The sequence below is a fragment of the Nocardia uniformis NBRC 13702 genome, from assembly GCF_001613345.1.
In the GTDB taxonomy this organism is placed as follows: domain Bacteria; phylum Actinomycetota; class Actinomycetes; order Mycobacteriales; family Mycobacteriaceae; genus Nocardia; species Nocardia uniformis.
The window spans coordinates 1-57,671 of sequence record NZ_BDCE01000020.1; the positions used below are offsets into that span (position 1 = coordinate 1).

Sequence of the window (57,671 nt, forward strand, 5' to 3'; positions counted from 1 at the left end):
ACGCCGCAGCACGGTCCGCAACGTCGTCGCGACACAGTCCGCTACTGAAAGTTCTCCACGCGATGTCTCCTGCCGCGTCATCCCGGCGTGCTTTTGGCCGGGATCCACTGCTGACCAAAGGTGGATTCCGGCCAAAAGCACGCCGGAATGACGATATGGGTGGGCGCCAGCACGTATTCACGCTCGGTTACCGCCCCGCGGCACTGCTCGCGACCCGGCGTCTCCGCTTCGGCGTGAGCCGTCCGGGCCGGGGCGGAACCGGTACGGTGACCGCAGGTCATCGGGGTCGGTGACGGCTCGGCGGTGTGGACGGCAGTGTGGGAGGCGTGATGACGGTGGTTCGGGCGGGTGTGGTGCCGGGGCGGCGGGTGGCGCTGTACGCGGGGCTGGGGGCGGTGTCGGGGCTGCTGATTTGCGCGGTGGTGGTGGCGGGGTTCGGGGTGAATCGGGTGTTCACCGGGATCGCTATCGGGGCGGCGGTCGCTATCGGGCTGTTGTACGCCCTGTTCAAGCGGGATGGGGTCATGCTCAGTGACCAGGCGATCGTGCGGCGGACGCCGTGGGCGGCGGACACTATCGCCTGGAATCGGGTGGTGGCCGGACGCTTCACACTCGACGAACACGCACGGTGGGCCCTGGCGCTCGATCTGAACGGCAGCGATGAACCGCATCAGGAGCTGACGCTGCTCTCCATCCCGCCCGTGACCCGCCCCATTGCCAATGCCTACGATCTGCGCAAGCGCGAGCAGGTCCAGGAAATCCGCACCATGCTGCGCGATAAGCGCATTCCGGTCACCGTGCTGCCCGAAATCGCGGACGCTCTCAGCCACCACTGGAAGATCGCACCGCCCACCAGCTGACCGGCCTCTTCGTAGTCCTAAGGTGGACCGGGTGATTCGCACAGCTGCGCTGGCTCATATCCGCGATCGCCGTCTCCTACAGGCCCGATCGGCAGACAAGGACGTCTTCTATATGGCGGGCGGGAAGATCGATCCCGGCGAGACCCCGGAGGCCGCACTGCATCGGGAGATCCGTGAGGAACTCGGCGTCGGGGTCACCGAGGTGCACGAACTCGGCATCTTCGAAGCCGAGGCCTACGGCCACGCCCCGGGTACCCCGCTGCATATGACCTGCTTCATCGCCGATCTCACCGACGCCCCCGAACCCAGTGGCGAGATCGCCGAACTGCGCTACTTCACCGTCGCCGAATACGCGGCCATGGCACACGTGGCCCCCGGCTCCATGCTGGTCTTCCGCCACCTGCAGACCCTCGGCCTCATCGACTGAGCGCACGTCCGTCAGTCCGGAGTGCTCGCGTCCTCCTCGATTACGCGTGGCTTGTGCGGAATGCGGGTGGCGGCGGCCAGGCCCAGCAGCAGGAAGACGGTGGCGGCCAGCAGGGTCGTGCGGGTCGAATCGGCAAAGGCTTCGGTGAGAGCGTCGAGGACGTCGGCCGCACCCTCGTGGTCGCGTACCCCCGCAATGGCCCCACCGGCGGATTCACGGGTGGCGGTGGCAATGGTGTCGGCGGCGTCGGCGGGAAGATCGGTATCTTCTTCGAGGCGCTTGGGCAGGTCATGGCCGAGGGCGACGGATAGCAGACCACCGACCACGGCGATGCCGAAGGCGGAGCCGACCTGTCGGACCGTGCTCTGGGTGGCGGAACCCTGGCCGGAGTTCGCCGGTGGCACATCACCCAGCACGGTGCCGGTGAGCTGCGCCGAGGCCATCCCGAGGCCGACACCGTAGCCCGCCAGCAGCACCGCCAGCCACCACGGCGAGATATGCGGTGTCACGAACAGTGCCGTCAGCGCCACCGCGACAACCTCGAGGCCCAGTCCGACCTGCACCACCCGCACCGGCCCGTACTTGTGCACGAAGCCTTCCGTGACCCCGGCCGCGAGGAATGCCCCACCCGCCATGGCGGCCAGTACGAACCCCGCCTGCAGCGTGGACAGCCCGAGCACATTCACCATGAACAACGGCAGTACGAACAGCAGACCGAATTCGCCCAGCGCCACCGCGAAGGCCGCGATATTGCCCCAGCGGAAGCTGGGGATCTGGAACAGCGCCGGATCCAGCAGGGCCGAACGCCCGATCAGTTTGCGATGCCGCTCCCAGCGAATGAACAGCACCAGGGCCAGCACGCCAAGGGCGAGCATGACCGGAATCGGCGAGATGGGCGCGGTGCCCGACCAGGTGAATCCGGGCAGCGGGAATTCCCGCAGCGGTTTCCACCAGCCGTAGGTCTGCCCTTCGATGAGCGCGAAGACGACGAGCGCGAAACCCGCTGCGCTGAGCAGGAATCCGTCCACATCGAGGCCGGGTGCGGCCTTACCCATGCGGGTTTCCGGTACGAACAGTACGAGCCCGATCAACACCACGATGCCGAGTGGGATATTGACGAGGAAGATCCACGGCCAGGTGTACTCGGTGGTCAACCAGCCGCCGATCAGCGGTCCGATGGCGGCGACACCGGCGATGACCGACCCCCACACCGCGAACGCGATCATCCGGTCCCGGCCGCGGAAGAGGGCATTGACGGTGGCCAGCGTGGCGGGCATGACCCCGGCAGCGCCGATGCCCTGCACAATGCGGCCCCAGATCAATGGCCAGCTATCGGTGGCGGAGGCGGCGAGCACACTGCCCACCAGGAAGATGATGACGCCGAGGGCGAAGAGTTTGCGCCGACCGATCCGGTCGCCGATCCGCCCGCTGGTAATCAGCAGCGCGGCCAGCACCACCGCGTAGACACTGGTGATCCATTGCGCCTGAGTGAAATTCAGCTCCAATTCGGCAATGATCACCGGCAGGGAGACGGCGACTATGGTGCCGTCGAGCACCACCATGGACAGTCCGAGCGCGAGTACCGCGAGCGTGATCCATTTCCTGCGACCCGTCGGTACCGCCGCGTCGAGCTCCGCTTCAGTCATCTGTCGCTCCCACCGGGTCGGCACAGCCATGCGAACTTCTTGCGCTGAAGATTCGCTGCCACGGGCATACGGCAGCGGAACCCGGTCAAGTGTAGCGGCGAAACATCCGAATTCGGGCGTTTGATAACGGCGATGCAACGTTGTTTTGACAGGTCAGTGACCATGACCGTGCTGTCCAAAACAATTGGCCCGGTCGGCAAGTCATTCGCCGACAACACCGACGCTATCTATTTGCCTACTCATCCAAGATGTGGCCACGATGCTGCTCGCCACCCTCGTCATTCCGGCATGCTTTTGGCCGGAATCCACACCCTCGGCAGTAGTGGATCCCGGCCAAAAGCACGCCGGGATGACGGAGGAGTTGTGCTGGAACAACCGGGCGAATTGTGCCGGAGTCCGCACCTTCATCAGCGGCAATCGGGCGCAGCCCAGACTGCCGATTCAGCCGTCCAGGCACACTCGGGACAGCGTGCGCTCGCATCGTCTACGTTTGAACACGTGTCGATGATGAAGGGCGCCAATGTACCGGTGCCGAGTTCCGCGGTCCGCGTCGAGTTGGGGTGGCAGTCGGGTCCGGGCGTTCCGGACGCGGATGCGTCGGCCCTGTTATTGCAATCATCGGGGAAGGTACGCTCCGATGCCGATTTCGTCTTCTACAACCAGAAGCAGCATCCGTCGGGCGCGGTACGCCACGATGGAAAGCAGCAGGGTCCGCAGGTCACCGATGTGCTCTCGGTGAATCTGGCCCAGCTGGAGCCGACGGTCGACCGGATCGTTATCGCCGCATCCTCCGACGGTGGCACCTTCGCGCAGCTGCGCGGGCTGCATGTGCGGGTGGTGGACGCGAATTCCGGTGCGGAAGTAGCGCGTTTCGACAGCGCGGACGCCACCTCGGAGACCGCTTTCGTACTCGGCGAGCTGTACCGCCGCCAGGGCGCCTGGAAGTTCCGCGCGGTCGGCCAGGGTTATGCGGCCGGGCTGGGCGGTCTGGCCACGGATTTCGGTATCAGTGTCGACGATCCGGCCCCGGCGCAGCCACAGCCCAGCTCCGCGGCCCAGCCACAGTTCAATACCCCGCCGCCGCAACCGTTTACGCCCGCGCCGCCGCCGGGTTTCCCGCCACAGCCGCAACAGCCACAGCCGTACCCGCCGCAGGTCCAAGGCTTCCCGCCGCCGCAACAGCCGTATCCCCCGCAGCCCAACCAGGGGCAGCAGTACCCTTACCCGCCCGCGCCGCCGACCCAGCCGTACCAGCCCGCGCCGACGCCGGGCTATGCGCCGCAGGGGCAGCAACCGTACCCGCCCGGCCCGGGTCCGGCTCCGTACCAACAGCATCCGGTACCGCCGCAGCCGTATCAGCCCGCTCCCCCGCCGCAGCCGTACCAGCCCACCGCCCCCGCTTCGACTCCGCCGGTGAATCTGGGCAAGATCTCGCTGACCAAGGAATCGCCCGCTGTCTCACTGACCAAGCAGGGTGCGACCTCCGGCATCATGCGGGTGAACCTCAATTGGTCGGTCCCGAACGCGCCGACCGGCCTGTTCGGTCGCAAACGCGGCGGCACCGGCGGTCTCGACCTGGACCTGTGCTGCTTCTGGGAGCTGAACGACGGTTCGAAGGGCTCCATCAGCCCGCTCGACACCATGGGCAATCTGCATCGCGCGCCATTCATCGAACTGGATCGCGACGATCGCACCGGTGGTAGCGCCACCGGCGAGAACCTGTCCATCAATCTCGACCACACCGCGCAGTTCCGCCGCATCCTGGTGTTCGCCTCGCTGTACGAGGGTGCTGACGACTTCCGTGGCGTGCACGCCACCGCCACCTTCTATCCGGTGGGCTCCGCACCCATCGAGATGATGGTGGACGGCTGCTTCGACGACTCCCGCGAAATGGTGCTGGCGCTACTCGAAAACGTCAACGGCGAGTTGGTAATTCGACGCGAGGGCACCTTCGTGCGCCCGCCCCAGGGCAAGAAGTTCTGGGGCAAGCTGGCGGTGGACCAGGCCTACCACTGGGACCTCAAATGGGGCACCTCTAAGGGCAAGTCCTGAGTTAGCCTCGCCTTCAGTCGTTTTCGCGATCCGACTGGTCGATCCCCTCGACCAGTCGGATCGCCGCTTTCCGAACCTGTTCCGCATCTCCCCGCCAGCCGAGCAGTCGCAGCACCGCACCGGGGATGACGCGCTGCGCGTAGCCCGGCGAAGCTCCCTCGTCCGAGCGGATATTGATGACGGATTCGACCAGCCGGAAGGGCAGTAACTCACTACCTACGGCCACGCCGCCCGCCTCGGCGACGACGGCCGCGGCCAGGGCTTCATAGTGGCGACGCAGATCGTCGCGGCGTTGCCGGAAGTCGGCGAACCGCTCGGAGCGCAGTTCCGGCACCAGGTAGAGCGCGCCGAGGTTCCAGCGGGCAGTGCACAGTTGCCGCACATCGAACCAGGCCAAGGCGTACAGCCGCACCGGCGCGGGTTCTGGGCTACCAGTGAGCCGCTCGGCGAGTTCCAAGGCGGCGGTGATGGTTTCGGCGAGCAGCGCGTCGAGGATGTCGTCCTTGGCGGCGAAGTGGTGATACAGCGACGCCTGCCGGATACCGACGGCGTCGGCAATACCGCGCGTTGAGGTGCTCCCGTACCCCTTGGTGGTGAACAGTTCGGCCGCGGCATCGAGGATCTCGGCCCGCGGCGTCTGCCCCTGGCGGCGGCGAGGCTCTAGGCGGGGGCGTCCGGGTCCGATGTGGGTCACGGTCTCATTGTGTCCTACCGGGATTCAGCGCCTCGCCGAGCCGGTGAGAGATTTCTGTCATTCGATAGAAATACTGGCAACACAGAAGTTACGGGTGGCCACGAGACGGATACACCGCCGTCACCTCGAAGGCGGTCGCATCGCGAAAACTTTCAATCGATAGGTATTCGCCTAGATGAAGGACCTCCGATGGCCACGCGATCGCTCCCAGAGCCACCCCGTCCGATCCTCGCCGCACCCGCCCGAGGAGCCCGGTCATGATCATCACCGGTATCGCGATCAGCGTGATCGCCGTCATCGCCATCGGGCTGTTCGTCGCCCGCAAGGTGGACGGCGACAGCACCAACTTCCTGGTTGCCGGGCGCTCACTGGCATTGCCACTGGTGGCGGCGGGCCTGATGGGTCAGGCCGTCGACTCCAATGCCACGCTGGGCAATACCGACCTGACCAGTTCACTCGGCTTCTGGGCCGGGGCCTCGCTACCGCTGGGCTTGGGCCTGTGTCTACTCATTACGGGGATCTTCTTCGCCGGGCCGATGAACCGAATGGGCTTGCTGACCCTGCCCGACTTCTTCCGCATCAAGTACGGCCGCGGCATCGAATTGGCCTCCTCGCTGCTCATGATCTTCAGCTTCTGCATTCTGCTGGCGGGCAATCTCGTCGCGGGCGGCTATATCTTCGAGCGATTCCTCGGCGTTCCGTATACGGCGGGCGTCCTGCTCATTGTCGCAATCGTGTTGTCGTACACCATCATCGGCGGCATGTACAGCGACGCCTACACGGCGCTGGCACAAATGGTGATCACCATATTCGGCTCCCTGGCGCTGCTCATCTGGGTCGGCTCCACCATGGGCATCACCATTCCGGATGGAATGGGGCCCTTCGACTTCGGTCAGCTCACCAACACCTCCGAAGGAGCGCCGATCAACTGGGCAACCCTGGTATCCCTGGGCATCGGCGATATCGTCGCCATCGACTTCATGCAGCGCATCTTCTCGGCTCGCACGCCGCGGATCGCTCGTCGCGCCTGCTTCGTCGCCGCGGCCGGCACCGTTGTCGTCGGCGTCCCGTATGCCCTGGTGGCGCTGACTGTTTCCGGAGTGATCAGCGGCGATAACGGTCCGGTTCTCTTGACCCTGCTGGCCGACCGGGCTCCGGCGGGATTGGCCATCCTGGTGCTGTCGGCGATTGTCGCAGCGTCCTGCTCCACCGCCAACGGCGCGATCCTCGGCACCGCCTCGGTGGCCACCCGCAATGTCGCGGGCCGAACCCGGGCCACCGATGCGGCCGGACGCGACACCCTGCTGCGGGATGTGCGAATCACCATGGTCCCGGTGGTGGCGGTGGCCGTACTCTTCGCGGTCAAGGTGCCGCAGACCGGAATTCTGCTGACCCTCGCCTTCGATCTCATGCTCGCCGGGCTGATCGTGCCGTTCGTGGCGGCACACATCACGTCCCGCGTCACCAGCGCCGCCGCAGCCGCGGCCATGGTGGTCGGTCTCGGCACCCGACTGGCGCTGTTCGTCCTGACACCGACCGTGTACGGCGCGGAGAACACGCTCTTGCATATCGACAATTCGCTCATTACAGCGAGTTTCGACGGCTGGCCGACCTTCATCGCCTTCCTGGCGGCACTGGCCACCTTCCTCGTGGTCATGACGCTGTTCCCGGCCGGGCAGGCCACGGTCGCCATGGCCTCCTCCGGGCCAGAGCCCGCCCCGGAGCCCACATCCGGGGCGACGTCGGAGCCCGTACCCGCTCCGGCGAGGGCACTGTCGTGACCCCGTCCAGCGATACCGGCGCAGCCGGTGCACCCGGACCGATGAGTGCGGACCGCGTCGACCGTGTGCCCATGGGCCGCCCGGCCCTCGCGCTCGCACTGGCGGACCTGGTAGGGCGCGTGGTGGCGCGTGTTGCTCGGAGAGCTTCTGCCACAGCACTTCCCAACTCCCCACGACACGACCACGACTCGACCGCGACTCGTGACCCTCGCCCCACTGAACCTTCCCGTCTACCGAAGGGAGCACCAATGACGAACACCGCCTCCACCACCGCGGCCCGTGCGCATGCCCGCTCACAGGCTTCCACCGCGGCCATGGCAGGACCCGACCTGCCGGATGGCCTCGATAGCGCCGAACTGACTGTCGCACAACGGATTCCCCCAGGTGGTTACGCAAATGTAGCGCTCGGCCGCGGTACCCGGCTTCGACTCGCCGATCCGGCCGGGTCCGCGTGTGCGCATCTGCTGCTACTGCGCGCCGAATGTCCCTGGGAGCGGCTCAATGTGGCCGATACGGTGAAGGTCCCCTGGCAGGCGTACCTGAGCGCCGGACATCCATTGCTGTCGGATCAGGGCCGGATTCTGGCCACCGTGATGACGGACTCGTCCGGACACCACGACACGCTGTGTGGGCCGGGTTCGGCCGCACGGCAGCAGTTGTCCATGGCGGGCTCGAAACAGGGACTCGCACCACGGGATATCGGCCCGTCGGTGTCATTCTTCCGAGGCGTGCGCGTCGAGTCGGACGGCGCGCTGACCGTTACGGGTAGCGCTGGAGCGGGAGCGGCCGTCGAACTGCTCATCCACCTGCCGGTGACCGTACTCATCGCCAATGCCGCACATCCGCTGGACGAGACACCCGTGACCGACCTCGATGTCGTCGCCTGGTCCGCGCCGCTGGACCTGCACACCACACCCAGTTCCGATCCGGAATACCTACGCGCGGTGGAGAACACCGAATCCGCCTGGCGTGCGGCGGCCACCCCGGAGGCCGTCGCGATGAGCGGACAGCACCCGGTGGAGGCAGCTCGCGTAACCACCCGGACCGCCCGCGAACGCGCAGAGGAGACAGCATGACCACCCTGGCACGCACCGTGGTGCTGGACGAGACCGTCCCCGCCCGCGCCCCCTGGTCCACCGTCGTTCGAGCCGGTGACCAGCTGGAGATCATCGACCTGCACGGCAATCAGGCCGTGGACTGTCTGCTCTATTCGGCCGCCGACCACTGCGACCGCTACAGCGCGCAGGCGACCATTGCCGCGCAGCGCAATATCTTCCTCGGCACCGGCAGTGTGCTGCTCACCGATAGCGGCACCGCGCTCATGACGGTGCTCGCCGACGAGGTCGGCAATCACGACACCGTCGCGGGCGCGTGCTCGCAGGAGTCCAATACCCTGCGCTACGGACACCACACCCGCCACCAGCACGCCTGTGTGGAGAACTTCCTCGCCGAGGGCATGAAATGGGGCCTGGGCAAGCGCGATCTGGTGTCGAATATCAACTGGTTCATGAATGTTCCGGTGGAGGCCGACGGAACGCTGGGCATTGTGGACGGACTGTCCGCGCCCGGTATGAAAATCACGCTGCGGGCCGAGTTCGATACCCTGGTCCTGGTATCGAACTGCCCGCAGATCAACAATCCGTGCAATGGATTCGATCCGACACCGGTACGCATGGTGGTGAGTCGATGACCACCGTCGCCGAGGTCGTGCGGCCCGGAATGCAGTCGACGGTGCAGGATTGGCCTGGACGCGTGGGCTATTGGCATGTGGGGGTGCCGCCGTCGGGTCCGATGGATGATCTGTCGTTCCGACTGGGCAATCGCGCACTGGGCAATCCGGAGGGCGCTCCCGGTATCGAATGCACACTCGACGGCCCCACCCTGCGCTTCGACGCGGCTACCCGGGTGTGTGTGACCGGCGCACCGGTACCGGTCACGATGAATGGAAAACCGGTGCGGCAGTGGCGAAGTGTGCTGGTACCCGCCGGTGGAGTCCTCGATATCGGCGCTGTGCGCGGGCCGGGGATGCGCAGCTACCTACTGGTGGCGGGCGGTATCGAGGTACCCGAATACCTGGGTAGCCGTGCGACTTTCACGCTCGGCAAGTTCGGTGGCCCGGACGGGCGGGCGCTGGCCGCGGGCGACAAACTCCAACTCGGTACGGCCTCGGGACAACTGAGCGCGGGCGTGCCGGGTGCGCAACAGCCGGTACTGACCCGACGCTGGGAACTCGCGGTCACCGAGGGGCCGCACGGAGCGCCGGAATTCTTCACCCGCGAGGATTTCCAGACCATCCTCGATACCGACTACGACGTGCACTTCAATTCCGACCGTACCGGAGTGCGGCTCATCGGCCCGAAGCCGCAGTGGGCCCGCACCGATGGCGGCGAAGCGGGATTACATCCGTCCAATATCCACGACACCGCGTATTCCATTGGCGCCCTGGACTTCACCGGAGACACTCCGATTCTGCTCGGCCCCGACGGTCCGAGTCTGGGCGGCTTCGTCTGCCCGGTGACCGTGGTGGCGGCCGAGCGGTGGAAGCTGGGGCAGCTCGCCCCCGGCGATAGCGTGCGCTTCGTCCCGGTGCGGGCGGATCGAGCGGCCTCGCTGCACAGCCTGGGTCCGGACCGCCGTGCGGACTGGCCGATGGTGCTCTCCGGCGGCGGGGACGGTGACGACGGCATTCTCGCGCGGCGCGAGGCCGACGACAACACCCCGATCACCTACCGGCGCGCCGGAAACGACGGCATGCTCATCGAATACGGTGAGATGACCCTGGATCTCGGGCTGCGCGCCCGCGTCCACGCACTACACCAGCATCTGATGCGGCGGAATGAGCCGGGCATCACCGAACTCACGCCCGGCGTCCGGTCGCTACAGGTCCGTACGGACCCGGATCGGCTACCCACCGGCCGCCTACTGGACCTGCTGGCCGAGGCGGAGTCCGAACTCCCCGCCGCCGATGACCTCGTAGTACCCAGCCGCACCGTGCACCTGCCGCTCTCGTGGGACGACCCATCCACGAGAGAAGCCATTACCCGCTATATGCACGGGGTGCGCTCGGATGCCCCGTGGTGTCCGTGGAATATCGAGTTCATCCGCCGGATGAACGGATTGTCTTCGGTGGACGAGGTTTTCGACACCGTCTTCGCGGCCGAGTACCTGGTGTTGGGCCTCGGCGATGTCTATCTGGGCGCACCCGTCGCGACCCCGACCGATCCCCGGCACCGCCTGGTCACCACGAAATACAATCCGGCCCGCACCTGGACCCCGGAGAATGCGGTCGGTATCGGTGGCGCGTACCTGTGCATTTACGGCATGGAGGGTCCCGGCGGCTATCAGTTCGTCGGCCGCACCACCCAGGTGTGGAACCACGCCTCGTCCGGGATGGACGAAGATCCCTGGCTGCTGCGGTATTTCGATCGCATCAGCTGGTATCCGGTATCGGCCGAGGAGCTGCTGGACATGCGCGCCGATATCGCCGCCGGTCGCGGTGAACTGCGCGCCGAGGACGGCGAATTCAAACTCGCCGACTACCGCGGCTTCCTGTCCGACAATGCCGATTCCATTGCCGAATTCCGGGCTCGCCAGGCCGAAGCCTTCACCACCGAGCGCGAATCCTGGCGCGCTGCGGGAGAACTAGCGGAGACAAACGTATGAGTGTGTGGATTCAGCGACGAGCCGACGCGGAAGTGGCGGCGCAGACGGCCACCTCACAGGGGCCGCTGGCGGGGTTGCGGCTGGCGGTCAAGGACAATGTCGATGTCGCCGGAGTACCGACTACCGCGGGGTGTCCCGAATTCGCGTATGACCCAGCGCAGGATGCGGCCGCTGTCGCCGCACTGAAGGCCGCGGGTGCGGTCGTGGTGGGCAAAACGAATTTGGACCAGTTCGCGACCGGCCTGGTGGGCACCCGCACCCCCTACGGCGCGGTCTCCAATGCCCTGCGGCCCGAATTCATTTCCGGCGGTTCCAGTTCCGGCTCGGCCGTCGCCGTCGCCACCGACGAGGTCGATATCGCCATCGGTACCGATACCGCCGGTTCGGGTCGAATCCCGGCCGCGTTCAATGGGATTGTCGGCATCAAGCCCACGGTGGGCGTGGTTTCCACGGCCGGCGTGGTGCCCGCCTGCCGCTCTTACGACTGCGTGACCATATTCGCCAGGGACCTCGCGGTGGCCGACCGCGCCATGGGTGTCATGGCTGCCGACGCTCCCGCACGGTCCTGGCCCGCCGATATTCGACTGGCCGCACCACCACAGCCGGTGGTGGCCGTCTTCACCGAGTTGCCCGAGCTGGATGCGGTGTGGCGCGGCGCTTTCGAACGCACCGTCGCCGCGCTGAAGGAACGTGGCGCGACGATCGTGGCAATCGATCCGACGCCATTCCTCGCGGCCGCCCGCCTGCTGTACAACGGCGCCCTGGTAGCCGAAAGATACGAGGCGGTAGGCGGATTCGTGGACGCGCACCCCGAGTCCACCGATCCGACCGTGGCCTCGATCATTCGAGCCGCCCGCGATCTTCCCGCCCATCAACTGGTGGCGGATCTGGCGGAACTGGAACGCCTGCGTGTCCTCGCCATGGCGGGTATGGCCGACGCGGATGTCCTGCTTGTTCCCACCGCACCATTCCATCCGACCATCGCCGAGGTCGCGGCGGACCCGATCGGGGTGAACTCCCGACTGGGTACCTACACCAACTTCTGCAACCTGTTCGACCTGTGCGCGGTGGCGGTGCCAGCGGGCACGGCCGGAGACGCGCAGTTCGGGGTGACGGTCATCGGGCGTACCTTCGAGGACGCCGTAGCAATGGATGTCGCCGCACTGGTGATGGATGGTGAACCGCCCGAATCCGCGTGGCCGCTATCGGTCGCGCCCGTGCACGACCTGGTGGTGTTCGGTGCTCACCTGCGCGGACAACCTCTCGAGTATCAATTGATCGAATTGGGCGCGCGCTGGGCCGGCTCCGTTCGGACCGCCCCGCGATACCGCCTGGCCGTCCTGGACACGATCCCGCCCAAGCCCGGTGTTACCCGCCAACCCGAGGGCGAGCCAGGTGTATCCGTGCGGGGTGAACGCTGGCTGCTCTCCCCCGCAGCTCTCGGCCGCTTCCTCTCCGCGCTCCCAGCGCCCATGCAACTCGGCTCGGTCGAACTCGATAATGGCTCCCGCGCCACAGCATTCGGCTGTGACGCCGGAGCCGCCGCATCGGGCAAGGACATCAGCGAGTACGGGGACTGGCGCGCCGCTCTACGCGCCGGCGCGATCTGAACGCACGGTGCGGAAGAACTCCCGAATATCGTCGGTGAGCAGCTGCGGCTCCTCCATGGCGGCGAAGTGCCCACCACGGTCCAGCTCCACCCAGTGCGTGATCGTGTTCTCGGTTTCCGCGTATCGGCGGATACCGACGTCGTGCGCGAAGATTATCGCGCCCGTGGGCACTCCGGAGTTCTGCTGCACCGCACCCCACGGTTGTTCCTGCGCGTACCCGACGTAGGCCGCCGACCCGGCCGTCTCGGTCAGCCAGTAGATCATCACATTGTTCAGCAGCCGATCGCGGTCGAGAATTTTGTCCGGCAACACATTTCGTGGATGGGTCCACTCCCGGAACTTATCCATGATCCAGGCGAGCTGTCCCACCGGTGAATCCACCAGTCCGTAGGCGAGCGCCTGCGGTCGGGTGGACTGGACGGCGATATAGCCGAATTCCTCATTCATGAACGCCTCGATGCGCTGCACCCGATCGCGCTCCATGCCGGTCAGTTCAGCCAGCTCCTGCTCCGAAAGCGGTAGCTGCGGCATGGGGCCGGGCCCACCGTTCACATGCACGCCGATAACTCGGTCCGGCGCGACCCGCCCCACCTCCGGGCTCACCGCCGCACCGATATCGCCGCCCTGCACGCCGTACCGGTCATACCCGAGCCGCCGCATGAGTTCGTCCCAGGTGCGGGCGATGCGCTCGGTGGTCCAGCCGGAATCGGTGACCGGTCCGGAGAATCCGAAGCCCGGCAGCGACGGAATCACAAGGTGGAAGGCATCATTCGGATTCCCGCCGTGCGCACCGGGATCGGTGAGCGGTCCGATGACATCGAGGAATTCGACAATCGAACCGGGCCAGCCGTGCGTCATGAGCAGCGGCACCGCCTCGGGTTCGGCCGAGCGGATGTGCAGGAAATGAATGCGCTGCTCATCGATCTCGGTGGTGAATTGCGGATAGCTGTTCAGTACCGATTCCACGACGCGCCAGTCGTATTCGGTGCGCCAGTAGTCCACCAGCTCCCGCAGCCAGTTGACGGGCACGCCGGTATCCCAGTCATCGCCGGGCAGTGGTGCGGGCCAGCGCGCACCGTCGAGCCGAGCCCGCAAATCGTCGAGTTGCCGCTGCGGAATATCGATCCGGAAGGGAGTGATCTCTGTGCTCATGAGAACCACGATATGAGCCACCTAGGACATATTCGGCCCTAGCTGTTCGGAAAGTTCTCGCAGCCCGCTCGCCCGCGAACCGAGAACAATTTTCAGTCCGAAGTGGTGACGGCGGTGGGGTTTACGGTGTCGCGGATGATCCGCAGGCTCTCGATCAGCCCGTCGAGTTGTTCGGCGGTGAGGACACCGGTGAACCACTGCTCCACGCCGTCGAGATAGGCGGGCAGCACGCGGGCGACGCGGGTGGCTCCGGCGGCGGTGAGGACGGCGTAGAAACTGCGGCGGTCGCCGGGGGCGGCTTCGCGTCGCACGAAACCGTTGCGCTCCAGGCGATCCACCAGGCGGGTCACCCCGCTCGTCGACAATCCGGTTTGCGCGGCCAGATCGGTCATACGCAGTTTGCGACCGGGTGAGCGGGTCAGTCGCATGAGGGCATTGAGGTCCAGACCGGAGAGACCGTATTGCTTCCAGGTGGGCTCGAGTTTGGCGACCAGACCCTCGTGGGCCTCCAGAAACAGTCCGATGGTGGTGAGACGAGGGTCCTCGAAGAGGCGTTTGGGGTCCACGAGCTAGACCTTAGACCCACCTCTGCAACGCGGATAGTTGACACGCGGAACAGTTCGAGTATCTTGTTGCTAGCGCAATATTCCTCACCGCAACTAAATGGAGGTTCCCATGACAGAGCTCGAATGGGTGGCCGGTTTCCGCACCGCCCTGGTGCATCCGGGCGAGCGCATCCAGCTGGCTGACCCGCGCGGGTTCGACAACCAGACGCTGCGGCAGGTGCTGCACATGGCCGGCGGCGGAACGCGGATCCGGGTGCGATTGACCAATCGCTACTCCGATCGAGACCTGGTAATCGGTACCGCGCGAATCGCGCTGCGCAAGGCCGGGGCGGAGATCGTGGCCGAGACCGATACCGAGGTGCGGTTCGCGGGGTCCGCGCAGGTGCGGGTCCCGGCGTACGGCGATGCGATCAGCGACCCCATCGATATGACGGTGACAGCCGGGACCGATCTGGCACTCAGCCTCTACCTGCCGGAGCCGACGGGGCTCGCGCCCTACGCGCAGCTACCCAATGAATCCGGGTGGATTGCCACGGGTGACCGGACCGCCGATCTCGCGCTGCCAACGGCCGAGGAGACCACCTCGCAGTTCTTCGTCACCGGCGTGGATGTCCTGGCCCCCGCCGACACCCCGGTACTTGTGGCCTTCGGGGACTCCTGGTTCCAGGGCACGGGTTCGACGCACGGGGCCAATCGCCGCTCGGTGGATGTACTCAATGAACGACTGAGCCGGAGCTGGGTGGTGAATCAGGGCAGCGGCGGAAACCGATTGCTGACCAAGGAGATCGGCGAGTCCGGTTTGGCGCGGTTCGAGCGGGATGTGCTTGCGGTGCCGGGCGTGCGTGCGGTGCTGGTGAATTTCGGTATCAACGATCTGATCCTCGACGAGCGGACCACTCCCGCCGAGGATCTGATCGCCGGGTTCACGGAGTTGGCGCAACGGGCGCACGACGCCGGGCTGCCCGTGTACGCCAACACCATCGGCCCCTTCGGTGGGGCCTACTACCCCGGTCTCGCCGTTGAGACCGGGATGCCGGTGCGACGGGAAGTCAATGCATGGCTTCGCGGCACCGACGTTTTCGACGCGGTCTTCGATGTCGCCGCCGCGGTGCAGGATCCGGACCGGCCGGATTTCCTGCATCCCGAATTCGACGGTGACGGTATGCATCTCAACGATGCAGGTGCCCGCGCCATGGCCGGGGCAATGGATCTCACCGCGCTGGATCTCACCGAGCGGAGCTGACGGCACCGGCCGCGGGGATCAAGGCAGCCGCGGACCTGCACCCCGGTCCTGTTTCAACCCATTGGTCCACAGGTTGTCGGCGATATCGCGGCCCAGCCGCACGCCGCCGATATTCTGCGTCAGGTCCATTTCGCCGTTCGCGCCGGTGGCGAAGGCGTCGAAAGACCAGTGCACACCGAGGAATACCCGGCTGCGGCCGTTCTCCTCCATCATCTGCCACAGGCCGTCCGGGAAGTGCCGGGTGTGCCGGGTGCGAGCCACGCCGTCATTGTCGGTGGTGCTGCCGTCGAGTTCCGCGGAGACGACACCCAATCCGTCGACGAGGGTGTCGGGCCCTTCGGCGGTGACACCGTAGAACCGGCGGGTGATCTGCAATGCCGCGGCGCCGAAGGTGGCGTGTCCGGACGGGTAGGCCGGGAACGGTGGGGTGAAGTTGAACGCGACCTCATTGCTGCGCGGTGCGCCGTGCGGTCGCCAGCACGGATCGCAGTCCGGATCCAGGCCGCGGCCCGGGGTGCTATCGGGCCCCATGGACGGGTCGTACTCCCGGATACCGAGTACGGGCCGCCACAGATTGTGCCGGTACTTTTCGTCCCAGCACAGGATTCCGGCATCGGCGAGCGCGATATTGACCAGTGCGAACAGGCGTGCGTTCTGCTCGACAGTGTTGTCGCGGGCGTGCGCGACGGCGCGCACGATCTGGTTGTAGAGCCGTGGCGGGGTGCCCACCCCCTTGGAGCCGTCATAGCCCCAGAACACGCCGATCAGGGTTTCGTCGGCGGTGCGCGCGGCCATGCCGGTCGGCAGACTGGCGGCGGCCTCGGGCGCGATGCCCTTGGCCCGCACCTCACGCAGGGCGTCCAGGTAGCGCGGGTCGACCCCCTTCGGCGGCGGATCAAGGGTGTAGCGCGTGCTCACCGCGAAACACCGGGAGCGCGCGCCGTAGTGGGGTGCGTAGTACCCCTGCGCCGGATTGACCGGGTCCGGGCGGTGATTGGGCGCGGCAGTATCGGGGTGATAGTTCTTGGCGTCGGTACCCGGATCACCCTTGCGAACCCGGAGTACGGCACGGGCGACGGCCTGTCCGTGTGCGGTGCCGCGACCGACACCCGGACCCGACAGATCGGCCTCCCGCAGGGCGCGGTCCAAACGCCCGTTCTGCGCCGGATACAGCGCCGACAGGGTGGCGTGCGCGGCGACCGCCATGGCCGCGTCCACGGCTGCGCCATTGGCGGCGACCGGCGGCGCGGTCAGCCAGGTGCCGTGTGGCGCACCGACAATGCTGAAGTACGCGTCGTGCATGGCCGCGTGCACGATGGCGAGTGAACGCGAACTGCCGATCGGACCGCGCGAACCGCGTTCGGCCTGCTTCAGTTCGGTGTGTGCGATGCGATCCGCTTCCAACGCCACCGCGTTCCAATACAGGATCTGGTCCACTTGTACTGCCTCCCAAGGAAATCTATCTACTCGCGGGCCGGGCCTCCGGATCTGCCCATGCCGCTACAATGCGCTGATTTCCTGCGGATTTCGGCAGTAGTGCGCTACCCGAATTCTGTCGGAAGGGTTCGAATGCGTGCGAGTAGCGCGACGAGGGGCGCACCCATCGCAGGTCAGCGCGGTTTCACCGCGTCGAGTAGCTCCGGGCCACGAGTCTCCAACCGCTTGGTCGCGAGATTGACGCCGAGTAGACCCGCGGCCAGCCCCAGTCCGATACCGACCGGCAGCGCTGACCACATGATGAACGAATTGTCCCGGACCGCACCGATCCCCAGAATCACCAGCACCGGCGCACAGGCCACCAACTGCCCCAATCCGACACCCAGCTGTAGCAGTATCTTCGCGCAGCCCGGATTGCCCGAGGCCGCGAAGGGGTTGCCACGCTGCGGCGGTAGCGGATACGGCGCGTAGGTGGACAGGAAGACCACCGCGCCCGCACCCACCCCGAGCAGGACCGGCAGGGTGGCCAGCCCCCACGGATACATTCGCGTTTGCCCGAGCACCCCGGGGAGAACGAGCGAGGCGAGCAGCGCCACCGGCGCGACGAGTAGCAACCAGGCCAGTACCCGGCCGCGCACATCGGCGCGGGCGGCGCTCGGAGTCACAATGGTCTGCCAGACCGCCGTGCCGTCGAAACCATAGAGGTTGGCGCCCGCCATGGCGGCCAGCCACACCACGAAAGAGCCTGCGAACGGGATGATTTGACTGTTGTCGTTCTGAATGGCGATGAATATCGGCAGGACGAAACCGATCAGCAGTAGCGGCAGCAGGGTGGCGCGGCGGCGACTGTCACGCCACCAGGTACGCAGTTCCTTACCGACCACCGCACCGATCGGCGTGCTGGGGAGGGTGCGTTCCAGCAACCCGGTTTCACCATTGGCACGCACTTCCGCGGCGGGCGCGGGCGGGGTGGTGAGGCGACGGCCCAGCAGGGTCGCCCAGGCCTGCCACAGCAGCAGCGACAGCAAACCCAATCCGAGCAGTGGCAGCACGGCGAGTAGCCAGTTGCCGTCGGCGGCGGCCTCCACCGCATACGGTGCCCAACCGGAGGGTGCGACGCGCAATGCCGTCGCCACCGCGTCCGGAGCGTCGCGCAGGGTCGGACCGACACTGCCGATGAGCAGATTGAGTGGGTAGTAGGCCAAGCCGAGCAACCCGGCCAGTAGGACACCGAGATCGCGCCCGCGCCGCGATCGCATGGCAGCGCCGATCCAGCCCGTCATCGCGCGGGCCAACAAGACCACGAAGATCAGTTGCAGGATTACGCCGACCACCGCGAACAGCGCCGGAACCATGCCGTATTGCGCTGCTAGGAACACCAATCCGCTGAAGGCGAGCAGATTCACCACCACGGCGACACCCGCGAAGGATGCGGCCGCCAACCCATAGGCGAGTTGCCGATTGCTCAGCGGCAGTAGCCGAAAGTGCTCGGGCTGCAGGGTTTCGTCGCTACTACCGGTCAGGATCGGGCCGCACAGCCAGCCGAGCACCCACGCGCCGTACAGCGCTGCGGTGATATTGATCGCGCCGTGCAGGTTTCCGGGCGCACCCGCGACAGTGAACGCGATGGTGACCAGGGCGGCCGCCAGTCCGAAGAAGGCCCCCAGCCAGAATCCGATAGCCGCCCGGCCGCTGCGCATCCCACGAACGGTGAGTCGCAACCGCATTCGAATCATTACGCCAACCACGACAGCCCCTCGTCGCCGCCGACGCGCCCACCGACGAGCCGGACGAAGGCGTCCTCCAGGCTGCCGGTTCCGCGCACCTCGGCCACGGTGCCGCCCGCCACCACCCGGCCGCGATGAATCACGGCCACCTGATCACACAGGTTCTCCACCAGTGCCATCACATGGCTGGACAGCACCACCGCTCCCCCGCCCGCCACGAATCGCTGCAGAATCGTGCGAATGGTGGAGGCGGACACCGGATCCACCGCCTCGAACGGCTCGTCGAGCACCAGGAGCCTCGGCCCGTGCAACAGTGCGGTGGCGAGTCCGATCTTCTTCCGCATACCGGCCGAATAATCCACCACCACGGTGTTTTCCGCGCCGTCGAGTTCGAGTACCCGCAGTAGCTCGTCGGTGCGCTCCGCCACCACCGGCTTGGGCATGCCGCGCAGCAATCCGGTGTAGTTCAACAACTCTCGCCCGGTGAGCCGCTCCGGTAGGGCCAACCCGTCCGGCAGCACCCCCACCAGCGCCTTGGCCGGCACCGGATCCGCCCACACCTCGGTGCCGAAGATGCGCGCCGCCCCATGGTCGGGCCGCAACAACCCCACCGCCATCGACAGCGTGGTCGTCTTCCCGGCCCCGTTGGGCCCCACCAACCCGAAGAAGGATCCGGGCCGCACCGCGAGGCTCACGCCTTCGACAACCCACGGCCCGCCGAACCTCTTGTAAAGCCCATCCAACTCTAGCGCCGGATGCCCATCCACCTGCATGTTTCCCCTCTTCCGGGCGCCGCACAGGCATGCCCTCGCATCACGATACGACGCGGAACCGGGGACGGTTCAGTAGGGAGATGACGCCGTCGTGTCAGATTCGGTCAGCGGTTCCCCGAGGGACAATCCATTGATGCCGGAGGTCGGGGTAAGCAGCAGCCATTAATTCGAAGTGATTGTCGTAGTGCAGAACAGTGGCGTCGTAATGAACTGCCGTCGCGGCGATCAGGATGTCGGTCGCCTGCGCGGAACGACCATGACCTTGTGCCCACAACCCGGATCGAATCGCTCGCACGATACGGTCGATACCTGGGTCCATTGGCAGAAAGTGGTACACGGCGGAGTACACGTGGACTATTCGATCCAGATCGAGGCGATTTCTCGCGCTGTAGCACGCTTCGTCCAATGTGACGACGTTGGAGCAGAGTACGGCGACGTCATCACTGAGGCGGTCGAATGCCTTCCGTACAGCCACGCTCGTACGGATCCGAGAGACCGCACTGTGGTCGACCAAATAGAGCGCCCGGGCGCTGCCGAGGCCGCTCATTGATCGCGCGATCGCTCGGCTTCCGCTTTCAGCTCATCGTCGGTTAGGAATACATCGTTGTCCGCGAACCATGCAATCGCGTCATGCTGTTGCTGTTGCCGAACGAGCAATCGCAAAGCAGTCCGCACCGTCTCGGTCTTCGTCGCACCGCCGGTTACCTGACGAGCCTGTTCCATCAGGTCGTCCGGGATGTCGATCAAGGTCTTCGCCATACCATTCCTCCTATGGATATCCGAAACTGCGCTCCAGTATATACTCCAGGATCTCGCTGGTCGGAGCTTTGGGTGGAGTGGTCGACGAGCCATCGCTGACCACGATCCGAGCGTTGTCGACCGCCTCTGCCGAGCTATTGGCAAGGGTGGACCAGACATGTGCGGGGTGAGAGTCGATCTCGCTGATTGACGGGCGGTATGTCCACCAACCAGCGAAATTCAGCGACTAATTGCTGGACACGATCCGTACATCGTCACCTGCCGCGTCAGTCGGCTCCCCCAGGGCGGTGACCCAGTGGGTGACCTCGCCTTCGTCCAGGTCTGCGGCGATCTCACCGTCACCCGGCAGCACAGAAAGTGCACCCGCCGTGGCCACGGCTAGGAATTCGTTCACAGCCGCCTGTCCGGTGGTCGCGGTCGTGTAGAGGGTCGACTCGTAGTCGATCTCGTGTTCCTCACGCAGGGCATCGGCTCGGTCGAGGGCGTCGGTCTGGGTGAGGGTGGCCCAGGTGCCGTCGGCTTCGCGGTGGACGAAGGCCGGGGTGTCCTCGGTGAGCGGGCGGACTCGGTCGGCGTAGGAGACCGGGTGGGCGGCGGCGGCGGCGATATCCGCCTTGATCTCGGGGTCGGTGGGGACCAGCCAGCGGACCGATTTGGCGGCCGGTTCCAGGGCGATGCCGAAACCGGCTCCGGCGGCGAGGATATCGCCGAAGGAGAGGTTGTCGGCGAACAGCACCGCGGCACCTGCCTTGTGGATCGCCCAGGCCGCCACTACCGCATCGACCGAGCGAGGGAGAGCGACGGCGACGACATCGCCGGGACCCGCGCCGCGATCGATGAGGACTCGGGCCAGCTGGGAGGAGCGGCGGTCGAGCTCGTGGTAGGCGAGCTCCTGGCCGTCCGCCAGCAATGCCGGGGCCTGCGGGTCCTCCTCCACCACGGCGGCGAGCGCCTTGGCGACCGTGCGGTCACCGAGCCGGTTCACCTCGGGGGTGGAATCGGTTGCGGCGACCGTACTTTCGGCGAGGATGCGGGCCCGCTCGGTGTCATCGAGGATATCGATGGCGCCGACCAGGCTCGCCGGATCGCCGAGCAGGGCGTCGAGGACGCGGTGCAGACGCGCGGCGAGGGTGGTGACCTCGTCGGCGGTGAACCGGCTACCCAGGTACCGCATGGTGATATTGATGGTTTCCTCGGCCATCACCACCAGGGTCATCGGGTAGTGGGTGTTGTCATTGACGCCGACACCGGTGACGGACATACCGTCGATGGAGCTGGCGGCGGCGACCGCTTCCTTGTCCATGGGGTAGGACTCGAACACCATGAGGGTGTCGAACTGGCTGCCCATACCGGCGACCCGCTGGATATCGGTGAGCCCGATGTAGTGGTGTTCCAGCAGATCTGCCTGTTCACGCTGGACCCGCTCGAGCATGCCCTCGACGGTGAGCCGGTCGTCGATGCGAATGCGTACCGGCAGGGTGTTGATGAACAGACCCACCATGGTTTCCACTCCGGGCAGGTCGGCGGGGCGGCCGGAGACCGTCGCGCCGAACACCACATCGCCACGGCCGGTGAGCCTGCCGAGCAGGATGGCCCACGCGGTCTGCACCACGGTATTCACCGTGACGCCGAGTTCCCCGGCGCGCTTGGTAAGCGCGCGGGTGCGTTCGGCATCGATTTCGGTTTCGTGGCGGCCGATTTCGTAGTTCTCCTCCGCACGCGGCTGCGGTGCGAGCTGCGTCGGTTCGGAGACGCCGGAGAGCGCCCTGGTCCACGCCCGCAGCGATTCGTCGCGGTCACGACCGGCGAGCCAGCTGAGGAAGTTCCGGTAGGAGGTGACGCGCGGCAGTGCCGAAGTGTCGCCACGAACCGCGTACAGCACCAACAGATCCTGCATGAGCAGCGGCATGGACCAGCCGTCCACCAGGATGTGGTGGGTGGTGATCACCAGGTGCGCCTGTTCGGCCTCGGTGCGGAACAGCGTGAACCGCATGAGCGGCGGCGTAGCCAGATCGAAGTGCGTGCCGCGATCGATCTCGATGAGCTCCCGCATCCGCGGAACCCGCTGTGCCTGCGGCAGATCGGTCAGATCGACCACACGCCACGGCGCTTCGGCGCGATCGAGTACCACCTGTACCGGCTTGCCGTCATTGTCGGTGACAAAGGCGGTCCGCAGGTTCGGGTAGCGATCGACCACTCCCTGTGCGGCGGCATGCAACCGCTCGACGTCGACGGTGCCACCGAGATCCAGCACGGCCTGCATGGTGTACACGTCGAGGGTCTGCTGACTCTGGGCGATCATCGCCTGGAACAGCAGGCCGCCCTGCAGCGGTGACAGCGGCCAGACATCGGCGAGCGCCGGGTAGTTGCGCTCCCACACCTCGATATCGCCCTGGCCGACCTGGACGAGAGACATATCCGACGGCGTGAAGCCGCCGACCTCGGTCCGCTGGGCGTGCGCGGCCAGCGCCGACAGTGCCGCCACGAACAGATCGGCGAACTCCTGCACCCGTTCCCGACTCAGCAGCCCCGTCGGGAAGGCGAAGGCCGCGCCCAGTTGCGGGCCGTCCTCGCCATCGGTGACGATGGCATTGATGTCCAGGGTGGCATTGGCGGGCATGTCGAGATCCATATCCGCGTCCAGCTGCCCGAGGTCACTCACCGGCACCCAGCCCAGCTCGGCGAGCTGTTCGGGTACTTCACCGGCGGAGACACGACCGAGGTAGTTGAAGCTGATCTGGCCGACATCGCGCAGCTCATCCCGAGTTTCGGGGTTGAGGTGGCGCAGCAGACCGAAGCCGAGCCCCTTATCGGGCACCGACAGCAGCTGTTCCTTGACCGATTTCACAATGTCGCCCATGGCTTTTCCGCCCTGGAACGCATCGTCGAGATCGGCCGAACCCACGTCCAGTCGCACGGGGTAGGCGCTGGTGAACCAGCCGACGGTGCGCGAGAGATCCGCGCCCGGCACGACTTCCTCTTCGCGGCCGTGACCCTCCAAACGAATGAGCGTCGCGGAGCGACTCGATGGGGGGTGGTGGCCGGGCGACGGGTGGGCCAGTGTCGCGGAACCCGCTCCGCGCCACCGCGATACGGCCATGGCCAGCGCCGACAGCAGTCCGTCGTTGACACCACCGCGGTACAGGCCTGGAATGGCGGTCAGCACGGCGTCGGTCACCTCAGCCGGAACCGATACCTCGACCCGCTCCACAGTGGCGAAGGTATCCACCGCCGGATCGAAGGCGCGCGAGCCGAGCAGCGGATCGGGCGTACCCGTGACTCCCTGCCAGAACTCGAGCTCCGCGACCCGCTCGGGGGCGGCGGCCGCATCGACGAGGGCGTGCGCCCAGCGCCGCATGGAGGTGCCGTTGGCGGGCAGCGCCACCGGCTGACCGAAGGCCAGCTGCGACCAGGCCGTGGCGAAGTCCGGAATCAGAATGCGCCAGGACACGCCGTCGACCACGAAGTGGTGGGCGGCGAGCATGAGCACATCGCGACGGTCGCCCTCGAAGGAGAACCAGACGAACTGGATCATGGCGGCATTGGCTGGATCGAGTCGTCCGAGCGCACCGTCGAGTTCGACACCTGCGGCCCGGGTCAGCTCCGCATCGGAGATGTCGGCGGGCACGACAACGCGCTGGATCAGCGCGTCGACATCGACGGCTCCCCGCTCGAGCGCCTCGAATGTCCAACCGGCTCTGCCTGACGCGGCGTCCGCGGGGCCCTCCGTGGTTACGCGAGCTGCCGCCTCCGTGCCCGTCGCTCCCGCCGGGGCGTTCCCACGCAGGCGCGACCGGAGCACATCGTGGTGGTCGAAGACCGCCGCGAGGGTGCCTACCAGGGTCTGCCGGTCGATACCGTCGGGCAGGCGCAAGGCCATGGACTGCGAGAACCGCTGGTAGGTCGACCCACTCGACAGAATGGCGGTCATGATCGGCGTCAGCGGGATATCGCCGACACCGCCACCGGGCAGTTCCGCCAGCTTCTGCTGTTCGGAATCCCCACCGCGCACGGCGATTTCGGCCAGTCCGGCCACGCTGCGCTTCTCGAACACATCGCGGGGGCTGAACAGGATGCCCCGGCCCTTGGCCCGCGACACCAGCTGAATCGACAGGATCGAATCGCCGCCGAGTGCGAAGAAGGAATCGTCGAGGCCGACCTGTTCGACACCGAGTACCTCGGCGAAGACAGCGGCGATCTCGCCTTCCAGATCGCTGACGGGAGCCCGGAATTCGCGCGGGGCCAGGGCGGGCGCGGGCAGGGCGCGACGGTCGAGCTTGCCCGCCCCGGTCAGCGGAATCTCGTCGATGACCGTAATGGCCGTCGGCACCATGTATTCCGGCAGCAGCGCGGCGGCGTGTTCGGTGAGCGCGGCGATATCGATGACCGCCCCGTCGACCGGTCGCACATACGACGCCAGGATGGTGGTCCCGGCCTCGGTCCTGTGTCCGACGGTGACCGCGAAGTCCACGCTCTCGTACGCGGTGAGTGCCGCGTCGATCTCGCCGAGTTCGATACGGAAACCGCGCACCTTGACCTGGAAGTCATTGCGGCCCACGTACTCCACCACGGCATTGCCCGCGGCGTCGCGACGCCACCGCACTACGTCACCGGTGCGGTACAACCGGTCACCCGCCGCACCGAACGGATCGGCGACGAACCGCTCGGCGGTCAGACCCGGCCGCGCGTGGTAGCCACGCGCCAGCTGCACACCGGCGACGTAGAGCTCACCGGCGACACCTTCGGGTACCGGATGCAGTCGGGCGTCGAGCACCATGGCCCGCATACCGCGCACCGGACCACCGATGACCACCGGATCGCCCGCCGACAGCGGGTCGGAGATATTGGTGGCAATGGTCGCCTCGGTCGGACCGTAGGCATTGTGGAAGCGGCGCGGGCCGGCGCCCCCCGACCTGTTGGACACTGCGACCGACCACTTGGCCACCAGATCCGCCGATACGGCTTCACCACCGGCGATGATGACTTCCATACCCGCCAGCTGCTTGGCGTCCAGCGAGGCCAGCACCGATGGCGTGATCAGGCCGACACTCACCCGCTCGCGGGCAATGAGCTCACCGAGCTCGTCGCCGCCATAGGTGCCCGGCGGCACCACCACGAGCGCACCGGCCGCACCGAGCGCCAACAGCAGCTCCAGGATGGAGGCGTCGAACGACGGGGAGGCGAAATGCAGTGCCCGCGAACCGGAGTCGAGGCCGTAGCGCACGACCTGCTCCAGGCTGAAGTTGGCCAGACCCGCATGGGTGACCACCACGCCCTTGGGCATACCGGTGGTGCCGGAGGTGTAGATGACGTACGCGGCATGCTCGGCCCGAATGGGTGCCCAGCGATCGGCATCGGTGACCGCGCCATCCGAGTAGCGCTCGGCCTCGGCCAGCACCGCGGTGTCATCGAGGGACAGCCAACCGGCCAGGCTCTTGACCGGCGGCAGTTCGTTCACCTTGTCGGTGACCGTGAGGCCCAGCACCGCACCGGAATCCGACACCATATGCGCGATACGGTCAGCCGGGTAGGCCGGATCGATCGGCACGAAGGCCGCACCGGACTTTGCGACCGCCCACACCGCGAGTACGGATTCGATGGAGCGCGGAATGGCCACGGCCACCAGCACATCCGGTCCGGCGCCGCGTTCGATGAGCAGTCGCGCCAGACGTGAGGAGGCCTCATCGAGTTCGGTGTAGGTGAGGCTGCGGTCTCCGAAGACCACCGCCTGACCCTTCGGATTGTCCTGGGCGGCAGCGCTCATGAGATCCGCGAGAGTGGCCGCGGGCACCACCGCACCGCCCGTGCGGGCAATGAGGTCGGCGCGCTCCGGCTGCGCGAGGATCTCCAGGTCACCGACCGGCTGCTCCGGCCGCGTGGTGAGCTGTTCGAGCAGTCGGGTGAACCGCTGCGCGAACACCTCGACGGTGCTGTCGTCGAACAGGTCACGCGCGAAGGACAGTTCGGCGTACATGCCGTCGGAGCCCGATTCACGGCCCGCCGTGGGTCCGGCTTCCCGAATGGTCAGCGACAGATCGAACTTGGCGGTGTCATTGTCGAATTCGACGGCGGCGACCCGCAATCCGGGCAGTTCGAAGGTGGTGTCCGGCAGGTTCTCGAACGACAGCACCACCTGGAACAGCGGATGCCGCGAGGTGGACCGTTCCGGGCTGAGCAGATCGACCAGGCGCTCGAATGGAATATCGGCGTGTGCGAAGGCCTGCAGATCGGTGTCCTTGGCCTGTGCCAGCAGCTCACCGAAGTTGGCCTGTCCGTCCACTCGGGTACGCAGCACCAGGGTGTTGACGAACATGCCGATCACATCGTCGAGTTCGGCCTCGCCACGACCGGCGATCGGAGTGCCGACCGCGATGTCATCGGTGCCCGACAGGCGCGCCAGGAAGACCGCGAGCGCGGTGTGCATGACCATGAACATGGTCGCGCCCTGCTCGCGGCCAATCCGCTGGAGGCCCTGGTGCAGTTCGGTGCCGATCGGGAACAGCACCCGGCCGCCGCGGAAGGACTGCGTGGTCGGACGCGGGCGATCGGCCGGCAGGTTCAGCTCATCCGGCAGATCCGCCAGCGCGGTGCGCCAGTAGTCGGCCTGCGCGGAGATGAGGCTCTGCGGATCGTCCTCGGAGCCCAGCACCTCGCGCTGCCAGATGCTGAAGTCCGCGTACTGCACCGGCATCGGAGCCCAGCCCGGCGTCACACCGGCGGCGCGCGCCGCGTAGGCCACCATCACATCGCGGGTGAGCGGGCCCATGGACCAGCCGTCCGCGCTGATGTGGTGCGCCACGAAGACGAGCACATGCTCGACGGTGGCGGACTCGGTTCTGCGGGCCGCGCCATTGTGCAGCGCCGCGGCGGCGTTCTCCCCGACCGAGCGCAGCGTGGCGGCCTCGATCGCGGCGGCGGCATCGAGGGCGGACGCCTCGTGCTCGGTCATTTCCTCTACGGCCGCGACGCGGAACAGCTTGGCGCGCAGGGGCACTTCGCTGGTGACGTCGAAGCCGGTCGAGATGGCCGCGGCAATGCGGTCGCGGATCTGGGTGGCGGAAACCGCGATCGGGGTGAGGTCCGGAACTGCCTGAGCCGCCGGGACGATCACCTGGGATGCCGCACCGTCGACCTGCGGGTAGATGGTCCGCAGGGTTTCGTGGCGGCCGATGACATCGGCGACCGCCTGCTGGAGCGCGGCGGTATCCAGTTCGCCGGTGAGGCGGACGGCGACCGGGATGTTGTAGGCCGCCGACGTGGTGTCGAACTGGTTGAGGAACCACATGCGCTGCTGCGCGAGCGACAGCGGAATCACAGTGTTCGATTCCTTGGCAGGACGCTCCCGCGCGGTCAGCGCCTTGCGGCCGCCCGCTCCGGCGTGCTGCTCTACCTTGGCGGCGAGACCGGCGACGGTGGAGGCCTCGAACAGGGCGCGCACCGGCACCCGGGCGTCGAGTGCGGCACCGATTCGGGCCGCTACCTGAGTGGCGAGCAGTGAGTTGCCGCCGAGCGTGAAGAAGTCGTCGTCGGCACCCACACGCTCGGCACCGAGCACGTCGGCGAAGACACCCGCCACGATCTCTTCGATGGGGGTGGAGGGTGCGCGGAACGCGGTGGACTCGAATTCCGGTTCCGGCAGGGCCTTTCGATCCAGCTTGCCGTTAACGTTCAACGGCAGGGCGTCGAGGACCACGAAGGCCGAGGGGACCATGTAGGACGGCAACGCCGCCGACAAGGCCGACTTCACCGCAGCCACGTCTACGACCGAAGCAAAACCTTCCGTCATTCCGGCGTGCTTTTGGCCGGAATCCACCGCTGTCAAGACCGGTGCCTCCGAATGTGGATCCCGGCCAAAAGCATGCCGGGATGACGAGGAGGACTCAGACGACTCGGATGACGAGGAGGACTCGGGTGACGCGGCCGACACCAGGTACGCCACCAGACGGTCGCCCGTGCGCTGATCGGACTTCGCGATGACCGCGGTCTGCGCGATCTCCGGCAACGCCAACAGCGCCGCTTCGATCTCGCCGAGTTCGATACGGAAACCACGGATCTTGACCTGGAAGTCGGTGCGGCCCCGGTACTCCAGCTCACCGTTTCCGGTCCAGGCGACGAGGTCGCCCGTGCGGTACATGCGCGCACCGACAGTGAACGGGTTGGCCACGAAACGGTCCGCGCTCAGATCCGCGCGGCCGAAGTAGCCGCGCGCCAGCTGCGCACCGGCCAGGTACAGCTCACCCGAGACGCCATCCGGCACCGGGTGCAGGCGGCCGTCGAGGACGTAGACCTGGCTGTTCCATTCCGGCACACCGATGGAGACCGAGCCCTGATCGGCGTCGGTGACCCGGTGCGTGTGATGGACACCGCCGCCTCGGTCGGGCCGTACAGGTTGAACAACGCCGCGTCCTGGTTCGCAGCACGGAAGCGCTGCGCAACCGAAGCCGGAAGCGCCTCACCGATGGCGAGCACTCGACGCAGCGAACCGGCCAGCGCCCCACCGGATTCGGTGAGCAGCGCGTCCAGCATGGACGGAACCACATGCAGCGTGGTGACGGACTCGCGAGCCATGAGCTCGTTCAGGTACGCCGGATCGCGATGGCCATCGGGCGCGGCGATCACCAGGCGGCCACCGGAAACGGCGGCCGACCAGAACTCCCACACCGACAGGTCGAAGGTCGCGGCGGTCTTCAACAGCACCGCGTCATCGGCACCGAGACCGAATTCGGCGGTCTTCCACTGCAACTGGTTGGCGATCGCGGCGTGCGGCAGCGCCACACCCTTGGGCCGACCGGTCGAACCGGAGGTGAAGATGACATACGCGGTATTGGTCGGGCGCAGCGGAGCGATCCGCTCGTCGTCGCTGACCGCGGTCGCGTCGATACCGGACAGCACCAGCGCGTTCAGCGAGACCAGCGGCGCGCTGTCGGTGCTGAATTCCGCTGCGGCATTGGTGAGTACGCAGACCGGAGCGGCGGTCTCCAGGATGTACGCGGTGCGCTCGGCGGGCTGATCCGGATCGACCGGTACGTACGCGCCACCCGCGACGGATACCGCGTACATGGCGACCACGAGGTCCACCGAGCGCCGCAGCGCGAGCGCGACCCGGGCCTCCGGGCCGACACCCATCGAGATCAGGTGCCGGGCCAGGCGATTCACGCGCTGGCCGAGTTCGGCGTAGGTGAGCACCTCGCCGTCCGGTCCGATGAGCGCTACCGCGGTCGGCTTGGCCGCCACGGCCGCGTCCAGCATCGACACCAGCGTCGCGGCCGAATCCGTCGCGTGCGCGGTCGCATTGCGGGCGTCCACCAGTTCGGCCTGCTCGGCCGGAGCCAGCAGTTCGATATCGCCGACGGCGGTGCCGGGCGCGGCAATGATCTCGCCGAGCAGTCGCACGAACCGGTCCACGAAGCCCTGCACCGTGTCGTGGTCGAACATATCGGTGGCGTAGGTGAAGAAGCCTGAAACGCCTTCCGGCACACCGGCTTCGTCGTAGCGGTCGGTGGCGATCAGGTGCAGATCGAACTGCGACAGCTCGGTGTCGATATCCAGACCCGACACCGCCAGGCCGGGCAGTTCCAGGCTGGACTGGGCCAGGTTCTGGAAGGACAGACCCACCTGGAACAGCGGATGCCGCGCGGTCGAGCGCACCGGGTTGAGCACCTCGACGAGGCGTTCGAACGGTACGTCGGCATGGGCGAAAGCCTGGATATCGGTCTCGCGCTGACGATTCAGCAGTGCGGTGAACGGTTCACCCGTGTCGACCTCGGTGCGGAACACCAGCGTGTTGACGAACATGCCGATGAGGTCGTCGAGGACGGCCTCACCGCGACCGGCCATGGGGGTGCCGATGGCGATGTCATCGGTTCCGGACAGCCGTGCCAGCAGTACGGCCAGTGCGGTGTGCACGACCATGAACAGCGTCGCACCCTCGGAGCGGGCCAAATCGATGAGCGCGCGATGCGTTTCGGCATCGAGGTGCATCTCGACCTTGCCACCGTGGAACGACTGCACCGCCGGGCGCGGTCGATCCGAGGGCAGATCCAGCTGGTCGGGCAGTCCGGCGAGGGCCTGCTTCCAGTACTCGACCTGCTTGGCCGCGAGGGATTCCGCGTCGTCCTCGCTACCGAGCAGATCCCGCTGCCAGATGCTGTAGTCCGCGTACTGCACCGCCAGCGGCGACCACGCGGGCTCATAGCCCATCGAACGCGACGCGTAGGCGGTCATGAGGTCGCGGGTCAGCGGACCGACCGAGGATCCGTCACCGGAGATGTGGTGGATCACCAGCGCGAGAACGTATTCGCCCTCGGCGGGGGCGACGCGCCCGGAGGAGGCAGCCTGCGTAACCACGGAGGGTGCCGCGTACGCCGTATCGACACCGGCGATCTCGAACAGCGCCACTCGCACCGGCACCTGGGTGGTGACGTCGAACATGGTGGAGGTCAGTTCCACCACGGCGGCGGCCACGTCCTCGAGCTCGACGCTGCGGACCTCGAGCTCGGGCACCGCCTGCGCGGGCGGCAGGATCACCTGGACCGGACCGCTGTCGGTCTGCGGGTAGATGGTGCGCAGAATCTCGTGCCGGGCAACGACATCCGCGACGGCCGAGCGCAGCGCGTCGATATCCAGCTGGCCGGACAGCCGCACCGCGACGGGCACGTTGTAGGCCGCCGACGAGGTATCGAAGCGGTTGAGGAACCACATGCGCTGCTGCGCCAGCGACAGCGGAATGTGCTCCGGTCGCCGCTGTGCGACGAGCGCCTTGCGGTCGCCCGCATCCGCGCTCTGCTCCACGCGCGCCGCCAGGGCCGCTACGGTGGATGCCTCGAACATCAGGCGCACGGGCACCCGGGTGTTCAGCGCCTCACCGAGGCGCGCCGCGACCTGGGTGGCGAGCAATGAGTTGCCGCCCCAGGCGAAGAAGTCGTCGTCCAGGCCGATGCGGCCGGTGCCCTCCACGCGCAGGACGTCGGCGAAGACGCCCGCCACGATCTGCTCGATCGGGGTGACGGGTGCGCGGAAGACCGCCTTCTCGAAGGTGGGTTCCGGCAGCGCCTTGCGATCGAGCTTGCCATTGGCATTGAGCGGCAGCACATCGAGCTGCACGAACAGCGACGGCACCATGTAGGACGGCAGTTCGGCGGCCAGCGCGGCTTGCAGCGCCCGCTTGTCGAGTTCGCCGCTACCTGCCACGTAGGCGACAAGTCGGTCACCGACGCTCGGATCCTTGTGCGCCACAACGGCGGCCGAGGTGATGGTGTCCTGGCGCAGCAGTGCGGCCTCGATATCACCGAGTTCGATGCGGAAGCCGCGGATCTTCACCTGGAAGTCGGTGCGACCCCGGTATTCCAGCTCCCCGTCGGCATTCCATGCCACCAGGTCGCCGGTGCGGTACATGCGAGACCCATTGCCGTCGAACGGGTTCGCCACGAACCGGTCGGCGGTGAGGTCGGCGCGACCGAAGTAGCCACGGGCCAGCTGATCACCGGCGAGGTAGAGCTCACCGGAGACGCCGACCGGCACCGGCCGCAACCGTGCGTCCAGCACGAAGACCCGGCTGTTCCATTCGGGCGCACCGATGGAAACCGAGACCGTATCGGCCTCGGTCACCCGGTGGCTGGTGATGGATACCGCGGCCTCGGTCGGGCCGTACAGGTTGAACAGCTCGGTGCGGGTCCGTTCGCGGCGCATGCGCTGGGCGAGCGGTCCGGGCAGCGCCTCACCGATGGCGAGCACCCGCCACAGCGAATCCGGCAACCCGGCGGTGAGCAGGGCATCGAGCATGGACGGCACCACATGCAGCGTGGTGACCCATTCCCGAGCCATGAGCTCGTTCAGGTACACCGGGTCCTTGTGCCCATCGGGCAGCGCGATAACCAGGCGACCACCGCAGGCGGCGGCGGACCAGAATTCCCAGACCGAGAGGTCGAAGGTGGCGGCGGTCTTGAGCAGTACCGCATCGGCCGGGTCGAGCCCGAATTCGGTGTTCTTCCACAGCAACTGGTTGACGACCGCTCCGTGCGACACGGCCACACCCTTGGGGCGGCCGGTCGAACCGGAGGTGAAGATGACGTACGCGGTATTCGCGGCGGTCAGCTCGCGTACCCGCTCGGTCGCCGTGATCGCCGTGTCCGAGTAGCCGGACAGGTCGACCTCGTCGATCCGCACGGTATCGGTCACATCGGTGCTGAAACCGTCCCGGCCGGTGGTGAGTACGCAGGCCGGAGCGGCGGTTTCGAGAATGTAGCCGGTGCGCTCGGCAGGCTGGTCCGGATCGATCGGCACATATGCCGCACCGGTCTTGGTGACCGCGTACATGGCGACGACCAGATCCACCGAGCGGCGGATGGCCAGGGCGACCCGGTCTTCGGTCCCGATACCGCGGTCGATGAGGTGGCGCGCCAGCTGGTTGACCCGGGCATCGAGTTCACCGTAGGTCAGTGTGACGCTGCCGTCGACGGTGTCGGCGACAATCGCGTCGGACCTCGGATCGGCGGCCACGGTGGCGTCGAGCAGCGAGACCAGGGTGGCGTCGGAATCGATCGGGTGCGCGGTCGTGTTCCACGCCTTCAGGATTCGTTCGCTCTCGGACTCATCGAGGAGGTCGATCTCGCCGACCGGCTTGGCCGTATCGGCGAGCACCGCGTCGAGGACCCGCACGAACCGGTCGGCGAAGGCACCGATGGTGCTCTCGTCGAACAGGTCGGTGGCGTATCCGAATTCGGTGAGAATCTCGGCCGGGGTGCCGTCTTCGGCGTAGCGGTCGTAGAGCGTCACGTGCAGGTCGGTCTTGGCCAGCTGCGATTCGAACTGCACCGCCGCGACATGCAGGCCGGGCAGCTGGAAGGCGGTTTCGGCGAGGTTCTGGAAGGACAGGCCGACCTGGAACAGCGGGTTGCGGGCATTGGACCGCACCGGGTTCAGCACCTCGACGAGCCGCTCGAACGGCACATCGGCATTGGCGAAGGCTTCCAGGTCGCGTTCGCGGACCTCGGCCAGCAGGTCGGCGAAGGAAGCACCCGCGTTCACCTTGGTGCGGAACACCAGGGTGTTGACGAACATGCCGATGAGGTCGTCGAGTTCACGTTCGCCACGTCCCGCGATGGGGGTGCCGACCGCGATGTCATCGGTACCGGACAGACGCGACAGCAGCACCGCGAGGGCGGCGTGCACGACCATGAACAGCGACGCGTTATTGGCGCGCGCCAGTTCGTGCAGGCGGGCGTGCCGCTCCGGATCGATATCGAAGCGCAGCGCCTTGCCGTGGAACGACTGCGCGGGCGGACGCGGCCGGTCGGTGGGCAATTCCAGCTGGTCGGGCAGATTCGCGAGGGTCCGGGTCCAGTACGAGACCTGCTGGGCGGACAGCGATTCAGCGTCGCCCTCGGAGCCGAGGACCTCGCGCTGCCACAGCGCGTAGTCGGCGTACTGCACCGGCAGCGGAGCCCACTGCGGGGCCTCGCCCTCGACGCGTGCCATGTACGCCGCCATCACGTCGCGGGCGAGGGGACCCATGGAGGAGCCGTCGGCGGAGACGTGGTGCACGGTGAAGGCCAGTACATGCTGTTCGGCAGCACTGTCGGTGATCCGGAACAGCCGCACCGCGATCGGCACCTCGACGGTGACATCGAAGGTGGTCATGGCGAATTCGACGATCTTGCCGAGCAGGCCCTCCTCGCGCACGCCCTCGGGGACGAGCATGAGATCGGTCTGCGAGGCGGGCAGGATGACCTGCCGCGGACCGTCGTTCGAACCCGGGTAGATGGTGCGCAGCACCTCGTGGCGGGCAATGACGTCGCCGATCGCCTCTTCCAGCGCGGTGAGGTCGAGGTCGCCGGTGAGCCGCACCGCCAGTGGAATGTTGTCCACCGCGGAGGTACTGGTGTCGAACTGGTTGAGGAACCAGTAGCGCTGCTGAGCCGGGGACAGCGGAATCTCCTGTGGCCGTTCACCCGCGACGAGGCGCGGACGGGTGCGGCCGGATCCGGCATTGCGTTCCACGCGGGCGGCCAGGGCCGCGACGGTGGAGGCTTCGAACAGATCGCGCACGGCCAGCTGGATGTCCAGGGCCGCGCCGAGGCGGGCGGTGACCTGGGTGGCGATGAGCGAGTTGCCGCCGAGTTCGAAGAAGTCGTCGTCGACGCCCACCCGGCCGACGCCCAGCACGTCGGAGAAGGTGTTCGCGACGATTTCCTCGATCGGCGTGGACGGGGCCCGGAATACCTTGGCCTCGAATACCGGAGCCGGGAGCGCCTTGCGGTCGAGCTTTCCGGAGGCATTGAGCGGGAAGGCATCCAGGACCACGTAGGCGGCCGGAACCATATAGCCGGGCAGCGCTTCGGCGAGGGCGGCACGGACCTCGTCGGTATCCACGCTGCGACCCGCGGCGGGGATGACATAGCCGACGAGCTGATCGCCGAGGCGGTCATCGGAGCGAACCACCACGACGGACTGGGCAATGGAATCCAGTGCGGTGAGCGCGGATTCGATTTCGCCGAGCTCGATACGCAGGCCGCGCAGCTTCACCTGGAAGTCGGTACGACCCAGGTATTCCAGTTCACCGCCCGCGGTCCACTTGACGAGGTCACCGGTGCGGTACATGCGCTGGCCGGTGCCGTACGGATCGGCGACGAACCGGTCCGCGGTCAGCTCCGGGCGGCCGACATAGCCGCGCGCGAGCTGCGCACCGGCGAGGTAGAGCTCACCCGCGATACCCGGTGCGACCGGGTGCAGACGCGAATCCAACACGTAGACGCGGGTATTGAAGACCGGCGCACCGATCGGCACCGTCACGGTGTCGGCGTCGACGACCTCGTGGAAGGTGACGTCGACAGCGGCTTCGGTCGGTCCGTACAGGTTGTGGACCCGCGCACCGGTCAGGGCGCGCAGTTGCTGCGCGGTCGGCGCGGGCAGCGCCTCACCGGAGGAGAAGACCTGTCGCAGGCTGGTGCATTCGGCGGCACGGTCCTCGGCGGCGTCAGGCACGGAGGAGGCAGCTTGCGTAACCACGGAGTGCCCCGCGGCCGCCGTATTCAATGCAGCGACGAAGACCGACATCATCGAGGGGACGAAGTGCGCGGTGGTGACACCGTGTGCCGTGATGAGCTCGGCCAGGTAGGCCGGGTCGCGATGGCCATCCGGCTTGGCGATGACCAGGCTCGCGCCGATCTGCAAGGGCCAGAAGAATTCCCACACCGAGACGTCGAAAGTGGCGGGGGTCTTCTGCAGGACGACATCGTCGCCGGTGAGGCGGTAGGCGGCCTGCATCCAGACGAGGCGGTTGACAATGGCCTCGTGGCTGACCGCCACACCCTTCGGGCGTCCGGTGGAACCGGACGTGAAGATGACATACGCGGTATTGGAAGGCTGTAGCGGTGCACGACGTTCCGCGTCGGTGACCGGCGCGTCGCTGTAGCCCGACACATCCAGGGTGTCGATCTCCAACGCGGTGAAGTCACCGGCGTCGAAGCCGTCCCGTGTGGTGGTGAGCACGCACACCGGCTGTGCGGTGTCGAGCACGTAGTGACTGCGCTCGGCCGGGTGATCCGGGTCGAGCGGCACGTACGCGCCACCGGCCACGGTTACGGCGTACATTCCGATAACCAGGTCGAGGGAGCGCCGCATACCAAGGGCGACAAGCGAATCCGGTCCCACACCCTGTTCGATGAGGTGACGGGACAGGCGGTTCACCCGGGCGTCGAACTCCCCGTAGGACAGATTCATGTCCTCGAAGACCAGGGCTGTCGCATCGGCGCTGTTCCTGGCCTGCGCCTGGTACATCGACACCAGGGTCGCGGTCGGATCCGCCTCGGCGGTGGTGGCATTCCAGGAGTCGAGCACCAGCGCCCGCTCGGACTCGTCGAGCAGGTCGATATCGCCGACGAAGGCGGTCGGTTCCGCGACCACCGCGCTCAGCATCCGAACCAGTCGATCCGCGAAGGCGGCGACCGTCTCGGCATCGAACATATCGGTGGCGTAGGCGAATTCGCCGCTCATACCCTCGGCCGCACCATCGGAGCCGATGCGCTCGGTGAGGTTGAGGTGCAGGTCGAACTTGGCGGTCACCACGTCCAGGGGTACGCCCGCGACTTCCAGACCCTGTAGCGAGAAGCTGGCCTCACCGGTGTTCTGGAACGACAGCATGACCTGGAACAGCGGATGCCGAGCCTGCGAGCGCGGCGGATTGAGAATCTCCACCAGTCGCTCGAACGGCAGATCGGCGTGTCCGAAGGCGGCCAGGTCGCCATCCTTGGTGCGGGCGAGCAGTTCGGTGAACTTCTCCCCCGTCTCGATGGCTGTGCGCAACACCAGGGTGTTGACGAACATGCCGATGGCGTCATCGAGGGCGGCTTCACCACGGCCCGCGACGGCGGTGCCGATGGCAATGTCCTCGGAGCCGGACAGGCGCGACAGCAGGGCCGCGAAGGCCGCGTGCACGACCATGAAGAGGCTCGCGCCGTGTTCGCGAGACAGCCGGTTCATGCCGCCCAGGAGTTCGGCGTCGATGGTGAACTCGTGTACGCCACCGGCATTGGAGGCCACGGCGGGACGCGGACGATCCGACGGCAGATCCAGCTGATCCGGCAGCCCGGCGAGGGCATCGGACCAGTAGGCGACCTGCTGGGAGATGAGCGAGTCGGCGTCGTCCTCGGAGCCGAGCACACCGCGCTGCCAGAGCGCGAAGTCGGCGTACTGCACCGGCAGCGGAGCCCAGGCCGGGGCCGCGCCATTGGCGCGGGCGGCGTAGGCGACCATGACGTCGCGCGCCAGCGGCTGCACCGACCAGCCGTCACCGGAGATGTGGTGCACCACGAAAACCAGGACGTGCGTGGGCTGTTCGGCATCGACAATGCGGATCAGCTTGGCGCGCACCGGCACATCGGAGGTGACGTCGAAACCGGTCAGCACCAGCTCGCGGATAGTGTCGGCAATCTCGGCCTCGCTGATCTCGACCGGCCCCATATCCGGAATCCGGTGTCCGACAGGCAGGATCACCTGCACGCCGCGACCGAGATCATTGGTCGGGTAGTAGGTGCGCAGCACCTCGTGCCGGTCCACCACATCGCCGACGGCGTCGAGCAGGGCAACCACGTCCAGGTCGCCGGAGAGCCGGACGGCCATCGGAATGTTATTGACCGAGGACTGGGCGTCGAAGCGGTTGAGGAACCACATGCGCTGCTGCGCCAGCGACAGCGGAATCTCGCTCGGACGCTCACCCGCCACCAGGGCCGGGCGGCTACCGGTGCGGGTCTCGCCCGCCAGGCGCGTGGCCAGGGCAGCCACGGTCGGGGCCTCGAACAGCACGCGCACCGGCACCCGGGTATCGAGGGCGGCGCCGAGGCGCGCGGTGACCTGGGTGGCGATAAGCGAATTGCCACCGAGTTCGAAGAAGTCGTCGTCGACGCCGATGACCTGGTCGGTGCCGAGTACCTCGGCGAAGACGGCCGCGACGGTCTCCTCGACCGGGGTCGAGGGGGCGCGGAACTCGCGGACCTCGAACTCGGGTTCCGGCAGTGCCTTGCGATCGAGTTTGCCATTGGCGTTGAGCGGCAGGGCATCCAGTGCCACCATGGCGGCCGGAACCATGTAGGACGGCAGCAGACCGGACAGATGCGTCCGCAGCGCGTCGACGTCGATCTCCGCGCCGGACGGCACCGCATAGCCGACGAGGCGATCACCGGTATGAGCGTCCGAGCGCATGACGACAACCGCCTGGGCAACGGATTCGTGTGCGGTCAGGGCGGATTCGATCTCGCCGAGCTCGATACGCAGACCGCGCAGCTTCACCTGGAAGTCGGTGCGGCCGAGGTAGACGAGCTGCCCCGCGTCGGGCCCACCCGTCCATTTCACCAGGTCACCGGTACGGTACATGCGCTCACCGGTGCCGAACGGGTTGGCCACGAAGCGATCCGAGGTCAGATCGGCGCGGCCGACATACCCGCGCGCCACCTGTGCGCCCGCCAGGTACAGCTCACCCGCGACGCCCGGAGCGACCGGGTGCAGCCGCGAATCCAGTACGTAGGTCTGGGCATTCCAGACCGGTGCACCGATCGGCACCGCACCCGAGACATCATCGGCGGCCGCCGCGTAGGTTGCGTGAACGGTGAATTCGGTGGGGCCGTACAGGTTGTGCAGTTCGGCGGCGCTGATGCGGCGGAAGGCGGCGACGGCGTCGGAGGTGAAGGCCTCACCGGCAATGAGCAGGGTGCGCAGCGAGGTGAGGGCGGCCGGGTCGGCGCTGCCCGCGAAGACGGTCAGCATGGACGGCACGAACGAGGTCATGGTGACCCGCTCGGCGGCGATCACCTCGGCCAGGTACTGCGGATCGCGATGCCCGTCCGGGGTGGCGATGACCATGCGGCCACCGGTCGCCAAGGGGCCGAACAGTTCCCATACCGAGACGTCGAAGGTGGCGGGGGTCTTGAACAGCACCACGTCGTCGGCGCCGAGGCCGTATTCGCTGGTGATCCAGCGGATCTGGTTGACCGCCGCCGCATGCGGCACCGCGACGCCCTTGGGGCGGCCGGTGGAGCCGGACGTGAAGATGACGTAGGCGGTATTGGTCGGCCGGATCGGCTGTGCCCGTTCGGCATCGGTGATCGGCGTGGCCTGGTAACCGTCGAGATCGAGGGCGTCGATGGCCACGGTTTCGCGGCTGGTCTCGAACCCGTCGCGGCCGGTGGTCAGCACCACCGCCGGTTGCGCGACCTCGAGGACGTAGTCGAGCCGGTCGGCGGGCTGGTCGAGATCCAGTGGCACATACGCGCCTCCGGCCTCGAGAACCGCGTACATGGCGACGACCAGGTCGGTGGAGCGGCGGATAGCCAGGGCTACCAGGGATTCCGGGCCGACGCCCTCGGCAACCAGGTGCCGCGCCAGGCGGTGTACCCGCGCCGAGAACTCGGCGTAGGACAACTCTTCCCGGGCAGACGCCCCCCCGACGAGAGCGGGGGTAGCCGGAGTGCGCTCAGCCTGCGCCCGGAACAGTGACACCAGCGTCTCGGCGGCACCATCCGGCATTCCGGCGGTCACATCGACTGCGGTGTTGTTCCACTCGCGCAGCACCAGCTGGCGTTCATCGGCGGCGAGCAGGTCGATATCACCGACGGCCCGCTTCGGGTCGGCGGTAATCGCCCGCAGCAGCAGCGCGAACCGCTCGCCGAACTCCGCCATGGTGTCGGCGTCGAACAGATCGGTGGCGTAGATCAGTTCGGCTGCCAGGCCGGACGGTGCGGTCGCGCCACTACCGGAGGCGGTCGCGCCATTGCCGGAGGCGTGCGCCACGGCGCTCTCCTCGGACAGCACCAGCTGCAGATCGAACTTGGCCGTATCGATGGGCAGCTCGACGCCACTGGCGGTCAGGCCGGGCAGTTCCAGTTCGGCCGGTCCGGTGTTCTGGAACGACAGCATGACCTGGAACAACGGGTGCCGGGCCTGCGAGCGCGCCGGGTTGAGAATCTCCACCAGGCGTTCGAACGGCAGATCGGCATGGCCGAAAGCCTGGATATCGGTGGCGCGCACCGATTCCAGCAGGTCCGCGAAGGATGCTTCGCCATCGATCGGGGTCCGCAGCACCAGGGTGTTGACGAACATGCCGATGAGATCGTCGAGGGCGCGTTCGCCACGGCCCGCGACGGGCGTACCGATGGCGATGTCCTCTTCACCGGACAGCCGCGCGAGCAGTACCGCCAGGGCGGCGTGCGCGACCATGAACAGTGTCGCCCCATTGGCGCGGGCCAGTTCGATCAGTCGCGCATGGGTTTCGGCGTCGATCCGGAAGGTATGGGTCGCGCCGCGGCCGGTGGCGACGGCGGGTCGCGGCCGGTCGGCGGGCAGGTCCAGCTGTTCGGGCAGACCGCGCAGCGACTGTCCCCAGTACGAGATCTGCTGGGAGATAATCGAATTGGGGTCGTCCTCGCGGCCGAGCACCTCACGCTGCCACAGCGCGAAGTCGGCGTACTGGACTTCCAGTGGCTGCCAGGCGGGTTCGCCGCCGTCGACGCGAGCGCTGTAGGCGGTCATGACATCCCGGGTGAGCGGCAGCATGGAGACGCCGTCGCCGGAGATGTGGTGGATCACCAGGGCGAGCACGTGTTCGGTCGGTGTGATCTCGAACAGGCGGGCCCGGAACGGCACCTCGGTGGTGACGTCGAAGCCGCGCAGCACCAGATCCGATAGCGCCTGCGGCAGTTCGGCCTCGGTGACATCGAACGGGGTCAGGTCGGGGATGACCTGACCGGTGGGCACGATCTGCTGGTATGCGGTGCCGTCTACTTCGGGGTAGCGGGTGTGCAGCGATTCGTGTCGCGCGAGCACATCGGCGACGGCGATTTGCAGCGCCTGGCGATCCAGCAGACCCGACAGGCGAACCGCGGCCGGAATATTGTCCACGGCCGATTCGGGATCGAACCGGTTGAGGAACCACATGCGCTGCTGTGCCAGCGACAGCGGCACCCGCTCGGGGCGCGGCTGCGGGGCGAGCGCCTTGCGCGCGCCCGCACCGGAATGGCTTTCGGCCCGCGCGGCCAGTGCGGCGACGCCGGAGGCCTCGAAGATCTCGCGCACCCCCAGCTGGGTGTCGAGTGCGACGGACAGCCGCGCCGCCACCTGGGTGGCGCTGAGCGAGTTGCCGCCGAGGGCGAAGAAGTCGTCGTCCAGGCCGACTCGGTCTAGGCCGAGTACGTCGCCGAAGACTCCGGCCACGATCTGTTCGACCGGGGTGGTCGGGGCACGGAAGACCGCCGCCTCGAAGACCGGTGCGGGCAGCGCCTTACGGTCCAGCTTGCCGGAGGCATTGAGCGGGAATTCGTCGAGGACCATGAGCACCGACGGCACCATGTACGAAGGCAGCTGGTCGCTGAGTTCCGCACGGACGGCGTCGATATCGACGGTCCGGCCCGGTGCGGCGACGACATAGCCGACGAGCTGATCACCGGTGTGTTGATCGGCGCGCACCACGACCACCGACTGGGCGACCGAATCCAGTGCGGTGAGCGCGGATTCGATTTCCCCGAGCTCGATACGCAGACCGCGCAGTTTGACCTGGAAGTCGGTGCGGCCGAGGTATTCCAGTTCACCGTCGGCGGTCCACACCACGAGGTCGCCGGTGCGGTACATCCGCTCGCCGGCGGCGAACGGGCTGGCCACGAAACGATCCGCGGTCAGGTCCGGGCGGGCCACGTATCCGGTGGCGAGCTGGTCGCCCGCGAGGTAGAGCTCACCCGCGACACCGACCGGAACCGGCCGCAGGCGCGAATCCAGAACGTAGAGCTGAGTATTGAAGACCGGGCGGCCGATCGGCACCGTATCGGTATCGGCCTTCACGACCTCGTGATAGGTGACGTCGACGGCGGCTTCGGTGGGGCCGTACAGGTTGTGCAGCTGCGCACCGGTCAGCTCGCGCAGCCGGTGCGCGGGCTTGGGCGAGAGGGCCTCACCGGAGGCGAAGACCTGTCGCAGGCTGGTGGCCTGGGCGGCGGCGGATTCCGCGACGAACACCGCGAGCATGGACGGCACGAAGTGGGTGACCGTGACACCTTCGCGGGCAATGAGTTCCGCGAGATAGGCCGGGTCACGATGGCCGTCGGGTTTGGCGACGACCAGGTGCGCGCCGACCTGGAGTGGCCAGAAGAATTCCCACACCGAGACGTCGAACGTGGCCGGGGTCTTCTGCAGGACAACGTCTTTGCCGGTAAGGTTGTAGGCGTCCTGCATCCACACCAGACGGTTGACGATCGCGCCGTGCGGGACCGCGACACCCTTGGGGCGACCGGTCGAGCCCGACGTGAAGATCACGTAGGCGGTATTGGTGGGCCGCAGCGGCACCAGACGTTCGGCGTCGGTGACCGGATCACCCGAGTAGCTGGTCAGGTCGAGCAGGTCGATGCGCACCTGCGCGGTATCGATCGCCAGGTCCTCGCCGGAGGTCAGCACGGTGACCGGGTCGGCGGTGTCGAGAATGTACTCGGTGCGCTCGGCCGGGTGATCCGGATCCAGCGGCACGTACGCGCCACCGGCCACGGTGACGGCGTACATACCGACGACCAGGTCGATGGAGCGGCGCATACCCAGCGCCACATAGGTTTCCGAGCCGACACCGCGTTCGATGAGCCAGCGCGCCAGGCGGTGCACCTGTTCGCCGAACTCGGCATACGACAGACTTGTCCCCTCGAAGCTGACCGCGGTCGAATTCGGCGTCCGCGCGGCCTGCGCCTCGAACAGCGCGACCAGCGTCGCGGCGGCCTCACCGGAGCGCGTCCGCACGATATCGCCTGCCGCGGCGGCGATCTCGGGCGCGCCCGGATTCGACACCATGATGGACAGGTCGAAGTCGAGATCGATGGTGGTGTCGTTCCACTGCTCGACAACCAGATCGCGCTCGGCGCTGTCGAGCAACTCGATATCGCCCACGGACACACCGGGTTCGGTGGTGATGGCGGTGAGCACCCGCACCAGGCGGTCGGCGATCCGGCGAACCGTGTCCTCGTCGAACAGATCACGCAGGTAGCCCGCGCGAATACGCAGACGGCTGTCGAGCTGCGCGATGAGCGTCAGCGGGTAGTGGGTGGCGTCGGCCGCTTCCAGGCCGGTCACACCCATACCGTCGATATCGGCGGCCTGCTCCCGAATACCGTCGGCGTCAACGGGATAGGACTCGAACACCACGAGGGTGTCGAAGAGTCCACCGATGCCCGCCGCCGACTGGATTTCGGCCAGTCCGACGTAATGGTGGTCGAGCAGATCCGCCTGCTCCCCCTGGGTGCGGGTGAGCAGCGAGCGCACGGTTTCGGCCGGATCGAAGGCGACCCGCACCGGCACCGTATTGATGAACAGGCCGACCATGGATTCGACACCCGAGAGCTGGGCGGGACGCCCGGACACGGTGGTGCCGAAGAGCACATCGTCGCGACCGGTGAGACGGCCGAGCAGAATTCCCCACGCGGTCTGGAGCACGGTGTTCGGCGTGACGCCGAGCTGCGCGGCCAGGTTGGTGAGCCGGGTGGTGGCGGCCTCGTCCAGATCGAAGAAGTACTCACCGGACAGTGCGGTGATTTCGCGGCCGGCGTCGGGGCGGGTGAGCAGCGTCGGCTCGGACACCCCGCGCAGCGACTTCTGCCAGGCCGCGATGGAGGCCGAACGATCCTGCTGGGCAACCCATTCCAGGAAGTTGCGGTAGGACCGGACCGGCGGCAGCGCACTGGTATCGGCGCGCGTCGCGTACAGGACGAGGAGGTCCTGCATGAGCAGCGGCATCGACCAGCCGTCGAGCAGGATGTGGTGGTTGGCCACGGCCAGCTGCCAGGCGTCGGCGGCCGTCTGCACCAGAGTGAAGCGAATGAGCGGCGGCTGCGTCAGATCGAAGCGCTGCATCCGGTCGGCGTCGATGATGTCGCGCGCATCGCCTGTCTCGGTGCGGTCGTGGTTGGTCCACGCCACCCGAACGCTGTCGAGCACCAGCTGCACCGGGTTACCCGCGGCATCGGAAAGGTATGCGGTGCGCAGGATTTCGTGCCGGTCGAGGAGCGCCTGAGCGGCCGCGCGCAGGCGGTCGGCATCCACGCGGCCATTGAGGGTGAGTACGACCTGTGCGGTGTACACATCCACCGAGGACACGGCCAGCTGGGCGTGGAAGAGAAGGCCCGCCTGGAGGGCGGACAGCGGCCACACCTGATCGAGACCCGGGAAGCGCCGCTCCCAGCCGTCGATATCGCGCTGGGTGACCTGCACCAGACCGAAGTCGGACGGCGTATGCCCACCCGCGTCGGCCGAGTCGGCGTGGCGTGCGACCGCTTCCAGCGCCGCGGTCCACAGCTGCCCCAAGGTGGCCACTTCCTCGGCGTTCAGCAGCGTGCTGGGATAGCCGATATTGGCGGTGAGCTTATCGCCGACCACGATGGCATTGATATCGATCGGGGCCATGGCGGGCATATCCGCGTCGTACGCGCCACCGAGGTTGCCCAGCTCCGCGGCCGGAATCCAGCCGAAGCCGCGCAGGGCATCGGGCACATCCCCCTCATTGACGCGACCGAGGTAGTTGAAGCTGACCTGGCCGGGCAGATCGGCGGGCAACCGGTCGGCGGTGGCCTGGTTCAGGTAGCGCAGCAGACCGTAGCCCAGCCCCTTATCGGGCACCGCGAGCAGTTGCTCCTTGACGGCCTTGATGGCGCGACCCATGGCCGGTCCACCGGCCAGGGCGGCATTGACGTCGATATCGGACAGGTCGAAGCGCACCGGGAAGATGGCGGTGAACCAGCCGACCGTGCGCGACAGATCCGCACCCGATACAACCTCTTCCTCGCGGCCGTGGCCCTCGAGGCGGATGAGGGCAGACCTGTCCCCCGCTTCGCCGATGCCCTTGTCGGAGCGCCACTTCGCGACCGCCAGCGCCAGCGCGGTCAGCAGACCGTCATTGACGCCGCCGTGGAAGAGCGCGGGCACGGTGGTGAGCAGCGATTTGGTGACCTCGGCGGACAGTTCGACGCGATGCTTGTCGACGACCTCGGTGATATCCACGGTCGGATCCATGGCGCGCTCGGTGAGCAGCGGATCCGGACCGTCGACCACGCCGCGCCAGTACTCCAGTTCGGCGAGACGCTTATCGCTGGCCGCTTCCTGCTCCAGCGCATGAGCCCAGGTGCGCATGCTGGTGGCGGGTGCGGTGAGTTCCGGCGTCTGGGCGGCGGAGAGCTGTCCCCAGGCAGTGACGAAGTCCGGCACCAGGATTCGCCAGGTGACACCGTCGACCACGAGGTGATGCGCGACCACGATCAGGCGACCGGCGCGGGTCGGTTCCGAGGCCTCCAGCCAGACGAACCGAACCACCACGCCTGCGGCGGGATCGAGGCGATTCAGGGTGACATCGAGTGCGGCGGAGGCGATTTCGGCCAGCACATCGTCACTGATTCCGGCGTCGAACTCGGTACGGTCGATGAGGGCGTCCACATCGACGGTGCCCGGCGCCGAGGTTTCGACCACCCATTCCGGGTTCTGGTACAGGCGCGCCCGCAGCATGTCGTGGCGGTCGATGACGGCCGCGACGGTGGCGGCGATACCCGCGCGGTCGATGCCGACCGGCAGTTCGAGTGCCATGGTCTGGTTGAACCGGTTGAACGAGCCGACCCGCTCCGCCATGAATCGCACGACCGGCGTGAGCGGCATCGCACCGACGCCGCCGCCCGGCAGTTCAGCCAGTTTTGGAGCCGTATCCCCCAGTGCGGCAGCGGTTTCGGCCACCGCGGCCAGTCCGGCCACGGTGCGCTGTTCGAAAACGTCGCGCGGGCTGAACACCACGCCGCGCGCCTTGGCTCGCGACACCAGCTGAATGGAGACGATGGAGTCGCCACCGAGGGCGAAGAACGAATCGTCGATACCGACCCGCTCGAGACCCAGAACCTCGGCGAAGACTTCGGCAATGGTGTGCTCGATCGGATTACGCGCGGCCCGGAAGGTGGCCTCGGTGGTGAATACCGGTTCCGGCAGTGCCTTGCGGTCCAGCTTGCCGACCGGGGTCAATGGCACCCGGTCGATGGTCATGATCGACGACGGCACCATGTAGGCGGGCAGGCGCTGTTCGACATGCGAGGTCAGTGCGGCGGCATCGATGGCATGGCCCGGCGCCGCAACCACATACGACACCAGCGACACCGCACCGGCGGCATTCTTGTGCCCGATGGTGACGGCGAAGTCCACGGTGTCGTGCGCGGCCAGCGCGGCATCGATCTCACCGAGTTCGATACGGAAACCGCGCACCTTCACCTGGAAGTCGGAGCGGCCCACATACTCGACCTCACCATTGCGCGGCCCACCCGTCGCCCGGCCGCCACCCCTCATCGAATCGCTTCGCGATGCTGGCACCCATCGGACCACGTCACCCGTGCGATACATCCGGGCACCCGGCACATACGGGTTGGCGACGAAACGATCCGCCGTCAAGCCGGGACGGGCGTGGTAGCCACGGGCCAACTGGATACCCGACAGATACAGCTCACCCGCGACGCCCTCGGGCACCGGCCGCAGCCGGTCGTCGAGGATCAGCGACCGCATACCCCGGATGGGGCCACCGATGGTGACGAGATCGCCCGGCACCATCGGATCGCTGATATTGGTCATGATGGTGGTTTCGGTGGGGCCGTAACCATTGTGGAAGGCGCGAGTGGTGCCGTCCGCCAAAGGAACTGCCCACTTCGCGACCAGCTCCGGCGGTACCGCTTCACCACCGGCGCACAGCATGCGCAGGGTATCGAGGCCGGTCGGATCGAAGGTGGCCAGCGCGGCCGGGGTGATGAACGCGTGCGTGGCCCGCTCGGCGCGGATCAGCTCGGACAGTTCCTCACCGCCGTAGACGCCGGTGGGGACGACCACGAGCGCCGCGGCCGGTCCGACCGCGAGCAGGAACTCCAGCATGGACGCGTCGAATGACGGCGAGGCGAAATGCAGTGCGCGCGAATCGGAATCGAGGTGGTAGCGCTCGATCTGCTCGGCGCTGAAGTTGGCCAGACCGGTGTGGGTGACCACGACGCCCTTGGGCAGGCCGGTGGAGCCGGAGGTGTAGATGACGTACGCCGGATGCTCCGGGCGCAGCGGACGCACCCGGTCGGCAGCCGCGACCGTCGCGGCGTCGTAGCCCTCGAGGTCGAGGTCTTCCAGGACCAGCCACTGCGCCGATTCCGGCAGGTCGGCGCGCACCGAGGCCACGGTCAGGCCGACCGGCGAACCGGAATCGGTGACCATATGGGCGATGCGGTCGGCCGGATAGGTCGGGTCGACCGGTACGAAGGCGGCACCGGTCTTGGCGACGGCCCATTCGGCGAGGTAGGAGTCGGCCGATCGCGGGACGGCAATGGCGACCAGGTCCTCGGCACCGATACCGCGCTCGATGAGCAAGCGCGCCAAACGGTTCGAGCGTTCATCGAGTTCGGCGTAGGTCAGTTCGACCCGGCCGTCACGGCCCGGGTAGATAACGGCGGTGCCCTGCGGATTGCGTGCGACGGCCTCGGCCAGCAGCTCCGGCAGGGTGCGCGCGGGAACCGCGGGCAAGCCGGTGCGGTCGATGAGGTCGGCGCGTTCGGCGGTGTCGAGAATATCGATACCGCCGACGACGATCTCCGGATCACCGGCGATGGCTTCCAGCACCCGCTGCCACCGCTGCGCGAATTCGGCGGCGGTGGGCTCGTCGAAGAGATCGGTCGCATAGGTCAGAGCCAAGGCCATACCCGCATCGCCATGCTCCGACAGCGTGAACTGCAGGTCGAAGCGGGCGACATCCTCTTCGAGGTCGAGTGCGGAGACGGTCAGGCCGGGCAGTTCCAGGCTGGTGCGATCCAGGTTCTGGAAGGCCAGCACCACCTGGAACAGCGGGTTGCGGGCCTGCGAGCGCTCGGGCGAGAGCAGTTCCACCAGGCGCTCGAACGGGACGTCGGCATTGCCGAAGGCGTCGAGGTCGGTGCGGCGGACCCGTTCCAGCAGATCGGTGAACGATTCGGCCGAGTCGATGGCGGTGCGCAGCACCAGAGTGTTGACGAACATGCCGACCAGGTCGTCCAGGGCCTGTTCACCACGTCCGGCGACGGGGGTGCCGACCGCGATGTCCTCGGTGCCGGACAGTCGCGACAGCAGCACCGACAGGGCGCTGTGCATCACCATGAACAGCGACGAACCACGCTTGCGCGCCAGGTCTTCCAGCGCCGCGATGAGTTCCGGCGACAGCGTCTTGTGCAGGGTCGCACCGCGATGGGAGGCCACCGCCGGGCGCGGGCGATCGGACGGCAGGGTGAGTTCGTCCGGGATACCGTCGAGGGTCCGCTGCCAGTAGCCGACCTGGCGGGCGAGCAGTGATCCGGCGTCCTCTTCGGAGCCGAGCACTTCGCGCTGCCAGATGGCGAAGTCCGCGTACTGCACGGGCAGCGGTGCCCACCCGGGAGCCGCGCCCTGGGTGCGGGCGGTGTAGGCGGTCATGACATCGCGGGTGAGCGGGCCCATGGAGAAGCCGTCACCGGCAATGTGGTGCACCACGACCACGAGGACGTGCTCGTCGATACCGTCGACCCGGTACAGCCGTGCACGCAGCGGAACCTGTTCGGCCACATTGAATCCGGTGACCGCGAATTCGGTGACGCGGGCGGTCAGCTGTTCGGTGCTCACCGCCACCGGTCGCAGGTCCAAACGGACCTCATCGGCCGGGACCACGACTTGCATCGGAGTGCCGCCGTGCTCCGGGTACCGGGTACGCAGCGATTCGTGCCGACGCACCACATCAGCGACCGCGAGTTCCAGTGCGGCGGTGTCGAGTTCACCGGTGAGGCGAATTGCGAGGGGCAGGTTGTAGGCCGCCGAGCTGGTGTCGTACTGGTTGAGGAACCACATGCGCTGCTGTGCGAAGGACAGCGGCACCAGTTCCGACGCGGCACGCTGACGCGCCACCAGTTTGGCTCGGGACGCGCCGTCGGTATGCGATTCGATACGCGCGGCAAGGGCTTCCACGGTCGAGGCTTCGAACAGGGTCCGCACCGCGACGCTGGTGTCGAGGGCGGCGCCGATGCGCGAGACCACGCGGGTGGCGATGAGCGAGTTGCCGCCCAGGTCGAAGAAATCGTCGTCGAGACCGATCCGTGAGAGGTCGAGGACCTCCGCGAAGACGGCGGCCACGGTTTCCTGGACGGGGGTCTCCGGCGCCCGGAAGGCTCGCGCCTGCACGGCGGGTGCGGGCAGGGCGCGACGATCCAGTTTGCCGTTGACGGTCAGCGGGATTCGATCGAGCACCACGAGGGCGGACGGCACCATGTAGGACGGCAGCCGCTCCCCCGCCCCGTCGCGGACGGCGTCGGTATCGATGGCGCCCTCGGCCACCACGTAGGCGACGATGCGCTGATCACCCGGCTGGTCCTCGCGCACGATGACCGCGGCCTGCGCGATACCCGGCTGGGCCAGTACGGCGGATTCGATCTCGCCGAGTTCGATGCGGAAGCCGCGAACCTTGACCTGATCGTCGGCGCGACCGAGGTATTCGAGTTCGCCGAACCGGTTCCAGCGCGCCACGTCACCGGAGCGGTAGAGGCGCTCACCCGGTTCGCCGAACGGACTCGCCACGAAGCGGGTCGTGGTGAGGTCGGCGCGACCGAGGTAGCCGCGCGCCAATTGCGGTCCGGCCACATACATTTCGCCCGCGACGCCCACCGGCACCGGGTGCAGCCGGTCGTCGAGGACGTAGACGCGCAGTCCGGCAATGGCACGGCCGACAATGCTGCCGGTGGCGGCGGCAATGGTGGCGGCGTCGAGAGCGCGGTGCGAAACGTGCACGGTGGTCTCGGTGATGCCGTACATATTGACCAGTTGCGGAGCCCCGGGTGTGGAGCTTGCCGAACGCCCATCGATCGGAGCGCCGTGGCGGGCAACCCAATCGCTGAGGCGGCGCAGCTCGAGCGCCTCACCACCGAAGACGACGTAGCGCAGCGACAGCGGCGATACCGCGTTACCGGACTCACGGCTGGCGACCGAGGCGATACGGTCGGCCTCGGCCAGCTGGTAGAAGGCCGACGGCGTCTGGTTGAGCACCGTAACCCGTTCGCGGCGCAGCAGTTCCAGGAACTGTTCCGGCGAGCGCGAGGTGTAGTAGTCGACCACGACGAGCTTACCGCCGTAGAGCAGCGGGCCCCACAGTTCCCACACCGAGAAGTCGAAGGCGTAGGAGTGGAACAGGGTCCACACATCCTGTGCGCCGAAGCCGAATTCGCGATCGGTATTGGCGAACAGCCGCACCACATTCCGATGCGCCACAGCGACGCCCTTGGGGCGGCCGGTGGAGCCGGAGGTGTAGATGACATAGGCGACGTGGTCCGGTCGCACGGGGCTGCGGCGGTCGGCGTCGGTAATCGGCGCGTCGTCGGCATCCTCGACGTCACCGGCCTCGACGGTGTAGCCGTCGAGTACCACGGTCGGCAGGGTCGAGGGCAGCTCGACCTGCACCGTGGAGTCGATGATCACGCTGGTCGGCGCGGAATCCTCGAGCAGGTAGGCAATGCGATCGGCCGGGGAGGTCGGGTCGATCGGCACATAGCCCGCACCGGTCTTGACCACGGCCAGCAGCGCCACCACCAGATCCAGCGAGCGCGGGAGAATTACCGCGACAAGGGATTCCGGCCCCGCACCCTTGGCGATCAGGCGACGAGCGATGACATTGGCGCGCCGATCCAGATCGGCGTAGGTGAGTTCGTCCTCGCCGAAGCGCGCCGCGACCCGCTGGGGGTTGGCCGCGACGGCGGCGTCGAACAGACCCGACAGCGTGGCATTGGGATCCGCGAACAGACCACTGCTGTGTCCTCCGGTGGCGCTGGCGGTTCCCTCCGTGGTTACGCGAGCTGCCGCCTCCGGGCCCGTCGCGACCGCCACGGCATCTTCACCCGCGGTGACCCAGCGCTCGGCCACATCGTGGCGTTCGTCCTCACCTAGCAGATCGATATCGCCGACGGTGGCGGTCGGATCCTCGGCCACCGCCCGCAGGATGCGCACCAGGCGATCCGCGAAGGCCGCCATGGTCTCGGGATCGAACAGTTCGGTGGCGTAGTTCCATGACAGGCCCAGGGACCCGTCGGCCCGCTCGCCCACGGTCAGCTGCACATCGAATTTGGCGGTGCCCGGATCGAATTCGACGATATCGACATCGAGACCCGGCAGCGAGACCGAGCCCGCGTCCTTGGCGGAGGCGGCCTCGAAGGTCAGTGCCACCTGGAAGAGCGGGTGGTGCGCCTGTGAGCGCACCGGGCTGAGCACATCCACCAGACGCTCGAATGGCACATCGGCGTGCGCGAAGGCGGACAGGTCGGTGCGCCGCACCTCGGCGAGCAGGTCGCGGAAGGCGGCGTCCGGGCGCACCGGGGTGCGCAGCACCAGGGTGTTGACGAACATGCCGACCAGGTCGTCGAGGGCACGTTCACCGCGGCCGGCAATGGGGGTGCCGATGGCGATATCGGTGGAGCGCGACAGCCGCGACGCCCAGGTGGCGAGTGCGGCGTGTACGACCATGAACAGGGTCGCGTCGTGTTCGCGTGCGACGGATGTGAGCGACCGGTGCAGCTCGGCGTCGATCGAGAAGTCGTGTGTACCACCGGCATTGCTGGCGACCTCGGGTCGCGGCCGGTCGGCGGGCAGTTCGATCTGATCGGGCAGATCGCGCAATTGCTCGGACCAGTAGGCGATCTGAGCGGCGGCGGCCGATTCCGGATCGTCCTCGGAGCCGAGCACCTCGCGCTCCCACAGCGCGTAATCGGCGTACTGCACCGGCAACGGAGCCCAGCTCGGGGCCTCACCGCGGCTGCGGTCCAGGTAGGCGGCGACCACGTCACGCAGCAGCGGGCGCAGCGAGAAGCCGTCACCGCTGATGTGGTGCAGCACCAGCACGAGCACGTGCTCGCGCGGGTTCAGCGTGAGCAGCGTCGCGCGCAACGGCAGTTCGCTGGTGACGTCGAAGTGGACACTGGCGAGCGCGGTGACCCGCGCCACCAGGTCGTCGGACTCGATCTCCTCGGCGGCGAGGCCGACGGTAACCTCACCGAGCGGCAGAATGCGCTGGTAGCCGGTGCCTTCCACCTCGGGATAGCTAGTGCGCAGTGCCTCGTGGCGGGCCAGCACATCGCCGAGGGCGGCGGCCAGTGCGGCCGCGTCGACCGCACCGGTGAGCCGCAGCGCCACCGGGATGTTGTTGACGGCGGTCCGGCTGTCGAAGCGGTTGAGGAACCACATGCGCTGCTGCGCGGGCGAGAGCGGAATGAGTTCGGGGCGTTCGCGCGCCACCAGCGGCACCCGCCCGCCGGTGCCGGCCCGCGATTCCAGTTGCGCCGCGAGGGCGGCCACGGTGGAGGCCTCGAACAGCGTGCGCACCGGAATATCGGCATCGAGGGCCGCGGACAGGCGCGCGGCCACCTGGGTGGCGATGAGCGAGTTGCCGCCGAGGTCGAAGAAGTCGTCGTCGAGACCGACCCGCTCGACACCGAGAACATCGGCAATGGTTCCGGCGACGGTCTGCTGCACCGGGGTGGACGGCGCACGGTAGACCTTGGCCGCGAAGGTGGGCGCGGGCAGCGCCTTGCGGTCCAGCTTGCCGGAGGCGTTCAGCGGGAAGGCATCCAGCACCATGAAGGCGGCCGGGACCATGTAGGCCGGAAGCTGCTGGGACAGCTCGGCTTTCACGGCTTCCAGATCGATGTCACCGGCGGGTACCAGGTAGGCGACCAACTGGTCGCCGGTGCGCTCGTCGTGGCGCACCACGACCACCGACTGGGCGACCGCGTGGAGCGCATTGAGCTCGGATTCGATCTCGCCGAGTTCGATGCGCAGACCGCGCAGCTTCACCTGGAAGTCGGTGCGGCCCAGGTATTCCAGTTCACCGTCCGGCGTCCAGACGACGAGGTCGCCGGTCCGGTACATGCGGACGCCGTCCCCGAATGGGTTGGCCACAAAGCGATCCGCGGTCAGATCGGGCCGGGCCACATAGTCGGTGGCGAGCTGATCGCCCGCGAGGTAGAGCTCACCCGCGACACCCACCGGCACCGGCAGCAGCCGCGAATCCAGCACGTACACCTGGGTATTGAAGACCGGCGCACCGATCGGCACCGTGGCGATGTCCTCATCGGTGACCTCGTGATAGGTCACGTCGACCGCGGCCTCGGTGGGGCCGTACAGGTTGTGCAGGCGGGCACCGGTCAGCTCGCGCAGCTGCTGCGCGATCGGTCCGGGCAACGCCTCACCGGAGGCGAATACCAGGCTCAGGCTGGTGCATCGCGCGGCGGTCGGCTCGGCGGTCGCGTCAGGCCCGGAGGTGGCAGCCTGCGTAGCCGCGGAGGACCCCGCGGCGGCCGCATTCAACTCCGCCACGAAGACCGCGAGCATGGACGGCACGAAGTGGGTGACCGTGACATCTTCGCGGGCAATGAGATCCGCGAGGTAGGCCGGGTCACGGTGGCCGTCCGGCTTGGCGACAACCAGGCGCGCACCGATCTGGAGCGGCCAGAAGAACTCCCACACCGATACATCGAAGGTGGCGGGGGTCTTCTGCAGTACCACATCGTAGGGTGCGAGCCCGTACTGGGCGTGCATCCACACCAGGCGGTTGACGATGGCCTTGTGCGAGACCGCGACACCCTTGGGACGGCCGGTCGAACCGGACGTGAAGATCACGTACGCGGTATTGCCCGGACGCAGTGGGGCGCGGCGGTCGGCATCGGTGACGGGGGTGTCCGCGTAGCCGGACAGATCCAGCTCGTCGATGCGAACCTGACGTCCCGCAATACCTTCCAGATCACTGCCCGAGGTCAGTACGCAGACCGGCTCCGCGGTATCGAGGATGTACTGGCTGCGCTCGGCCGGATGATCCGGATCCAGCGGGACGTACGCGCCACCGGCGACCGTGACGGCGTACATTCCGACCACCAGGTCGATGGAGCGGCGCATCCCCAGCGCCACAAACGATTCCGGTCCGACGCCCTCGTCGATGAGGAAGCGCGCGAGCTGCCGCACCCGCGCGGCGAACTCGGCGTACGACAGCGTCTCGTAGAGACTCGATGAGGGGTGGTGGTCGGGCGACGGGTGGGCCAGACTTGTCCCCTCGTACGTGACGGCGGCCGGGTCCGGGGTGCGCTCGACCTGGGCGTCGAAGAGCGAAACCAGGGTCGCGGCAGCGCTTTCGGCGACCTCCGGCAGTGCGGCGTCGAGTTCGAAGGCGGTGGCGTTCCAGGCATGCAGGACCTGGTCACGTTCGGCGCGGCTGAGGATTTCCAGTTCACCGACACGGACGGCGGGATCGGTGGCCACCGCGGACAACACCCGCACGAAGCGCTCGGCGAAGGTATTCGCGTACTCGCCATCGAAAAGGTCGGTGGCGTAGACGAGTTCGGCGTCCATGGCCGCGATGTCGGCGGTGCCGTCCACGACTTCACTGAGGGTGAGCTGCAGATCGAACTTGGCCGTCTGCTGGTCGATACCCAGTTCGGCCACGCTCAGACCCGGCAGTTCCAGGGCGGCACGGCCCAGGTTCTGGAAGGACAGCATGACCTGGAACAGCGGGTGGCGCGCCTGCGAGCGTGCCGGGTTCAGCACCTCGACCAGCCGCTCGAACGGCACATCGGCGTGCGCGAAGGCCTGTAGGTCGCGTTCGCGGACATGGTTGAGCAGATCCGCGAAGCTCGCGCCGGTATCGACCTGCGAGCGCAGTACCAGGGTATTGACGAACATGCCGACCAGGTCGTCGAGGGCCTGCTCGCCACGACCGGCCACCGGAATACCGACGGCCACATCGTCACTGCCGCTCAGTCGCGACAGCAGTGCGGCGAAGGCGCTGTGCACCACCATGAAGAGGGTGGTCGCGTGAGTCTGGGCGACGCGGTTGAGCGCGGCGACGAGTTCACCCGAGAGCTGGAAGCGATGCGTACCGGCCCGGTACGAGGCGACGGCGGGCCGTGCCCTGGTGGACAGCCGCAGCTCGTCCGGCAGTCCGGTCAGGGTGTCGCGCCAGTAGTCGAGCTGCTCGGTAATGAGCGAGCGCCCATCGTCTTCGGAGCCGAGGGTTTCCCGCTGCCACAGCGCGTAATCCGCGTACTGCACCGGCAGTTCCGGCCAGCCCGGAGCCTCGCCGTTGCTGCGGGCCACGTACCCGGTAATGAGGTCGCGAACCAGCGGGTTCATCGAGAAGCCGTCGGCGGCGATGTGATGGGCCACCAGGACCAGCACGTGCTCGTCATCGGCCAGGCGGTAGACCCGCAGTCGAATCGGCGGTTCGGCGGTGACATCGAAACCGAGGGTGACGAATTCGTAGATCGCGCCAAGGAGTTCGGCCTCGGACACCTCCACCACGTCGATGGCCGGAATGGCGCGGGCGGTGGGCAGCACCTTCTGGTAGGCGACGCCGTCGGCGGACGGGTACACCGTGCGCAGCGATTCGTGGCGTGCCACCACATCGATCACGGCGCTACGCAGCGCATCGAGATCCACTGCGCCGCTGAGCCGGACGGCCGCCGGAATGTTATTGGCCGCCGAATCGGTATCGAAGCGGTTGAGGAACCACATGCGCTGCTGTGCGAGCGACAGCGGCGGGTGCTCGGGGCGGGCACGGACCGTGAGCGCCTGGCGCACACCGGTTCCCGCATGCGACTCCACCCGGGCGGCCAGCGCCGCCACGGTCGGGGCCTCGAACAGCGCGCGCACGCCGATTTCGGCATTGAGCGCGGTACTCAGTCGCGCGACCACCTGGGTGGCGACGAGCGAGTTGCCGCCGAGTTCGAAGAAATCGTCGTCGACGCCGACACGCGTGACACCGAGCAGATCGGCGAAGATCTGGCCGATGATCTCCTCGATCGGAGTCGAGGGCGCACGGAAACGCTTGGTCTCGAAAACCGGTGCGGGCAGCGCCCTACGGTCCAGCTTGCCGGAGGCATTGAGCGGGAATTCGTCCAGCACGACCAGCGCGGACGGGACCATATAGCCCGGAAGCGACTGCCCCAGCGCGGCCTTCACCGCATCGGCATCGACAGCGGCCTCAGGTTCACGAACCACGTAACCGACCAGCTGATCACCGGCGTGGGCATCGGCGCGCACCACGACCACGGACTGGGCGACACCCGGCTCCGCCAGCAGCGCGGCCTCGATCTCACCGAGTTCGATGCGCAGACCGCGCAGCTTGACCTGGAAGTCGGTGCGGCCCAGGTAGTTCAGTTCACCGTCGGCGGTCCAGGTGACCAGGTCGCCGGTGCGGTACATACGGGAGCCTGGAGCTCCGAGCGGGTTGGCGACGAAGCGATCGGCGGACAGGTCCGGGCGGCCGAGGTAGCCGCGCGCCAGCTGATCGCCCGCGAGGTAGAGCTCACCTGCGACACCCGGTGCGACCGGGTGCAGGCGGGCGTCGAGGACGTACACCTGGGTGTTCCACACCGGGCGACCGATGGGAACGGTGACCTCGTCGAAGTTCGAGACCTCGTGATAGGTGACATCGACGGCGGCTTCGGTGGGGCCGTACAGGTTGTGCAGGCGCGCACCGGTCAACTCGCGCAGCTTCTGCGCGGTCGGCGCGGGCAGCGCCTCACCGGAGGCGAAGACCTGCCGCAGGCGCGGCGCGGTGACGGTGGAGTCGCCGTTCTCGTTCCCGATCGTGGAGACGAATACCGACAGCATGGACGGCACGAAGTGCGCCGTGGTGATGCCTTCGTCGGCAATGAGCTGAGCCAGGTACACCGGATCGCGATGTCCGTCCGGCTTGGCGACGACCAGCCGCGCACCGGTCTGCAAGGGCCAGAAGAACTCCCACACCGACACGTCGAAGGTGGCCGGGGTCTTCTGCAGTACGGCGTCGTGCGCACCGATCGGGTACTCGTGCTGCATCCACAGCAGCCGGTTCACAATGGCGGCATGCTCGACGGCCACACCCTTGGGGCGGCCGGTCGAACCCGACGTGAAGATCACGTAGGCGGTGTGGTCCGGCCGAATCGGCTGCGCCAGTTCGGCTTCGGTGATCGGGATGTCGGCGTAACCGTCCAGACGCAAAGTGTCGACCTCGAGCACCGGCACATTGCGACCGGTAATGAAGTCGTCACGGCTGGTGGTGAGGATGGCCACCGGACGGGCGGTATCGAGCACATAGTCGATACGCTCGGCGGGCTGGTCCGGATCCAGGGGCACGTACGCGCCACCGGCTTCGAGGACCGCGTACATGGCGACCACGAGGTCGGTGGAACGCCGAATGGCCAGGGCCACCAGCGATTCCGGCCCAACACCGGCGGCAATGAGCTTGCGCGCCAGGCGATGTACCCGAGAACCGAACTCGGCATAGGTCAGCTCTGTTCGACCCTCCGAGCTCCGCCCGGGTGCGCCCTCGAATACGACGGCGGTCGCGTCGGGGCTGGTCGCGGCCTGTGCCTCGAAGAGCGAAACCAGGGTCGGCGCAGTGCCCCCCGGCAGCGTCGGCAGCACCGACGCGATGTCGAACGCGGTGGCATTCCACTCGGTCAGCGACCGCTGCTTCTCGTAGTTGTCGAGCAGATCGATATCGCCGACGGGCCGTTGCGGATCCTCGGTGACCGCGTCCAGGATAGTGTGCAGCCGCCGCGCGAAGGCCGCCACCGTGTCGTCGTCGAAAAGGTCCAGGGCATAGGAGAATTCGGCCGACATACCGGCGTTCTCACCGCGCGCGTCCTGCGCCTCCTGCAGGGTGAGTTGCAGGTCGAATTTGGCCAGACCCGGGTCGTAGTCGATGCCATTGACCCGCAGCCCGGGCAATTCCAGGCTGGTCTGCCGGGTGTTCTGGAA

19 protein-coding genes and 3 pseudogenes (1 of these 22 running past the window's edge) are annotated in these 57,671 nt (G+C 67.4%); 9 read left to right on the forward strand and 13 right to left on the reverse strand.

Annotated elements, in window-relative coordinates; all coding sequences use genetic code 11:
- Positions 1-329 precede the first annotated feature (329 nt).
- Positions 330-860, forward strand: a complete 531-nt coding sequence (locus tag NU1_RS06620) for a hypothetical protein (RefSeq protein ID WP_067518472.1) — start codon at positions 330-332, stop codon at positions 858-860.
- A gap of 31 nt (positions 861-891) precedes the next feature.
- The gene (locus tag NU1_RS06625) at positions 892-1,287 is read left to right on the forward strand and encodes an NUDIX hydrolase (RefSeq protein ID WP_084521039.1); all 396 of its coding nucleotides are present in this window, start codon (positions 892-894) and stop codon (positions 1,285-1,287) included.
- Positions 1,288-1,298: 11 nt separating this feature from the next.
- On the opposite strand, the gene NU1_RS06630 is transcribed toward NU1_RS06625, so the two are convergent.
- Positions 1,299-2,933 (reverse strand): MFS transporter, encoded by a 1,635-nt coding sequence (locus NU1_RS06630; RefSeq protein ID WP_067518432.1) that lies wholly within the window; start codon positions 2,931-2,933, stop codon positions 1,299-1,301.
- 504 nt (positions 2,934-3,437) lie between these two features.
- On the opposite strand from NU1_RS06630, the gene NU1_RS06635 reads away from it, so the two are divergent.
- The gene (locus NU1_RS06635; RefSeq protein ID WP_169815008.1) at positions 3,438-4,985 is read left to right on the forward strand and encodes a TerD family protein; all 1,548 of its coding nucleotides are present in this window, start codon (positions 3,438-3,440) and stop codon (positions 4,983-4,985) included.
- Positions 4,986-4,998: 13 nt separating this feature from the next.
- On the opposite strand, the gene NU1_RS06640 is transcribed toward NU1_RS06635, so the two are convergent.
- Entirely contained in the window at positions 4,999-5,679 is a 681-nt protein-coding gene (locus NU1_RS06640) for a TetR/AcrR family transcriptional regulator (RefSeq protein WP_067518436.1), read from the reverse strand.
- Positions 5,680-5,936: 257 nt separating this feature from the next.
- Between NU1_RS06640 and NU1_RS06645 the strand changes: the two genes are divergently transcribed.
- The 5 genes from NU1_RS06645 to atzF all read left to right on the forward strand — a co-directional run bounded on the left by NU1_RS06645 (position 5,937) and on the right by atzF (position 12,733).
- Entirely contained in the window at positions 5,937-7,460 is a 1,524-nt protein-coding gene (locus tag NU1_RS06645; RefSeq protein ID WP_067518438.1) for a high affinity choline transporter 1, read from the forward strand.
- A gap of 248 nt (positions 7,461-7,708) precedes the next feature.
- Positions 7,709-8,536: a DUF1989 domain-containing protein gene (locus NU1_RS06650; RefSeq protein WP_084521035.1), complete on the forward strand. Its 828-nt coding sequence runs from the start codon at positions 7,709-7,711 to the stop codon at positions 8,534-8,536.
- Positions 8,533-9,150 carry an urea amidolyase associated protein UAAP2 gene (locus NU1_RS06655; RefSeq protein ID WP_067518440.1) on the forward strand — a complete coding sequence of 206 codons (618 nt, stop codon included), beginning with the start codon at positions 8,533-8,535 and terminating at the stop codon, positions 9,148-9,150. Before NU1_RS06650 ends, NU1_RS06655 begins: the two co-directional genes overlap by 4 nt.
- Positions 9,147-11,123: a 5-oxoprolinase/urea amidolyase family protein gene (locus NU1_RS06660; RefSeq protein ID WP_067518442.1), complete on the forward strand. Its 1,977-nt coding sequence runs from the start codon at positions 9,147-9,149 to the stop codon at positions 11,121-11,123. The genes NU1_RS06655 and NU1_RS06660 overlap by 4 nt, the downstream gene beginning before the upstream one ends.
- Positions 11,120-12,733, forward strand: coding sequence for an allophanate hydrolase (gene atzF, locus NU1_RS06665; protein WP_067518443.1), 1,614 nt, complete (start codon positions 11,120-11,122; stop codon positions 12,731-12,733). The genes NU1_RS06660 and atzF overlap by 4 nt, the downstream gene beginning before the upstream one ends.
- Here the strand turns inward: atzF and NU1_RS06670 are convergent.
- Together NU1_RS06670 and NU1_RS06675 are read right to left on the reverse strand one after the other, a co-directional pair.
- Complete coding sequence (locus tag NU1_RS06670; protein WP_067518474.1) at positions 12,713-13,885, reverse strand: epoxide hydrolase family protein; 1,173 nt, start codon at positions 13,883-13,885, stop codon at positions 12,713-12,715. The genes atzF and NU1_RS06670 overlap by 21 nt on opposite strands.
- Positions 13,886-13,977: 92 nt before the next feature.
- Positions 13,978-14,451 (reverse strand): MarR family winged helix-turn-helix transcriptional regulator, encoded by a 474-nt coding sequence (locus NU1_RS06675; protein WP_067518445.1) that lies wholly within the window; start codon positions 14,449-14,451, stop codon positions 13,978-13,980.
- Between the two features lie 109 nt (positions 14,452-14,560).
- On the opposite strand from NU1_RS06675, the gene NU1_RS06680 reads away from it, so the two are divergent.
- The gene (locus NU1_RS06680) at positions 14,561-15,694 is read left to right on the forward strand and encodes a GDSL-type esterase/lipase family protein (RefSeq protein WP_067518447.1); all 1,134 of its coding nucleotides are present in this window, start codon (positions 14,561-14,563) and stop codon (positions 15,692-15,694) included.
- Between the two features lie 18 nt (positions 15,695-15,712).
- On the opposite strand, the gene NU1_RS06685 is transcribed toward NU1_RS06680, so the two are convergent.
- The 9 genes and pseudogenes from NU1_RS06685 to NU1_RS44140 form a co-directional block, all read right to left on the reverse strand.
- A complete protein-coding gene (locus tag NU1_RS06685; protein WP_067518449.1) occupies positions 15,713-17,131 on the reverse strand; it encodes a vanadium-dependent haloperoxidase in 1,419 nt (472 codons plus the stop codon).
- A 173-nt stretch (positions 17,132-17,304) separates the two neighbouring features.
- A complete protein-coding gene (locus tag NU1_RS06690) occupies positions 17,305-18,831 on the reverse strand; it encodes a hypothetical protein (RefSeq protein ID WP_084521037.1) in 1,527 nt (508 codons plus the stop codon).
- 35 nt (positions 18,832-18,866) lie between these two features.
- The gene (locus NU1_RS06695) at positions 18,867-19,631 is read right to left on the reverse strand and encodes an ABC transporter ATP-binding protein (RefSeq protein ID WP_067518453.1); all 765 of its coding nucleotides are present in this window, start codon (positions 19,629-19,631) and stop codon (positions 18,867-18,869) included.
- Positions 19,632-19,725: 94 nt separating this feature from the next.
- A complete protein-coding gene (locus NU1_RS06700) occupies positions 19,726-20,178 on the reverse strand; it encodes a PIN domain-containing protein (protein ID WP_067518455.1) in 453 nt (150 codons plus the stop codon).
- Positions 20,175-20,390 (reverse strand): type II toxin-antitoxin system VapB family antitoxin, encoded by a 216-nt coding sequence (locus NU1_RS42135; RefSeq protein ID WP_067518457.1) that lies wholly within the window; start codon positions 20,388-20,390, stop codon positions 20,175-20,177. Before NU1_RS42135 ends, NU1_RS06700 begins: the two co-directional genes overlap by 4 nt.
- A gap of 226 nt (positions 20,391-20,616) precedes the next feature.
- Complete coding sequence (locus NU1_RS44125) at positions 20,617-28,524, reverse strand: non-ribosomal peptide synthetase (protein WP_443093777.1); 7,908 nt, start codon at positions 28,522-28,524, stop codon at positions 20,617-20,619.
- Positions 28,525-28,644: 120 nt separating this feature from the next.
- Positions 28,645-42,701 (reverse strand): annotated as a pseudogene (locus NU1_RS44130) (non-ribosomal peptide synthase/polyketide synthase); the annotation flags it as partial.
- 69 nt (positions 42,702-42,770) lie between these two features.
- Positions 42,771-49,166 (reverse strand): annotated as a pseudogene (locus tag NU1_RS44135) (amino acid adenylation domain-containing protein); the annotation flags it as partial.
- A pseudogene (locus tag NU1_RS44140) lies at positions 49,152-57,671 on the reverse strand (non-ribosomal peptide synthase/polyketide synthase); its annotated part runs 7,491 nt beyond the window's last position; the annotation flags it as partial. The pseudogenes NU1_RS44135 and NU1_RS44140, both read right to left, overlap by 15 nt.

Coding starts and splice junctions, on each gene's coding strand:
- NU1_RS06695 (WP_067518453.1), bottom strand. CDS start 19,631: ATGCAGGTGGATGGGCATCCGGCGCTAGAGTTGGATGGGCTTTACAAG.
- NU1_RS06655 (WP_067518440.1), top strand. CDS start 8,533: ATGACCACCCTGGCACGCACCGTGGTGCTGGACGAGACCGTCCCCGCC.
- NU1_RS06670 (WP_067518474.1), bottom strand. CDS start 13,885: ATGAGCACAGAGATCACTCCCTTCCGGATCGATATTCCGCAGCGGCAA.
- NU1_RS06700 (WP_067518455.1), bottom strand. CDS start 20,178: ATGAGCGGCCTCGGCAGCGCCCGGGCGCTCTATTTGGTCGACCACAGT.
- NU1_RS06690 (WP_084521037.1), bottom strand. CDS start 18,831: ATGCGCAGCGGCCGGGCGGCTATCGGATTCTGGCTGGGGGCCTTCTTC.
- NU1_RS44125 (WP_443093777.1), bottom strand. CDS start 28,524: ATGTACCGCACGGGCGACCTCGTCGCCTGGACCGGAAACGGTGAGCTG.
- NU1_RS06680 (WP_067518447.1), top strand. CDS start 14,561: ATGACAGAGCTCGAATGGGTGGCCGGTTTCCGCACCGCCCTGGTGCAT.
- NU1_RS06645 (WP_067518438.1), top strand. CDS start 5,937: ATGATCATCACCGGTATCGCGATCAGCGTGATCGCCGTCATCGCCATC.
- NU1_RS06635 (WP_169815008.1), top strand. CDS start 3,438: ATGATGAAGGGCGCCAATGTACCGGTGCCGAGTTCCGCGGTCCGCGTC.
- NU1_RS42135 (WP_067518457.1), bottom strand. CDS start 20,390: ATGGCGAAGACCTTGATCGACATCCCGGACGACCTGATGGAACAGGCT.
- NU1_RS06630 (WP_067518432.1), bottom strand. CDS start 2,933: ATGACTGAAGCGGAGCTCGACGCGGCGGTACCGACGGGTCGCAGGAAA.
- atzF (WP_067518443.1), top strand. CDS start 11,120: ATGAGTGTGTGGATTCAGCGACGAGCCGACGCGGAAGTGGCGGCGCAG.
- NU1_RS06660 (WP_067518442.1), top strand. CDS start 9,147: ATGACCACCGTCGCCGAGGTCGTGCGGCCCGGAATGCAGTCGACGGTG.
- NU1_RS06620 (WP_067518472.1), top strand. CDS start 330: ATGACGGTGGTTCGGGCGGGTGTGGTGCCGGGGCGGCGGGTGGCGCTG.
- NU1_RS06650 (WP_084521035.1), top strand. CDS start 7,709: ATGACGAACACCGCCTCCACCACCGCGGCCCGTGCGCATGCCCGCTCA.